The organism is Burkholderia sp. 9779_493 (assembly GCF_015712215.1).
GTDB lineage: Bacteria > Pseudomonadota > Gammaproteobacteria > Burkholderiales > Burkholderiaceae > Burkholderia > Burkholderia cenocepacia.
The window spans coordinates 1-57,671 of record NZ_JACCQA010000001.1; the positions used below are offsets into that span (position 1 = coordinate 1).

Consider the following 57,671-nt stretch of genomic DNA (forward strand, 5'->3'; position numbering starts at 1 on the left):
CCGAGGATCAGCTCGCTGCCATCAAGCGCCCACACTTATCGGCTGTTAATTTTTAAAGAGCATGTCTGCGAGGGATCTTGAACCCCCCAGCAGCGCTGCGTTTTCAGCAGCAGAGAAGCGAGATTATGAACCGTGTTTCGCAGTTCGTCAACAACTTTCTGAACGACTTCGTTGCGACTGCGAGGCTCAACTTCCGTACCGCCGAGGCTCGCTACCTTCCGAACCCCAACGGCACTGCTTCCCTTCCCTCCGCGCCGCGTTTCCGTTGGCGCGAAAGAGGCGTGATTCTAAGCACCTGTCCCCATCCATGCAAGCGCTTTTGTGAAGAAAGTTTGAAAAAGCCTCCGTGCGCTCACGCGCACGGAGGCTTTGGGCTCGACGGGCCAGGAAGCGCAACGCGCGCCGCCGTCCAAAGATATGACGAACACGTCTCTTTCCCCCTATATGAGGGGCGCGGAACGGCCAAGGAACCCGGCGCGGTCGAGTATCATGCCGCGACCGAACCACGCACTCATATTGACGATGGACAGCACGACTCAACCCGGCGACACCGACCTTCGCGACGAATATGCGGCACTGCGCGAGCGCGCGATCCTGCTGGAACAAGAGGTCCCGCCGCTTCTGCAACGCATCTCGGACATGCTGCCGCGCATCAGCGGCGAATCCGAACTCGCGGATACGCATCGCGAGCGACTCGTCGGTGCGCGCAACGCGGCACTGGTCTCGATCGAAAACTATCAGCAGGCGATTCCATTCCTGCAGACCGCCGACTCGATCATCGAGCAGCTGGACAAGACGCCCGAGCGCGACGAAGACATCGAGTGGCGGGAATCGCTGCTGCAACGGCTGGACGAGTTGATCGATGTCGCGGTCGTGATGATCGACGATGCGGACAGCTACTTCGCGCATGCCCAAGCATGCGACCTGTCCAGCGTGCCGACATCCATCCTCGAGGATTGAACAGGCTCGCCCGGCATCGCGCGGTGCACCGGCCTCACGTCGTGCCCGCCGACAGCCGCTAGCCGCCCGCTGCATCGCCGGGCCTGCGGCATTCTTCCCGCACGAAGCGTTCGCCCTCCGACCGCCATCCCGCGCGGAGCCGCACGTCGCCGCTACGGCGAATCGAGCACGATCGTCTCGCTCATCACCGGCACGCGGATGTACCCGCCCGCCGCATCGCCATACGCATGCGCGTTTCCGTCGATCACGTACTGCGCCGTCAACGCGCACAAGGTGGCGTCTCGCGCATCGACGGTGCGCAGCGTCGATACGTCGATTCCCAGCCGCTCCAGCAATTGCCGCCGCTGATTGCGCTTCTGCTTCGCCGACGCCACGGCCTTGCCCAGCATCGCGCAGGTAATCGCATAAGGATAGGTTTCGAAGCTCGCACGGCCGCCCGCGTAGCGCGCGTCCGTCAGCAACGGATAGGCGTCCGAAAGCGCGCGGTAGACGCGCTCTCCCATGAACATCCAGTCGAAGAAGCCCGACGTGCTCGCGATGGCCTGCTCGCGCGACGGCGTCGGGAAGCACGAGATCCGTTCGCGCGCGAGCGCCTGCTCGGCCGCGCGGCGGCCGCTCCCTGTCCACCACAGGTTCGGCGCGTCGACGCCGACGGCCACGACGTCATGGGCGAGACACAGTGCGGGCAACGACTCGGGCGCGATTCGCGCTTCCCGACAGACGACCGTCGAGCCACGCAGGATCACGAGATCGCACAGCTTCCTGTCGCCGCCGACGTCGACACCCGCGACTGCAGCCGGTCGTGGTGCGGCGGATCGGGCCGATCGCATGCGCGTGCGTCAGTCCGCCGGCCGTGCCGCGTACGCGGTGTCGAAGATCGCCTCGAGACCGGGATGGACGCCGCGCATCGGGTCGACGACCGACTTCGCCCAGTCGAAGTACGCCTGCTTGCGTTCGAGCGGCCAGTCCGCGGGCGGATGCCGGGCGATGTCGCGCAGGTTGCAGATCTTGTCGGCCAGCTTCACCAGCTTCGCGCGCCGGCTGATGGTGGCCGCGTGCTCGACCTGCAGACGCTTGCGCTCCTCCTTCGGCAGCGACTTGTCGTCGGTGACTTCCATCACGATGTCCGCCACATCCTTGCCGAACAGCCGCAGCAACTCCTGCTCGGTCGTCTCCGTATCCTCGACCGTGTCGTGCAACACCGCCGCGACGATCACGCGCTCGTCCTCGACGCCGGCCTCGTTGGCCAGTACGTCGGCGAGCGCGATCGGATGATTGATGTACGGCGACGCTTCTTCGTCCTTGCGCCGTTGATTGCGATGCTTGTCCGCCGCGAACGCAATCGCGGCTACCAGCTTCTTCATATTCACCCCTCGTGTGGCCAGACCGCGGCCGTTGAACCGGCCGCGTGCATTTCGGAACCGCTCATACTACCTGTACGCGATGACCCTTCCCGTGCGCCGGCTTCCCGGCGTGCCCGCATCACGCGCCGACCGGCGCGCGCTGCAACTCGACCACGTTGACCCGCGCGCCGAATACGTCCCTCACGAGCGGCAGCAGGTGGTCGTGGTGCGTCAGGAACAGCACCTGGGTACGCGTCGACAGATCGCGCAGCGCATCGAGCCCCGCCTTCGCACGCGCGTCGTCGAAATTGATGAACAGGTCGTCGGCGACGAACGGCAGCGCCGTGCGGCTGCCGAGCTGCAACTCGAGCGCCGCGATCCGCAGCGCGAGGAACAGCTGATCGCGCGTCCCTTCGCTCAACCCGGCGACCTCGACCGACGTCCCCTTCGTACGCCGTGCATACAGCGCGGGCGGCGTCCGTTCGGTATCGACGGTCAGCTTCGCGAATTCGCCCAGCGTGAGCCCGGCGAAGATCTCGCCCGCGCGCCGCAGCATCGGCCCCTGCTTCTGGTCACGGTAGCGATCCGTCGCCCACTTCAGCAAGCGGCTCGCCGTGGCCGCTTCCAGATACTGTTCGGCCGCGTCGCCCATTGCCGCGAGCGCCTCCTGCCGCTTCGACTCGGCGACCGCCGCGTTCGCCTGGCCGTCGATCGCGCCGAACGCCTGATCGGCCACGACCTGCTGCTGCGACAACGCGTTCAGCCGTTTGCCGACATCGTCCAGCGACTGCTTCACCGCTTCCAGATGCGCCGGCACGTCGGCAATGTCCTGTTCCGCCACCTCGGCCTCGACGGCGGACCGGGACAGCCCGTCGCCGTCGCGCACCAGCGCCTCGTGCGCGGCATCGACCGCCTGACGAAGCTGGCGCTGGCGATCCGAACGCTCGGCCAGCGGCAGCGCCGCATCGATCGACGCGACGCCGGCCCGTTGCAGCAGCGGCTGGATGCGCGCGTCGGCGCCGGCCACCGCGGCCGCCGCGTCCGCGACCTTGCCGTCGGCCTGCCGCACGGCCTCGTCGGCACGATCGATCGCACGCGCGATTTCCCGGGCGGCCGCGAGGCGCATCGTCAGCCGCCGCGCGACGTCCGGCCAGTCGCCGCTCGCCAGCCATTCCGGCGCGAGCGCTTCGGCAAGCCGCCGCGCGCCGGCCTCGAGCGCGTTCAACTCCGCGCGGATCGCGGCGATCCGGTTGCGCGGCGCGTCGGCATCGGCCAGTTCGGCCGTCACCGTATTCGCGAGCCCGAGCGCGCCTTCCGCCGCGGCCAGCGTCGTCGCGCTCGCGGACAGTTTCGCGTCGGCCAGCGCGTCGCGCCATTGCGCTTGCCACGCGTCGTAAGCCGTTTGCGCATGATCGGCCCGCAACTGCGCGGTCGCGCAGCCGCGTTCGGCTTCCCGCGTACGATCGTCGAGGCTGTCCTTCTGCGCGGCCGCTTTCTCGGCCGACTGCACGAACGTCTCGGCGACGGCGACGAGCGCGGCCAATCCGTCCGCCTCGCCGCCCCGCGATACCGGCAGCAGCGCCGCGCGCAGCGCGGCTTCCGCGCTGGCACGGGCAGCACGCATCGCGTCGAATTCGCGACGCTGACGATCGAGCTCGGCCTGTGCAGCGAACACCCCGTCGCGCTTCGCGAGCCAGTCACCCATCGCCGCCAGCGGCATGCCGGGCACCGCGGCCGTCGTCGCGAGCGCGGTCCAGGCGTCGCGATGTGCGGCGAGCTCGCGCTCGCGTTCGTTCAGCGCGGCTTGCCGGCGCGTCACGCCTGCACGGGCGGATTCGACCTGCTGACGCAGCGATTGCAGCGTCGCCGCGGCCTGGGTCGCGCCGAGCTGCGCATCGACAAGTTCGTCGGCGAGGCGAATCGCGGCGTCGACCGCCGGTGCGCCCGTTGCGAGATCGACGGCCCCGCTGCGGATCTCGCCCCACGCGCCGTCGCGCCGCGCCCGCGCCGCCAGCACGTCGGCGGTCGTGACGACCTTGTGGTTCTCCGCGAAATGCTTCTCCTGCAGCACAAGCCGTTCGAGTTCCTCGAGCGCGCCATCCCGCGCGTCGCGCGCGGCAGCGGCCGCGCTGGCGCGTTCGCTGTCTTCCTTGAGCAACGCGCCGAGCCGCGCGGCCGACGGCACGTCGAGGGCGCGCAGTGTTTCGACCGGCATCCGCCATTGGCCGAGCGCATCGAGCGCGCCGGTCAGCGTGCGCTCGGCAGCCGCGATGTCATGCGCCAGCGCCTGCTCGCGCGGGCCGCTGTTGCGAAAACCCTGTGCATCGGCCAGCGCCGCGCGCAATGCTTGCGGCACGTCGACGGTCGACAGGCGCGCCTGTTGTTCGCGGACCTGCGCCAGCTCGCGCGTGCGTTCGTCGAGCGATTCGCGCGCGCCGGCGAGCGCCTGGTGCAACGCGCCATGCTCGCGCAGCAGGTTCGCGACGGTCTGCAGCGACAGCGCCGTCGGCAACGCGGCGCGCAGCGACGCTTCGTCCGTCGGCCAGCCGAGTTGCGCGGCCGCCGACAGCGCGGCGGACAGGTGCCGCTCGACGTCCGCACCGAGCAGCAGCAGATCCTGCGCGTGATTCATGCATGCGCCGCGCAGCCGGTCGAGCGCCTCGATATCCGCTTCGAGCGCCAGCGTGTCGGCGTCCGCGGCGATCGCATCGCGCGCCTGCCGCTTCGCGAGCAGGTCGGCGCGCCGTTCCTCGAGCACCTTCTGCTCGGCCGCGAGATCGCCTTGCGCCTTCAGCAGATCCGCATACGCGGTCGGCGGCAACTCGACGACCGCGCCGAGTTCGGCCAGCGCCGCGTCCTTGACCGTCAGTTCCTTCAGGTACGGCGCGAGCCGCCGCACGCGTTCGAGCTTCGAGCGCAGCGCTTCGAGCCGGCGCTGTTCCGCGCGCGCCTGCTCGATCTGCTGCTCGACCGCTTCGCGTGCGTCCTTGCGATCGACCCAGTCGCGCGTGCGCACCTGGACCGCCTTCAGTTCGGCGACGGCTTCGTTGAACGCCGTTTCGGCCAGCGCAAACGCGCTGCCGCTGCGACGCGGCGCCCACAATTCGAGCGCGCGCGCGTCGAGTTCCTCGCGCACCGGCCCGAGGCTGCCGACGCCGGCCGCCGATTCGAACAACACCTGGCCGAGCTTGTCCGATGCGTCGAGAATGCTGCGGCCGCCATCGACCAGCCGCCCGTGATCGAGCCCGAACATCTGCTCGAAGAATTCGCGCGTCGCACCGTCGAGGATCGCGGCCAGATAGTCGTCGGGCAGCTTGTCGTCGGCGGGCGTGCGCAACGAACTGCGGCCACGCGCCCGGTGGAACGCGAGTTCACCGGCGCCGCTCTCCAGCACGCCGCCGATTCGCAACTCGGGTGTGCTGTGCAGGAAATCGAGCGGCGTCTGAAGCTTCATCCCGAACAGCAACTCGGACACGGCCGTGCGGATCGTCGACTTGCCCGCCTCGTTCGGCCCGACGATCACGTGAAAATCCTCGCTGGCCGACGGAAAACGCAGCGTCTCGTCGGTGAACTTGCCGTACTTGATCAGATCGAGCTGGCTGATGCGCATCGCTTACTCCCCCCTCGCCAGCCGCGCAAGCAACGCGGGCCCGACCTGCTCGACCAGCGCGGTCAGCTCGCCCGCGCGCACCATCGTCAGCAACGGCACCTCCTCCTTCACGTCGCTGCGGACCTTGCCGACGAACGGCTTCAGGTCGCGTTCGAGCAGCGCGAGGAAATCCGGATCATGCGCGGCGTCGGCCAGGATCCGCTTCAGGTCCTCCAGCGCCTCGAGTGGTTCGCTTTCGCCCGGCTGCCGATCGGCAGCGGACGTCGCGAGCCGGACCTTCTCCAGCCACAGCCGCTCGTTGCCGATGATGCCGATCTGGTTCAGCACTTCCGCACGCAACTGCGGCGCGCGGCCGAAAAAGAGGCCATGCGCGGGCGTGCGCCCGGTGACGGTGACGCGCACCGCGCGCGGCACGTGGCCGTCGACGGTCAACAGCGCCTCCAGCGACTGGCCGATCTTTCGCGACAGATCGGCCACCGACAGGCAATCGGACGCATCGACCGATACGGCTTCCCAGCGGAGCACGTCGAGATACAGTCGCTCGACCTGCGTGTTGCCTTGCTCGACCGTCACGAGCACCGCGCCGCGCCGGCCGGTTTCGCGGATATGGCGCCCTTGCAGGTTGCCGGGAAACACGACGGTGGACGGGCCCGTCCATTGCTGGAATTCGTGCACGTGGCCGAGCGCCCAGTAGTCGTAGCCTTTCGCGTGCAGTTCGGCCAGCGTGCACGGCGCGTAGTTCGCGTGCGCCGCATACCCTTCGAGCGCCGTGTGCAGCACGCCGATGTTGTAGTACCCGGGCACCGGGTCCGGATAGCCGACCGCGAGATTGTCGACGACGGCCTTGTCCTTGAAGCTCTGCCCGTGCAGCGCGACGTCGAATTCCGGCAGCCTGAAGGTTTCCGGCTTGCGATGGCCGAACACCGTGACGTTGTCGGGCAGCGTCAGCTTCTTCGTCATCTCGCTTTCGGCATCGTGGTTGCCGCCGAGGACGAACGCGCGGATCCCGGCCTTGCGCAGGCGGCCCATCTGCTGGCCGAAGAAGATGCCCGTGTTGTGATCCTTCCAGTCGCCGTCGTACAGGTCGCCCGCGATCACGAGGAACGCGACTTCCTCCTCGATCGCCCGATCCACGAGTTGCCGCAGCGCCTCGCGCGACGCGTTGCGCAACTGCGCGGCCGGCGCGTCGGGGTACGCGCTCAGGCCGTGCAACGGGCTGTCAAGGTGAATGTCTGCCGCGTGGATGAACTTCACGAAGGTTCCTCTGTTTCATGGCGAAGGGGCGACGCCGCTCGCACGGGCCCGTGCCGTCAGGCGTCACCCTGGTAGCCGCCAGGCCTGCCGCCGCACATGCGACACGCGCCGAGCCGGATCGCGCTGCCCGTTGCAAGCGGGTCGCGATGGTACCTGAAAGCGGGTAACGACATGCGTTCTCCGTCGGTCCGGACGGCGGGGAAGCACGCGATACCGATGCGAACCGCCATTGTGCCGCAGCACGATCGCGTGACAGCGAAACGACGCCGGGAAAGCGTCGAACGGGGAGCAGGAACACACGCGGGATCGCCCCGCGTGCGTCGCGACGCACGCGCCCGGCTACCGGCGCTCACTCGCCGCGCGGAACGGGCGGCGGCGCATAGCCGTTGTCGTTGCCGGGGAATGGATTCGCGTTGCGGCGCAGCGCATCCTCGTCGCTCTCCTTCTGTGCGAACAGCGCCACACCGATCACGCCGACGTTCGCGGCATCGCCGTACCTTGAATTCGCGACATAGCTGTCGGGCACGGCCGCGAAGCGGAACGCGGCGACTTCGTCGCGGCTCTTGCGGAAACCCTCGATCGTCAGCGTGCGGCCCGGATACAGCACGTAGCCGCCGTTCGTATAGCTGCCCGGCCGCCCCGACCGCACGTCGAGTCCATCGACCGTCGACACGACCTCGAACGCGCGGCGCCCCTGGTTACGCAACACGATCATGTAGCGCGAGCCTTCGACGCCGGCCATGTGCCAGCGGCCGTTGCTGCGCGCGAGACGCAGCGGCGCTCCCTTCTCGTCGGTAAACGACAGCGCGATGTCGCCGTTCGCGAGCGCGATGCGGGTCGGCAGCCGGCGCACCTGCGACGCGGGAAGATGGCCGGGCAGCACGTCGTTGTAGTAGACCGACGCGAGGTCCGTCGGCTTCGCCGGATCCGCGCGTTCGAATTCGACCTGCCGGGTTTCGGATCGCACCGACTCGCCCCACGCGGTACCGAGCCCGCGGCGTTCGCTGGCGTCCGGCGCGGCGCTGGGCGCGGCGGTACTGGCGGACGGCGGGGGCGGCGCCGCGCAGGCAGCCAGCCAGAGCGCGCAGGCGAGCGTGAGAAGGCGGAACAGGAGGGTCATGACGTGATGCCTCGGAATGTTATCGGACCGCGCCGGGCTCGCCGGAACGGTGTTTTTGTATCGTCTGTCGTCACGGTGTCGATCGGACATGCTGGCCCATGCCGGCCGGTACGACCATCGCGGCGACCGGCTGTCGGGCGCCCTGCTATTTAAGCATGGCGTGCGGGCAATGGGCAGGGGCCGCGCGCCGATAAAAAAACGGCCCGGCCCGCATCGAAGCGGACCGGGCCGTGGCGGGATGCGTGCTGTTTATTACAGCGCGCCTCCTTGCGCCGACGCCGAACCCTTCACGCCGACCGACGCGCCGCCCTGCACCGCGTTCGTCGCGCCTTCGAGCGCCTCGCCGGCCTTCGCCTTCGCGCCGCCCGCGACATCGCCCGCGGTCGACACCGCGCCTTGCGCATGGCTCTTCGTCGAACCTGCGACGTGCTTCACGTGCGACTTCGTCGCATGCACGGCCGATGCCGCCGCATCCTTCGTCGCGCCGGCCGCCGAACCGACCGCCTGCGTCGCGCCGCCCACTGCCGTGCCGGCTGCCGAGCCCACGCCGCCGACCGTCTTGCCGACGCCGTTCAGCGCGCCGCCGACGACGTTGCCCGCGCCCGAACCCGAGCCTGCCGCATTCGCGCCGGCGCCCGCCTGCACGCCCACGCCGCCGCCGAGCAGCGGCGTCTGGACCTGGGCGCCGACACCTGCGGAACCCTGGGCGCCGGTCTGGGCCGTCTGTGCAAATGCAGCCGAAGTCGCCATCGCCGTCAGAGCGGCACCCAGCAGAATCGTACGAATCTTGTTCATGGTCATTCTCCCCAAAGACGTTGTTGCTGCGGGCCGCCTTCGTGCGGCTTGTCGCATGCCTCGCCGCGACATGCGGCAGGTGGAGCTAATGTAGCGGCGCCGACGCGCAAAACGATTGAATTGCGGGGACTGTTACTTCCGTTGCAAATGCTGACGATTGACTCACACTGTTTGACAATCGGGAGCTTGCGGCGGGTGAACGCCGTATTTGACGACTGGCGGGTGTGAACCGCGAACCGGGACGACCGGCTGCGTCACGGCGACGACCTGCCCGATCGCCAGGTATCGGGAAAGCCGATCCATGCAACGGCCGGCTGACGAGCCGGCCGCTTTTATCTGCATCCCGAAGGACGAGTGACGCCCGGTCGTCGATGCAGCCTCGTCATGACGCACGGCCCCGGCCGCCGACAAGCGGACCGGGGCCGTGCGCCTTCCACCCGGTTACGGCCGGAACGTATCGCCGAGCACGACGCCTTCGCGACGCGGATCGGTGCCGCCCTGCAACGCCGGCGACTGGCCGACCGTCACGCGCATCACGGTGTTGACGCCGCTCGCCTGCGCGGACGTCGACACCTTGTGCCCGAGCGCGAGCAGCCCCGTGATCAGCGGATCGTTCGCGCCGTTGTTCGCCGCGTTGACGTTCGGATGTTCGCCGCCGACCGTGGTCGTCGGGCTGTTGCTCGCGCCGAAGTCGACGAGGCCCGCCGACTGCTGCGCATCGAGCCCCCAGTCGAGCGCGCCGACCAGCGTCTTGACCACGTATTGCGGAATCGTGCCGCCGCCCGGCGAACCTGTCGCCATCACGAAGTCGCCGCGCGAGCCGTCGGCGGCCTGCCCGAACACGATCGTCGGCGCCATCGAGCTGCGCGGCCGCTTGCCCGGCTGCAGGCGGTTGGCCACCGGATTGCCGGACGTGTCGAGCGGGTTCGCGGAGAAGTCGGTCAACTGGTTGTTCAGCAGGAAACCGTTGGTCATGTGGAACGAGCCCATGCTCGACTCGACCGTCGTCGTCGCGCTCAGCACGTTGCCGTCGCCGTCCACGATCGTGAACTGGTTCGTGCCGTGCTCGATCAGCGTCGTGTCGACGCCGAGCGGCACCGCGCCGAGATTGCCGGGCTGCGCGGTGCCCATGCTCTTGGTCGTGTCGATCAGCGCCGCACGCGATTTCAGGTACGGCTTGTTCAGCAGCGTGTCCCACGTGCCGCCCGGCAGCGGCACGAAGTCGGTATCGGCCACGTACTTGTCGCGGTCCGCATAGGCGAGCCGTTCGGCCTCGGTGACGAGGTGGACGCCCGCGACGGTCGGCTTGCCGCCTTCGAGATCGATCGCCGTCGGCTTCAGCGACTTCAGGTCGAAGTTCTCGAGAATGCCGAGCGCCGACGCGACCGCGATGCCGCCCGACGACGGCGGCGGCATCCCGCACACCCAGTAGCTGCGATAGGTCGTGCACACCGGGTCGCGGCGCTTCGCCTGATAGGCGGCGAGATCCGCGACGGTCGTCTTGCCCGGCGTGAGCGTCGAGCCGTCCGCGCCCTTCGTCACCGCGATCTTCGCGACGATGTCCTGCGCGATCTGCCCCGTGTACAGCGCATTCGCGCCCGACTGCGCCATCAGCGACAGCGTGCGCGCATACGCGGGGTTCTTCAGTACGGTGCCGAGCGTCTTCGGCGACCCGTCGGCGTTCAGGAAATACGCGGCGGCTTCGGGATCGCGCTTCAGGTTCGCGGCGTTCGCCGCGATCGCGTCGGCCAGCCGGCCGCCGATCGGGAAACCGTTGGTCGCGAGCGTGATCGCGTCGCCGAACAGGCTCTGCCACGGCAGGCGGCCATGATCCTGTTGCAGCGCCTCGATGAGCCGCGGCACGCCGATCGTGCCGATCGAGCGGCCGCTCGCGCGCGCGTTCGGCAGCGGCGCCGAATGATCGGTGGCGTCGTCGACGTAGCGCAGGTAGTTCTCGGTCGCGGCGGCCGGCGCGGTTTCGCGGCCGTCGTACGCCTGCAGCGTCTTGCCGCGCGCATCGTAGTAGAGCAATACGCCGCCCGAACCGAGGCCCGTCGCCTCGGGCACCGTCAGGCCGAGCACGGCCTGCACGGCGACCGCCGCGTCGGCGGCCGTGCCGCCCTTCTTCAGCACCGCGCAACCGGCCGCGCTCGCGTACGCGTTCGACGTGGCGACCAGGTACGTTTTCGCATGGACGGGCTTCATCCCGGTGCGATAGCCCGACGACGCTTCCGGCAGCGACGGGTCGCCCGGCTGGTTCGAGCCCACCACGACCGTCGCGCCGCTGTTGTCGACCGCGAGGCAGCTCGCATCGGTGGAAGGTGCGGTCGTGCGGCCCGCCTCGTTCTCGACGTCGCCGCCGCAGGCGGTCAACAGGGCGGCCGCGAGCAACGCGGACGCATACGGAAAAATCGCTGTTCTGTTCATTGTCTGCCGATGTTCTCGTCGATCGTTGCGATGGACATCCTGTTGCCTGCAACCCCCTCGGTGCATGGGCAACGCGTTCGATGGTCCCATGAACAAAATTTTTTCCGCAATAAGGAAATGGCGTAGTGCAACCGGACGTTGTGTGCGCAACGTCACCGAACCGGCATGCGGGTTCACCTGTTGCACTGCATCGCGTTTCGATACGCCGATGCGGCTCGCCGCGCGACGTCGCTATCTTTTCGCCCGGCGACGCGTGCCGCTCGACGGGCCGCTGCGTGCGAAGCCGTGCTCCATCGCGTCGATCGCCTCGGAAAAGAACTCGAGAAACATCGTCATCGCGACGGTCGCGCTCATGTCCGCCCGCTGGTAGATGCAACTGAACGAGCGCGCGCCCGCATCGGCCAGCGGCGTCCAGGCGAGCCGGCCGGCGGCCACGTCGTCCGCGACGTTTTCCGCGATCAGGAAGCCGACGCCGGCGCCTTCGGCCGCGAGACGCCGCACCATCGACACCGACCCGGTTTCGACCAGCGGCCGTACGTTGCGCGGCTGCCGCGCATCGATCTGGTCGAACATCGCGCGCAGCTCCGTGTCGGGCGTCATCAGGATCAGCGGATGCGCGAAGCAGTCGCGCATGCGCACCTTGCCGCCCGTCGACGCCAGCGGATGACCGGGCGCCGTGACGACACCCAGCGGCTGCGCGAACGCGCGCACCTCGACGACGCCCGGCGCGGTACGCCGGCGCAGCGCATAACCGATGTCGACCTCGCCCATCTCGACCCAGCGCACGATGCTTTCGCCGTTTCCGCAGCGCACGCTGTACGTGACGCCCGGGTAACGCTGCATCGCGGCAAGGATCGCGTCGGGCACGAGCTTTTCCGCGGTCGACGCGGGCACCGCGAGATTCACGTGGCCGCGCCGCAACGCGCGCAGGTCCTCGACCTGCGTCAGCGCGTTGTCGAAATCGCGCTGGCCGCGCCGCACGGCCGCGATCACGATCTCGCCGGCGAGCGTCAGCTGCATGCCGCGCGGCAGCCGGTCGAACAGCGGCACGCCGACCTGCTCCTCGAGATTGCGGATCTGCTGGTGTACCGCCGCGGCGGTCAGGTGCAGCGCATCGGCTGCCTTGCGAAGCGAGCCGCGCCGCGCGACTTCGTCGAAACAGCGGAATGTCTGCGATATCGAACGCATGTGGAGTCCGTTAGATTTTTCCGAACAGGCCGTCAAGAATAATCCGATTTTACTGACCGGACGAATCGTCTAGATTCCGCTGCATCCCCGTATCCGATTCGAATGGAGACCGCAGTGACGACCGTCGACCAGATCACCCAGCGCCGCCGCGGCGTCGGCCTCATCGCCCACGATCCCGCGCTGTCCGCAGGCGGCTATACGCTCATCGCGCCGCAGACCGCCGACGGCAACGTCTATCTCGTCGGCATCGACGGAGAGGTCGTCCACCAGTGGAAGATGCCCGTGCGCCCCGGCCGCCATGCGGTCATCCTCCCGAACGGCAACCTCGGCTACAACGGCAATCATCCGCACTCCGAATCGCGCTACGCACCGTGGTCGATGTGGCACGGCGGCGACTTCTACGAGGTCACGCCGGAAGGCGAAACGGTGTGGCGCTACGAGGACCCCGCGCATCACCACGACGCGCAGTGGCTGCCGAACGGCAACCTGCTGTATGCGGCGTGCGAACCGGTCGACGCGGCCTTCGCGCGGCGCGTGCCGGGCGGCACCGCGCACGGCGACGACGAGGTGATGTTTGCGGACGTGATCCGGGAAGTGAACCGCGCCGGCCAGATCGTCTGGGAATGGCACGCACGCGACCATCTGCGGCCGGAGGACTTTCCGATCGCGGCAGGCTTCGGCCGCTATCACTGGCCGCTCGTCAACGGTCTCGCGGTCGATGCGGACGGCCGCGTGCTGATGAGCCTGCGCACGACGTCGGGAATCATCGGCGTGAACCGCGCAACCGGCCGCGTCGACCTGCACATCGGTCCCGACGTCGTATCGCACCAGCATGCGCCGGTGCCGCTTCCGAACGGCAACATCCTCGCGTTCGACAACGGCAATTTCCGTCACGGTGCGCACGTCGTGTTCTCGCGCGTCGTGGAAATCGATCCGGCGACGCGGCGCGTCGTGTGGTCGTATGCGGACGACGTCGTGAACCTGTTCTACACGCCGTTCATGGGCAACGCGCAGCGCTTGCCGAACGGCAACACGCACGTCACCGAATCGTCCACGGGCCGGCTGTTCGAAGTGACGCCGGCCGGCGAGGTCGTGTGGGAATACGTGATCCCGTGGTTCGCCGAATACCCGGACGAAGCGGCGCGCAAGACTGGCCCCGGCCAGTTGAACAGCGTGTTCCAGACGTTCCGCTACAGCGCCGCGCAGTTGCCCTGGCTACGGACCTGAGCCTTCGTTCACCGCCGGTTTCCGGCGATCGTCGCCGTTCGTTTTCGAGGGGCCTGCCGTGTCGCACGATCCGATTTCCCCGCCCGTCGATGCCCGGCTGCCCGCGTGGCAGCTCGCGCTGTTCGGGCTGCAGCACGTGCTGTCGATGGCCGCATCGCCGATCACGGCCGTCTTCCTGATCGCGAAAGTACTCGCGCTGCCGGCCGACCTGACGGTCCAGCTGATCGGCGCGACGTTCTTCGCGTGCGGCATCGGCACGCTGCTGCAATCGCTCGGCGCCGGCCCGATCGGCGCGCGCATGCCGTTCGTGATGGTGCCCGGCGGCGCACCGACGATGCTGTTCGCGGGCATCGCCGCGCAATCCGGCCTGCCGACCGCGGCCGGCGCGGCGCTGCTCGCCAGCACGTTCTACTGGGTGCTGTTGCCCGTCTTCACGCGCTGCCTGCGGCTCTTTCCGCGCATCGTCGTCGGCGCGATGCTGCTGCTCGTGTCGATCAACCTGATCCGGATCTACGCGACGATCGTCGTCGGGCAGCCCGGTTCGGCCGATTTCGCGCAGCCGCGCGCGCTCGGTCTCGCGCTCGCGACGATCGTCGCCACCGTCGTCGTCGCGGGCGCGTTCCGCGGCACGGCCGGGCGCCTCGCGGTGCTGATCGGGCTGATGGCCGGCGCGACGCTCGGCTGGGCGCTCGGCGCGATGCCCGCGCTCGCCGACGTGTGGCACGGGCCGCTCTTCACGCATCCGGTGTGGCTGCCGTTCGGCATGCCGCGTTTCGACGTGCTGGCCGCGCTGCCGCTGCTGATTTTCACCGCGATCTCGATGGCCGAGGCCACCGCGCAGACGGTCGCCGTCGGCGAAACGTGCGGCAAGCCGATTGCGCTCCGGCGCGACGTGCCGAAGACGATACGCGGCGATGCGCTCGCGTCGCTGGCCGGCGCGCTGTTCGGCACGCCGCTGATCGTGACCAGCGCCGAGAACATCGGCGTCGTGCAGACGACCGGCGTGCGCTCGCGCTACGTGACGGCCGCCGCCGGCGCGATGCTGATCGTCATCGCGCTGTTCGCGCCGCTCGCGCGGCTCGCGTATGCGATTCCGGCCGCCGTGGTCGGCGGCACCGCGCTGGTCGTATTCGCGATGATCGGCGTGATGGGCATCCGGCTGCTCGCGAGCGTCGACCTGCACGCGCGCGCAAACCAGTACACGCTCGCCGCCGCACTGGTGGTCGGCCTCGCACCGATCCTGGTGCCGAACCTGTATCGCCATTTCGGCGCACCCGTGCAGATCGTGCTCGGCAACGGCATGGCGGCCGGCACGCTCGCGGCGATCGCGACGCAACTGGCGTTCGCCGCGCTCGCGCGGCTGAACGGGCAGGCACACGCGGGTGCGGCTGCGGCGCCTTCGCACGACGCATAACGGCAGCGGCACGCACACGCGGCGCGCCGCTTGACGACGCCCGCGGATCGACCGACAATCGCCGCTCCCTCCTGGCGCGGGCACTCGATCCAGCCGGCGCGTGCGTCTCCTCGACGCCGCACCGGCTTCAGGTTTTCCAGTCCCGATCTCCGCGCCGCCGTGCACGCGCACGCTCTTCGACCGGCTTCGCCGGACACGCTTAACGCAGGTACCGCCCCTGAACGCCAGCGCATAGCCGCGCGGTCACGCTCGTGCCTGCCCGTTCACTTCGGAGTCCATGATGATCATTCGTCTTTCCAAGGCAGCCATGGTGCTGGCCATGGCCTTTTTCGCGTCGCTCGTCGCATTCGGCAACATCACCGACTACGCGACGAATTTCGCGTTCGTGCACCACGTCTTCCTGATGGATACCACCTTCCCGGGCAACGGGATCATGTATCGCGCGATCGACACGCCGTGGGTCCATCACGCCGGCTATATCGGCATCATTTCGATGGAAACGCTCACGGCCGTGCTGTGCTGGATCGGCGGCGCACGGCTGCTGCGCGCGCGACGCGCCGGCGATGCGGAATTCCGCACGGCCAAGGGCCATGCGATCGCCGGCCTGACGCTCGGCTTCCTCACGTGGCAGGTCGCGTTCATGTCGGTCGGCGGCGAATGGTTCGGGATGTGGATGTCGAAGCAATGGAACGGCGTGCCGGACGCGTTCCGGTTCTTCATCACGCTGCTGCTCGTGCTCGTCTACCTGACGATGAACAACGACGGCATCGACGACACGCGTCACGCGCACTGACGCGCCCGTTGCGTCGCGTGCCGGCCGACCGGACATCGGGACGATTGCCGGCGTCACCGCGTCCGGCTATAAAGCGGAGATGGACACGAATCGCTGGATCCACGACCCCGTCGGCGCGTTTCGCGTCTGGCAGGAAACCGCCGCGACCGGCGCCGGCCGCCGGCCGTTCGCGCCGCGCTCGGTCGTGCAGCATGTCGCGATGTTCGAGCGATTCCTGCGCCACCTGAGTGCGCAGCGCGTGTCGCTCGCCACGTTCGGGCTCGACCACGTCGCGGCCTTCCTCGCGGAACTCGACCGTACCTGCGCGCCCGGCACGTCGACGCGCGTGCGCTATGCGAAGCTGATCGACCGGCTCGGCCGGCATCTGGTCGACACCGGCGTGCGGACGGTCCACCCGGCCGGCCGGTCGACGCGCGATCTCGCCTGGCCGGACGGCGAGCCCGAGCCGTGCTACCTGCCGCCCGATGCCGACGCGGCGCTGCAGCGCCATGTGCAGCCTCGAGCGGATGACACGCCGGCCGACTGCCGCAATCGCGCGATCGTCGCGCTGCTGCTCGCGAGCGGCATCACGTCGGCGGAAATTCGTGCGGCGACTGCCGACGCGCCCGAACTCGATGCGCGACCGCCGGTATTGACGGTGCCGCGCGATCGTGCGCGGCCGGCGCGCCGGATCGAACTCGCCGCGTTCGCGGCGGCGCCGCTCGCCGCATGGCGCGCGCGCTCGACCGACGCGCCGCCGTCGGCGCTGCTGTTTCCCGCGCCGCGCGGGGGGGCCATGAACGACATGTTCCTGCTGCTCGTCGTACGCGATGCGCTGAACGCGATCGCCTTTCGCGCAGCGGACATGAGCCCGCGCGTGCTGCGCAATACCTATGCGCGCCGCCAGTTGCTCGCCGGTCACGCACATGCCGACGTCACGGCGATGCTCGGCCTCGCCAGCATGCGAACGGTCACGCGTATCCGGCAGACGCTGCCGCCCGATGCGGCCGCGGATCGCGCTGCCCACGAACGCTGATCGCGCGCCGCCGGCGCGAACGTTGTTCCGCCGGCTCGCTATTCGCCCGGCTTCGACTGGACCAGCCGCAGAATTCGCGTGTCGTACGGTGATTGCATCACTTCCGCGATGCGGATGTCGGACGCGGCCGGATGCAGCGGATTCAACAGGAAGTTGTGGGCGTGCGGCACGACGACGCTCGGCACGCGCAGCAGCGCGCTCGGCTGCGTGTGCAGCCACTCGGTGCCGGCGCTACGCGTCCAGTCGACGTTCGTTCGCCAGTCGTCCGGCGCATCGCCTTCGGCGATTTCGGCGACGTCCACCGAATCGGGCACCTCGATCCGCAGCAACTGGTACGCGCTCGGCAATTGCGCGACGGTGGCGATTTCGAAATGAACGAGCGTCTCGAGCAACGCGAGCGCCGGATGCTCGGCGAGATACACGACGGGTTGCCCGGCGAAATGCCAGCGGCCGCCGGCCCGCAACCCGCCGATGCCTTTCAGATCGGCGTAATTGCTGATCCGCCACAGCGTCGTCAAGCGAAGTACCCCTCGTCGATCTGCGTGAGGGCCTCTTCGACGAGCCGCGCGCCATGCTCGGTGCTCGCCATGTCGAGCGACGTGCGGCCGCCGAAGCGCTGAAGCCCGTTGCGCAGCCACGCCATCGCCTTGTCCTGATCGCCGAACGTGGCCGTCGCCTGCGCGACGATGCGCGCGAGGCGGATCGCCTTGTCGGACTCTTCCGGCGACAGGCGTTCGTGCGCCTGGCGACGATGGCTCAGCGTGCGGCGCGGAATGATGAACGCCAGCTCGTCCGATTTCAGCCCGCGCTCGGACAGCCGGTCGATCACCGACACGTCGACGCGCGCGCTCGCCAGCTCGGCCAGATCGGCGCCCGAACGGACGCGGATCGCCAGCAGCTGCTCGAGAATCGTGAATTCGGCCTGCCGCGGATGAGCGACGCCCGAAGGATGAAAAGCGATGGTGCTCATGACCTCTCTCCGGCAATTTGCCCAATCATTATAGGCGTTTTGCCGGACGCTTGCGGATCGTCGAGTGGCGGAGCGGGCGACTGCGCTGGCAGGCCGGTATTTCGCGGTATGCGAATCGAAGATTCGCCTCGGGGAGGCGGGGCTCATATTCAGTATATAAAGTCGTCGATCCATGATGATCTGAAGTTGTCACGTAACAATTTCCCAACGGTGACCGAACGGAATGAAGGAAGCGCGCCGCTTCCCCGGCCGGTGCGTTGTCCGTCCTCGGTGTGACATAGCACTCGGCGAATTACACGTCGACCGCATGCTCCAGCAAGTCGACCGCGGCCCACCAGAGGTCGACGCGACCTAGCCAGATAGTGGCCAGCTATTGGCCCGCCGCGAAAGCGAATCACCCGCTGTATCGGTTCCTGTTCCCCCTCCCATCGATATCGATTCGACGCACTCGTGTCGCTGCACTCTCTCGCCCGCTTCCGGGCAGACAGCACGACCCCACAACACCCCCACCACCACCCATTACTTCGCATACCTGATCAAAAAAACGGAAAGCAAACGGTAAGACAGCATCCACCACCGAAAGCCAGCTGTAACACACGCCCTCGCCCGAATCGATGCGCAAACCGCCTCATCGCCCCGCGTCGGGTCCCGCGCACTATCGGTGCATGATCGCGTCTCGTAGCGATCCCCGGACCGTTCGTCTCGCCGTCGTCGCACGCTACGAATCGCCCCCGTGCCTGCCCCAACCGCTTCCGTACACTCGAAATCGCGCCATGCGGCGCTGGCGGCGTGCACCCTGCGTACGGCCGCGCCTGACGGGAGCCTTGCATGTTGTCCATCGATGGAATGGGTTTGGGGTTGAACTGGCAGCGTTTCCTGTCGCAAACGCTGGATCCCGACCTCGCCCCGAAACCGCCGCGCAATACGGACGGTACGTCCAACGACGGCCCGAACAACGGCCCGGCCAACCCGGTGAACCCGACCACCGTGCCGCCGATTTCCGTGCAGGCCGACCTCGGCACCGATCCGTCCAAGCCGACCAATGCCGAAATCGCGTCGGCCACCGCGCTGCTCCGGAACATGGCCGACCAGTATCGCGTCGCGCCGCCCGAGATCACCGTCGACAACGACACGACGCAAGCCGTCCAGCGCGTGATCCAGGACGCGCAGACCAGGTACGACGACGCGCAACACACGCTGCAAGGCGCGCAGGGCGTGCTGCGGATGACGAACCGCGACCCCGAAGCGACACCCGACGAGCGCAAGGCCGCGCGCGACAACTACACGAAGGCGCACGACGCGGCCGCCACCGCGCAACGCGAACTCGACGTCACGACCGACGCCGGCTACCGGATCCTGTACGGCGAACAGGCGAAAGCCGACCAGTACAGCGCCGACCCGAGCAACGACAAAATCGAGGGGCCCGCGCAGCAGCAGGCCGATGCGAAGCTCGCCGCGCTGCAGAAACTGTTTCCCGACCAGACCAAGGCGAATCCGAACTTCATCCCGCAGCAGGGCGATTGCAAGACGCCCGCCCAGGTCCAGGCCTACGACGACTGGCAGTCGGCGACGTCGACCGCGGTCACGGCGCAGGCGAAGTACTGGGCGGACGTCAGCAACGCGAATCTCGCCTATACGCAATTCCAGTCCTACATGGCCGACCCTGCCTACAAGGATGCGATCGATACCGGCGTCGGCAAGCTGAACGATGCGCTCGAGCCGCTGCAATTGCAGGTCGACCTGCCCGATCCGCCGCCCGCCGACGCAAACGGCAACGTCGACATGAACGCGGTGCAGGCCAATATCGCGCAGGCCGCGAAGATCGCCAATTACTCGAACGCGGCCTATGCGGCATCGCTCGACGCGCAGCAGGTCACGACGTTGCAGCAGAAATACGACGCCGACAGCGCGTGCCTGATCGGCTCGACGCCCGGCGCGACGAAAGACGACAAGGCCGCGCTCGATCGCGCGACGACGCAGGCGAACACGAGCGGCAGCTACATGCAGATGCTCGGCGCGCAGTTGACCGTCGACGACTTGCAGACCAAGTACGACACCGCGAAATCGGCATCCGACGACTGGCATACCGCGAATCCGCGCTCGCTGGACCCGCATCCGACCGTCGACGCCGACCTCGCCGCCGCGTCCGATGCGCTCGCACAGGCGAAGCAGAAGGCCAGCCTCGCGCACGACGGATTCGTCGTCGCGTACGGCCAGACGCTCGCGCAGCAGTATGACGACGCCGGCGCGCAGATCGATGCGCAGCTCAAGCCGAAGGTGCCGTTCGTGCTGCAGAACCCGACACCGACGCTGTCGACGAATCCACCGCCGTCCACGACGCCGCCGTCCCCGTCGGCGCAGCCGTCGCCGTCGCTGAGCACGTCGCTGCCGAGCCCATCGAGCACCGCGAGTTCCCCGGCGCCGTCGACGACCCAGACGCCGACACCGTCGTCGTCGTTGAGCACGTCGGCGCCGCCCGCCGCGCTATCGACGTCGCTCCCGCCCACGACGCTGTTCACGAATCCGTCGTTCGTGCTGCAGCCGCCCGGCTCGAACACGTCCGTGCCGACCACCGCGACCGGCCAGACCGCCCTCGACGCGAAAAAGCTCCATGTCGTCGCGGGCGCGCTGCGCGCGGCCGACGGCCGCCTGTCCAACACGTTCAACGACGCGGCCGCGAAATTCCAGCTGGCGAACGCGAAGACGCAGGAAGGCGTGCTGAAGGGCAAGCTCGCGGACATGCAGAAAACCTACGACGACTGGTACGCGAACCACCCGACGCCGGTGCGCATGCGCGAGGTGAACGGCGACGAGATCCCGATGCCCACGCCGCGGCGGCCGAATCCGTACCAGGATCGGCTCGACGAGGCGCGCAACAACCTGCAGCAGGCCGACGCGACCATCAACAAGCTGCAGTTGCTGACCGAGATGTCGCGTCAGCAGGTGCTGCTCGACCAGTTCGATGCGAGCCTCGCCGAGAACCTGCGCAACCCGCAGAGCCAGGACGACAAGGATGCCTATTCGAAGGCGCTCGACGGCTTCTTCCGCGCGCACCAGGGCGAGCTGTCGCAATCGCTGCTCGACCAGGCGGGCGCGAGCACGAACAAGGCCGCGACGATCGATTTCGGCAAGCTGACCGACAACGAGCAGCGCAACCTGATCGGCACCGCGATCGGCCTCCCGCCCGACGTGCAGCCGTCGGCGGACACGGGCACGCCCACCGCGCCGGTCAACGACGACTCGGTGCGCTACACCGACAACGAAAAGCTCGACACGATCAACAAGGTGCGCGGCGAAATCCTCCAGCTCGGCGGCGGCAGCGGCACGCAGGTCAACATCCTGCCGCTGATCTACTCGGACAAGACGGCCGGGATGGTAACGAGCGCGCTCTTCAAGGTCACCGACAGCAAGGGCCACGTCCAGTACGTCGACGACACGTCGGCGAATTACGACAACATCGGCGACTACCTCGACAACAACCAGCTTGCGTCGAGCGGCACGCTCGATCTCGTGACCGGCTACGACGACAACGGGCACGCGCAGTTCCAGCAGAAGAGCGCGCATCACGACGACTGGTTCGACAGCGCGCTGAACACGCTGACCGGCGGCAAGGTGAACCTCGGGATGATGGGCCTCGGGCTGCTGATGGAAGGCGCCGGCGTGCTGCTCGACGCAACCGGCGTCGGCGTGTTCGCCGGCGGCGCGCTGAACTTCGCGGGCGGGCTGATGATGGATACGGCGATCGGCTCGAGCATGACGAAATCCGCGCTCGATATCGGCTCGCGCTGGGAACACAACCAGAGCATCAATCCGTTCACCGACGCCGGCGCGCGCGGCGACTGGCTCAACCTCGTACCGATGGGCGCGGCCGGCGCGGCGAAATTCGCGGGCTCGGAAGTCTTCGCCAGGACGGTCACCGCGCTGCGCTCGGCGAGGGCCGCGCGGATCAGCACCGCGATCGTGCGCGGCACCTCGCTCGCCACCGGCCTCGGCGCCGCCGGCGAAAGCTTCGTCGAAGCCGCTGTCGACTTCGCGCACGGGGACCGCGAGCACGGCTGGGACGCGCTCAAGTCCGGCTTCACGAACGTCGCGCTGATGGGCGCGGGCGGCGTGCGGGACCGCGTGGTCAACGCGACGGTGCGCGTCACCGGCCGGCCGGTGGTCGCCCGCTCGGCAGGCGGCGAGCGCATCTCGATCGACGGACAGCAACTGCAGAAGATCCTGAGCAGGAACGAGCCGTCGCAACTCGCGTTCGGCGCGACGCGCGTGTCGCTCGACGGCGTCGACATCAAGGTCGCGAAAGACGGCACGCTGATGGCGGGCGACAAGGTGCTCACCTACGACAACATGCCCGTGCGCGTGCTCGACTCGCTCAACAACAAGGACCTGAACCACCTGCCGCGCGGGACGTCGGTGATCCTCGGCGAGAACGGCGAACTGAGCATCGTCGAGCTGACCGGCAAGACCTGGACCGAAGGCACGAAGATCGATTCGGTCACGGAGACGGGCGACCGGCTGTCGTTCGGCAGCGACGGCGAAATCAACGCGCCGTCGAAGCTCGTCGCGAAAACGCCCGTCCCGTCGCGCAACGACCCGCGGCAACCGGCAAGCAACGACACGCCGCCGGCCGACAGCGCGCCGCGCACCACGCCCGCCAACGAAGCCGCGGCGCGCGCCACCGCAGCGAACGACACGGCCGCCAGCGCACGCAACGCGCAGCACACGAGCGAAGCGCAGGCCGCGCGCGACGAGAACCAGCAGGAAACGCGCGCGTCCGATTCGCATGTCGCCGCGCAGAATCGCCGCAGCAGCGACCTGCGCGCGGTGCACGATCCGGCCGTCGCGCGGACGCCCGGCGCACCCGGCGCGGGCGCGCTCGAGGAACCGGCCAGCGTCGCGCCGCGCACGCCGGTCCGCGTGATCGACCTGACCAACGCCGAACCGGCCTCCCGGCCCGCGACGCGCGACCCGGCCGGCGTGTCGGTCCCGCGCGGCCCGTCGGTCGAGGCGCTCGACCATGGCGAGCACACGCTCTTGATCGTGCGCAACGGCGAGGACCCGGCGGCCGCCCGGCCCGACGCCGCGCGGCCGCGCGCGGCGGGCGAGCTGCCCGCCGACGTCGCGGAACCGATCGTCGTCATCGCCGATGCCGCGGACGCGCACGTCGCCCCCGAACTCGCGAACCGCTGGCAGCGGCCGGTATTCGCGGCCGCGCCGGATGCCCTGCACGCCGACGGCACGCTGCGCGCCGATGCGCCGCTGACACGCTACCTGCCCGCCCCCGACGCCGCGGCGGCCGGCGGCCGCGTCGTCGGCACGAACGCGCAGGCGGCCCACGCCGACGCGGCGGGCGTCGTCGAAGCCGATCCGCCTGCGGCGAATCCGGACGCGCCCGCCGCGCGCCGCGCGCCACGCCCCGTGAACGACGACACCGTCGTCGTGCTCGCGTCGACCCGGCGCAACGTCGCCGACCCCGACACGCATGCCGCCGTGCCGCAGCCGCCCGCGCGCGCGGCGCGTGCACTGGACGGCGCATTCAGCGCGCCCAACCGCATCCTCGTGCTCGTCAAGCCGGCCGAACGCGCCCCCACGCAAGCGGCGAACGATGCACGCGAGGCAGCCGCGCCCAAGCCGGCCCGGGACGCACGAACCCAGGACCACGCGCTCCCGGCCGCCGCCCACCCGGACACCACCGAAGCGCCGGCGGACCCGTCGCTTGCCGGCCCGGGCCTGTTCACGCGGCTGCAGATGCGGTTCGGCGGCGCGCCGCTGCCGGACGCGGTCCACGCGCTCGCGCAGCAATCGGACACGCTCACGCAGCAGTTGCGGATGCTGAGCGACGCCGGCTGGCGCGTGAGCCTCGGCAAGCGCGGCGGCGGCAGCCGGATCGATCCGAAGCGGCGCCGCGTGACGATCGACGGCGCGCTGCACGATTCGGGCAGCATCACCTATACGCTCGCGCACGAGGCGAAGCACGCGGTCGAGGCGATCGACGGCACACTGGATTCGCTCGACTACAGCGGCCGCAGCCGCTTCACGCGCAAGGCGCTCGAAGCCGAAGCGCGCGCCCAGATCAACGCGTTCGAAGCGCGCTACGAGATCGATCTCGCGGGCGGCGGCGACATCGCGGCGAACACGACGCTGCCCGATGCGCTGCAGCACGAGGCCGACCGCTGGTCGCCATCGAGCGACTATGCGGGCACGGTCGAGCGGCTCGCCGACGCGTTCGCCGATGCGCCGGTGTCGGGCCGCCGCGGCGAGACGTACCAGGCGTTTTACGACGGCATCTGGGACAAGCAGAAGCGCCACGGCGGCGCCCCGCGCCGGATGCCGGCGCCGCACACGACCGAAGGGACCGGTGGCGCGCACCTGCCGCGCACGCTCGAGGAACAGGTGCGGTGGAGCGTCGCGCATGCGGAAACGATCTCGCCGTTCGCCGAACGCGGGCGTCACGAGCCGCGGCAGATGACGCTGCGGATGCTGGACGAACGCACGTCGTCGGGAACCGAGGAACCGGTGACGATCATTCGCGGCCGAACCGACGCCACGGGCCAACTGCTCGACGCACACGGCCGCCCCGCGCAGCACGTGCCGTTTTCGATCGCGCACTTCCTCGCCGGCACGTCGACGAGCGCCGGCACCGGCCGCGCGCTGGTCCTCGCGGCCGACGACGGACACGCGGCCGCGGCATGGCTCACGAACACCTGGCAACGGCCGGTCTACGTGCCGGACGGCGGCACGATCCGCGCGTTCGACGCGGCCATGCGCAACCCGGGGAGCCAGCGGCCCGAGGCGCGGTTCGACCACGCCCCTACGTGGACCCGCTATGCGCCGTCGCCGCGCGAGCGGATCGACTACGGCGAACTGGCCGTCGACGCGCACGGCCTCTACGTCGCGGGCGATCCGTCACGGCGACTGGACCCGCAAGCGCTGATCGGCCCGTTCCTCGGCGCCGGCATCGAAAAGAGCGTGTTCGAACTCGGCAAGCGCAACGCGATCGGCCTGTACGACGTCGATCCATCGAGGCCGCGCGACGGCCAGCTCGCGAATCATTACGACGCGCTCGACACCGAATGCACCGGGCTCGACCTGCTGCGCCGCTACGGCATGCGCACGCTGACCATCGACGGCCCGTTCTCGGTCGGCAACCGGATCGGGATCCTCTACCATCCGCTCGCCGAACTCAGCAGCCGTGCCATCTCGCTCGGCGCGTTGCCGTCACGTATCACGCACGACTCGATGCAACAGCTTGCCGCGATGCGCGAAATCGTCGAGCGCGATGGCCTGGTGTTCGATTTTCAGGGGGTGGTCGACGCGCGCGGCGAGTTCTACTTCAGCGACCCGGCCACGATATTCCGCACCGATGACCGCGAGGAAATCGACGCCACGCTCGAGGAAATCGACACCGTGATCGCGCCGCTCGAACGCGGCATCCGCACCGGCAGCATCGCGCTCGCGCATCCGGCGATCAGCGAATCGCTGCCGGACGGCGCGTTCGTCCAGAAGCCGTCGCGCTTCACGCGGATCCGGATGTGGTTCGGCGGCGCGCCGCTGCCCGACGCCGCCTATGCGCTCGCCGGCCAATCGAGCCTGCTTGCCGACCAGTTGCGCCTGCTGAAATCGGATGGCTGGCAGGTCGTGTGGGGCCGCGCGGGACGCGGCAGCCGCACCGACGTCGAGCAGCGCCGGATCGTGGTCGACGGTGGCCTGCGCGGCACCGGCACGCTCGTCTACACGCTCGCGCACGAAGCCGGCCACGCGGCCGACGTGTCGAACGACCGGCTCGGCGTCGATACCAGCAGCCCGGAAGCGTACGTGCAAAGCACGCTGCTCGCCGAAGCGCGCGCGCAGGCCAACGCGTTCGCGGTGCGCAAGCAGATCCTCGAATCGACCGGCGTCGACATCGCCGAGCACGCGGTGCTGCCCGATGCGATCGCGCGCGAAGCCGATCACGTGATGCCGGGCGACGACGCCGGCCTCGCGCGCCTCGCCGACGCATTCGGCAATGCCCCCGTATCCGGCCGCGACGGCGAACACTACCGTGCGTTCTACGGCAGCACATGGGACCGCCAGCAGCAGCCGGGCAACGCAGCGCTGCGCATGCCCGCGCCGCACACGGCCGAATCGTCCGGCGGCAGCGGCGGCGCACGGCTGCCGCGCACGCTCGACGAACAGGCGCAGTGGAGCCACGCGCACGCGGACCGTGCATCGCCGTTTCCGCGCCGCTGGTTCGGCGGAGGCTCGCCGACACTGTCCTTCTCGCGCCACGGTCCGGTGTCCTATGCGAACGGCGAACCGCTGACGCTCGTCCATGCGCGAACCGACGCAGCCGGCGGCCTGCTGGACGCACGTGGCAACCCCGCCACGCCGGTCGACTATTCGATCGACCATCGCCATGCGTTCACGCCCGCCCGGGCCGGCGCCCCCATCGTGCTCGCGGGCGAAGGCGGGGCCGCACACGCCGCGTGGCTCGCGAACCTGTGGCAACGCACGATCTACGTGCCCGACAGCGGCACGGTCCGCACGCTCGGCGAACCGCGCGGCGACGGCACGCAGCGCATGCAGTTCGGCGGCCCGCGCGCATGGACGCGCTACACGCCGTCGCCGCGCGAACGGATCGACGCGGGCGCGCTCGCCGTCGACGAACACGGGCTGCACGTCGCCGGCGATCCGTCGCGGCGCGTCGATCCCGATGCGCTGCTCGGTCCGTTCCTCGGCGCGGGCACCGCGAAGGCGGTATTCGAACTCGGCAAGCGCAACGCGATCGGCGTGTTCGACGCCAGCGGCGACAAGGCCCGCACGATGCTCGCCCACGAAAAGCGCGGGCTCGAGCAGTTGACGCAGCTCGGCATGCGCACGGTCACGGTCGACGGGCCGTTCACGTACCACGGGCGCGTCGCGGTGCTGTACAGCCCGCTGGCCGAACTCGGCAGCCTCGACGTGATGCACGGCATCCTGCCGAAGCGCGTGACGCGCGAATCGATGCGCCAGCTCGCCGCGATGCGCGAGCTGGCCGCGCGGCACGGCCTGTCGTTCGATTTCGAGGGCCTGTTCGATGCGAACGGCGAGTTCCACTTCAGCGACCCGTCCGTCCTGATCCCGCATCCGGACCCGGCAACCAACCGCACGCCCGGGATGATCGACGCCGTCATCCAGCCGCTCGAACGCGGCATCGCCAGCGGCCACGTCGAACTCGCGCACCCGCTGATCAGCGAATCGCTGCCGGACGGCGCGTTCGTGCAGAAACCGTCGCGCTTCACGCGGATCCGGACGTGGTTCGGCGGCGCGCCGCTACCCGACGCCGCGTACGCGCTGGCCGACCAGTCGAGCCTGCTCGCCGCGCAACTGCGGCTGCTGAACCCCGGCCGCTGGGAGATCGTGCAGGGCCGCGCGGGCGCCGGCAGCAAGGTCGATGCCGAACAGCGCCGGATCGTGATCGACGGCGGCCTGCGCAACGCCGGCACGATCGTCTACGTGCTCGCCCACGAGGTCGGTCATGCGGTCGACGTGGCAACGAACCGGCTCGACCTCGACACCAGCAGCCCCGACGCGTACGCGGAAAGCGCGCTGCGCGCCGAGGCGCGCGCGCAGGCCAACGCGTTCGCGGTGCGCAAGCAGATCCTCGAATCGACCGGCATCGACATCGCCGCGCACGCGGTACTGCCCGACGCGATCGCGCGCGAAGCCGACCATGTGATGCCGGGCGACGCGGCCGGCCTCGCGCGCCTCGCCGACGCGTTCGGCAACGTGCAGACGTCGCTGCCCGGCAACCCCGTCTATCGGGCGCTGTACCGCACGCAGGCCGATCAGGCGCGGCGCGACGGCGAGGCCGGGCGAGCCGGCGCCATGCCGCGGACGATGCCGTCGATGATGATGTGGCCGATGGACCCGTCGTCGTTCCTGCCGGCCGCCCCCGTGCTTGCGCCCGAGGCCCGCGCGGCCGACTGGCTCGACGCGCACGGCAAGCGCGATCTGAAGCGCATCGACGGCACGCAACTGGCCGACATCCGCGACCTCGCGCAATACGCGGGCCCCAACGCCCACGTGCTGATCGCGAAGCACGCCGACCGGCCGGCGGACGACGGCACGCATCCGCAACCCGAATTCGTCGCGAGCCTGACGACCGATGCGCACGGCCAGCCCGGTCAGGTCGAATCGACCGATCCGGGCGGCGCGCCGTCGCACGACTTGCGCGACGCGCTCTATCCGGGCACGCGTCCGCGCAAGCGCAGCGGCAGCGCGACGCCGCATGAAGCGCGTGCGCAATTCGACTTCTACCTGTCGCCGGTGTCGCTCGACGAGCTGCGGCAATTCGGCGGCGCGGCGAAGGTCGAAGCCGTCGACTCGAAACGCGTATGGAATGCCGAGCCTTCCGGCGACGCGCCTGCGCAGGAGGTCGTCGAGCAGATCGGCAAACTCGCCGGCGCGCCGCAATTCAAGCGGCCCAAGGCGGCCGCGAAGGTCGCCGACGACAGCACGACGATCTTCGCGGTCGACCGGAAAACCGGCAAGGTGCTCGGCTACGCCGTGCCCAAGCAAGGCGGCAGCGGCTGGGCGTATCACGAGAAAACCTCGGTCGGCGATGCATCGATCGCCGAACAGGATCTCGGCGCCGCATTCCGCCGCCGCGCCCGCGGCCTGCCCGACGGACGGCGCGGCGTCGTGTTCGTCCCGTCGTCGCTGCCGGAATCGGCGGTGTCCCGCTATGGCGGCTTCGCGCCGGCCGAGCGGGCGTTGCCGATCGCCGAGCAAAAGCCGCCGTCGATGAAAACGAGCGACCGCGTGCAGCGCCGGCTCGGCAAGCTTCAGTCGAGAGGCAAGCCGCCGGCCGGCGCGACGTCGCTCGCCAACCCGTGGGTCGCGCCGAACCTGCTGCCGAAATCGGCCGACGACGTGCACGATTTCAACGGCGCGAACACGCTGCACCTGCGGCGCGTGATCGATCTCGGCCAGGTCGGCCCGGAATACTTCATCTACGTCTACGGCACGGAAGGCGCGCTGATCGACACGCTGCATCAGCCTGACGGCCTCCTCGCGACCCGCGACGGCACGTTGCAATGGTTCGACGATGCCGCGCATTTCGCCGACGAGCGCAAGCCCGGCGTCGATCTCGACAGGACCAAGATCGGCGGCGGTCCGGACGGCTCGGACCGGCACTTTCTCGTGACGCGGCTCGACCCGGCGGAATTCGATGCGCGCACGAAGCCGACGCAGGTCGCGGCCTATGCGCTGAAACAAGCGGAACTCGACAAGCAGTTGCAGAAGGCCGCCGCGGAATCGTCCGCGCCGTTCGGCGAACTGCGGCGCCGCATCGCGGCCGAACTGGCGGCCGCGAAGCACCAGCAGGCCACACTTGCCGGCGATCCCGCGTCCGGCACGGCGTCCGCCAATCCGCCCGCGAAACCGAACAAGGCTGCGCGCGGCAAGGGCAAGAAAGGCAGCCGGAACGCGCCGGCGGCGCCCGCACCGGCCGCGTCGCCGGCGCCGCACGCCGCGCCGGCCGGCAAGCCGTTCAGCATCAAGACCTATCAGCCGGGCCTGACGAGCGCGACGGTCGCCGAATGGATCCTCCGCTTCGGCAAGGCGAAGCTCGACGACTGGTTCCCGGAGCACGAGCGCGTGAAGGCGTTCGCGGGCCGCACCGGCGAGCCGCTCGACCTCGGCGCGACACGCCAGGTCATGATGGCCGACAGCGTGATGATGAAGGCGCTCGGCATCCCGTTGCGGCTCGCGCGCGATGTGTCGAGCATGCCGTGGCGCGGCCCGCTGTCGCGACCCGACCATGCGGCGAACCTGGTGTCGCGCCATGCGAAGCGCGCGATCACCTATCTGTCGATCGCACGCGCCGCGGACCGGCACGCGTTGCAGGCCTATGCCCGCGCGAAGGCCGAGCTCCAGGATCGCCTCGCGCTGATGGCGCGCGGCTTCACGTTGCGCGACGACCCCGCCGAAATGCTCGCGCTCGTGAAGCGCTATGGCGGGGCGATGCCGGCCGTATCGGTCGCGGTCGATCCGTATTCGCTGGCCGCCGCGCTCGGCCGGAAACACGACCCCGCGTTCATCCGCCGCGTGCGCGAACTCGGCAAGCTCGACAACGCGCAGTTCGACGAAGCGAACGCGCGGATCGACATCGTCGGCACGGGCCGCCATCTCGAACTCGACGACCTCGACCACCTGTTCAAATGGCTCGATGCGGCGTCCGAAGGCGGCTTCGTGCTGCGCCTCGAAACCGCGCCGTCGCGCGCGCTCGTGTCGGCCGAGGACCAGCGCACGCTGGCTGGCACCAACGATGCGTACCACGACTACGTGCGCACGTTCGACGCGCTCGAAACGTGGGCGCGGCAGCACACCGGCAAAACCGCGCCGCATGTGATGGTGACGTTCCACGGCTGGGACGCCGTGCTCGAACCGGCGCCCGGCGACGGCCACCTGAAGCTCGTCGAGGCCGTGCTCGACTGCAAGGAACTCGACTGGGTTCATCTCGGGCTGTCGTATGCGACGCATGGCTCGGACTTCGTCGCGAATCAGGATCTGACCGCCGCCCTCGCCCGCACGCTCGTCGACTACAAGCTGCATGCACCCGACAAACTCGCGCGCCTGCACGGCGCCGATGCGCTCACGCGCGTGTTCGAACGGGTCGGCGCGCAAACGCTCGCGAACCAGCATCAGGTGCTGTTCGCCGAAGTCGAACGCGTCGGCCTCGCGAACAAGATGACACCCGACGAGCTCGCGCAATTGCGCGCCGACCTGTACGAAGGCCATACGACCGCGCTGATGGACCGCGCACGGCAGGCGACGATCACTTATGCGCAGGAGAACTACTGGAACAGCACCGCACCCGCCAACCGGGCCGAGCTGCGCGCACGCGATGCCGGCAAGCGCTGGCTGAACCAGTACGGCAAGCCCGCTATCGAACGCAAGATCGGTGCGCATGCGAACCCGAATGCATCGAGCACCGCGTTCTGGCGCGCGGTGGCCGCCGATCCGAAGCTCGCGATCGACGAGACCAAGCCCGTCCTCGTGAACCGCGACATCGCCGCACAGCCGAGCCACCAGCTCGGCAACCCGCAGGAAGCCGCGCTCGCGCAGCTCAATGCGCTGCGCGTCCACCGCCCGTCGTTCGGCAAGCGCGACTGGGCGTGGTCGCTGGGATTCGGCGGCACGGTGGCCGGCGCCAGCTCGCTCGTCGCGCTGAACGTGTTCAACGGCATGACCGTGATGAGTTCGGATGCGCTGACCCACGCGAACACCGCACTGTTCGTCGGCGCGCGTGCAGGCCGCGTGTTCGGCGCGATGCACCAGGGCGCGGTGCAGAGCCTGCAGAGCGGCGATCCGCGCGCGGTGCACGACGTGCTCGACCGCCTGCAGCGCTCGCTTGCGCAGCAGCTGACCGCGCCGGTACACGGCTACAACCCGGCGCGGCTCCAACAGCTCGACCTGCTGACGAACGAAACCCGCGTGAAGGCGACCCACCTGGTCGACATGCATCGCCAGGGGCTCATCGGCTTCGACGATGCGGCCGCGCAGATCAGGGAACTGTCGGTCGACCTGCTCGCGAACATGCAGGGCATGGTCGGCGGCACGTCGCTCGCGCAACTGCATCACGGCAATTCCCGCCGGCTGCTCGGCCTCGTCGGACGCGGCAGCGCGATCGTCGGCTATTCGGGGACGATCGCCGTCGGCGTGCACGGGCTGATGACCACGCCGACCGTCGCGGGCGCGCTGACGACCGCGAGCGCGGCGCTCGCCGCGACGTATTCAGGCCTCGTCTATGCGGTGAGCGCGCACCGCGTGAACGCGGACAAGCGCAGCCGCGTCGTGCGCCTGATCGACTCGACGTCGGATTTCGTCGGCGTCGCGAGCGGCGTCGCGGGCTCGATCGCGCAATACGACAAAGGTCACTACGGGCTCGCGGCAACGGCCGCGACGTCGACGTTGATGCTGCTCGGCGCGCGCCTGAACACGCATTTCCCGAACGCGACGCGCTGGGTCAGGAAATATCCGACCGCGCTGATCCTCGTGCCGATCGGAATCTGGGGCTTCACGCAATTGCAGAACCTGTTCTTCGGCCCGCCGTCGGGCGGCTCGGGCTCGTCGCCGCACAAGCCGCAGTCGACGCCGGCATCGCCATCACACCAGCCGTCGCAACCGACCGCCGGCGCGCCGACGGCCGGCCTCGCGCCGGGCACTACCGCAACGCAACCACCCGGGACCGGCACGACGGGCACTACGGCGCCCGCTCAGCCCGCCGCGCCGCCGTCGTCGGCCGCGCAGCCGACCATCGTCGTGGCCGGCGATTCGCTGTGGGTGATCGCCGACGCGCATCGCCAGTCGCTGCTCGACGCCGCGCACGTGTCGCAGCACGACCGCAACGCGATGACGCGCGACCAGCAGGATGCGCGCGCGCTGAACGAGATCCTGCAGCTGAATCCGGGCCTGGCGTCGGCGCCGAACGTGCTGCATGTCGGGCAGTCGATCAACGTCGGCTGACGCGCAGTCGCCCGTGCGCGCTCAGCCGGCCCACGCGGACGAGCGGATCACGCTGCAGAAGTTGCCCGCACGGAAATGCGGATCCTTGTCCGCGAGCACGTCGGCCTTCACGTTGCCGAACGTCGTGCCGGGCTTGTGCTTGATGCCGTCGTAGAACGCCTGAATGATGTCCTCCTTGAAATGCGGCGTGCGCGGATGCGCGCGCACGACCGCTTCCCGCTCGGTATCGCTGTATTCCGGGTAAGTGAGGCCCAGTACGTCCATCTCGACGCCCGCCGTGACCAGCGCGACGACCGGATGCATGTGCTGCGGGATGCCGGGCGTGGTGTGCAGCGCGATCGAGGTCCACACGACATCGATGTCCTGTTGAGAAATCCCGTTGCCCTTCAGGAAATCGCGCGCGGCGTTCGCGCCGTCCACTTCGAAGCGCTCGCATGCACTGCTGTGCCGGTGCGTGAGTCCCATGTCATGAAACATGCAGCCGCAATAGAGCAGCTCGGGGTCGTACTCGAGCCCGCGCCGCCGGCCCGCCAGCGCCGCGAAATAGAACACGCGGCTCGAGTGGTGGAACAGCAGCTCGGATTCGGTATCGCGCACGAGCTCGGTGATCTCGCGCGTCAAACGCGTATCGGGAAGGGTGATGCCGGCGACGCTCACAGTCATGATCGACCTCCATGGAAGACACCTTCGATTTTCCGGAGTCCGACAGGTGTCTCCAATGGACGTATCACGCCGAATCCTGCCATTTCGCGCGACGAACGGACATGGTGCCTGCGCGGCGAAGAAAGCGCTCCTATACTGCTGCGCATCACGTTCGATACGACACGCAATCGATCATGCCGAAGGTCGTGGGTATTTTCGCCGTTCCGGGCGTTCAACTGCTCGACGTCTCCGCGCCGCTCGACGTGTTCGCGCAAGCGAACGCCGAGTGCGGCAAGCCGTTCTACACGTTGCGGATCATCGCGAGCGGGCCCGGGCCGATCCGCAGTGCGTCCGGCGCACGGCTGCTGCCCGACTGGATCGCGCCCGACATTCCGGAGCGCGTCGACACGCTGCTGGTCGCCGGCGCGCCGCACACCGGCCAGATCGTGCTGCGCACCGACGTCCTCGCGTGGCTGCGCTCGGCGGCCGTGCAAAGCAGGCGCTACGGCTCGATCTGCACCGGCGCGTTCATCCTCGCGGCCACCGGCCTGCTGAAAGGGCGCCACCTGACCACGCACTGGGCCGCCGCCGATGCATTCGCGCAGGCGTATCCGTCCGTCACCGTCGACGCCGACGCGCTGTACGTGCGCGACGGCAAGCTGCGCACCGGCGCCGGCGTCACGGCCGGGCTCGATCTCGCGCTCGCGCTGGTCGAGGAGGATCTGGGCCGCGAGATCGCGCGGCGCGTCGCCGCGCAGCTGGTGATGTTCTTCAAGCGCCCGGGCGGGCAGCTCCAGTTCAGCCGCACGGGCGAGGCGCGCCCCGCCGGGCGTTCGGTCCTGCAGGAAGTCCAGCGCTGGATCGCCGCCCATCCGGAACTCGAGCATTCGGTGGCCGGGATGGCGAAGCATGCGGGCATGAGCCCGCGCCATTTCGCGCGACTGTTCCGCGCGGAAGTCGGCATGACGCCGGCCGCATGGGTCGAGGCGACCCGCATCTCGGCCGCCCGTCGGTTACTCGAGAACGGCCACGACACGCCGAAGCAAGTCGCCGCGAAATGCGGTTTCGCAAACGTCGATACGCTCAGGCGAGCGTTCACCCGGCATGTCGGCATCACGCCGGCCGAATACCGGAAACGGCAGGCGACCCTCGCTGCGTGATGCGGAGCGCGCGACGCTGACGGCCTCGGCAAAATAATTCGGAATGCGATTCACCCGTTCATTCCGTTACTGCGCCCATCGACCCTATCGCGCTCCGCAGGCCAAGCCGCGCCTCGCCGACATGCCCTCAATCGTCAGACGAAATCGCATGCCGCGCGAATCGTTTACCCAGTTGCAATAATGATTCGCTGCAACACGTATTTCCGACCGGTAACGCGATCGTTACGATGCAATCAACCGCTGAACGCCACGAGCGAAGCGCGAAATCAACAGAACCGGAGGTCACCATGAAGTCGTTCATCACTGCTGTCGTCGCCGCAACTGCCCTGTCCGCATCGTACGGCGCATTCGCCCAATCGAACCCGTCGGGCCAGCTGACGCGGGCCCAGGTGCGTGCGGAACTCGTCCAGCTCGAACAGGCCGGCTACAAGCCCGAAGTGTCCGATCAGTATTACCCGCGGGCGCTGCAGACCGCCCAGGCTCGCGTGACGAACGCCGATGAAACCGGCTACGGCGCGCAAGCAGCCGCCGGTGCACGCGCCGGCCGCGCGATCGCGGTCAAGCAGGAAGGCCGCGACTCGATCTATTTCGGCCAGTAAGCCGGATACGCGCCGGCGCATTCCGGCGTATTCCCGACGTATTTCGATACGCACGTCGTACGCGCCACACCCCGCTCCCGTTCATCGGGGCGGGGTGTTTGCTTTTCGGTCTCCGCTCCCGCCGCCGGTCATGCGCCGCGCTGCGCCGTTCACGCAAGCGTCCGGTGTTTGCGCATAGAATGGCCGCGTGGTCGGCGTCGGCCAGAACGCATGCGAGCGGTATCACGACGCCCGCTGGCCGGCCCGATGTCGCACTCGGCGCATTTTTCGAAAAGGAGCGGTTTCATGTCTCAAACATCCGGTTCCATGATCACGTTTCGCCGTCCGGACGGCCAGGAACTGCAGGGCTATCTCGCCACGCCGGCACAAACCGAAGGCGCGCCCGCGGTCGTCGTCATCCAGGAATGGTGGGGGCTGAACGACCAGATCCGCGGCGTCGCGGATCGCCTCGCGCGCTGCGGCTACTTCGCGCTCGTGCCCGACCTGTATCGCGGCAAGTCGACGGTCGAGGAAGAAGAAGCGCACCACCTGATGACCGGCCTCGATTTCGGCGACGCCGCGTCGCAGGACATTCCCGGCGCGGTCGCGCACCTGAAGACGCTGGCGCCGCGTGTCGCGGTGACGGGCTTCTGCATGGGCGGCGCCCTGACGCTGCTGTCGCTGCAGTACGCCGACGCGGACGCCGGCGTCATGTGGTACGGCCTTCCGCCGCTCGACTACATCGATCCGGCCAAGCTGAAGGTGCCGCTGATGGGTCACTGGGGGACGCAGGATGCGTTCTTTACGATCGACCAGGTCGACGCACTGGAAAAGAAGCTGACCGACGCGAAGGTCGGTTTCGAATTCCATCGCTATCTCGCGCACCATGCGTTCGCGAACGAAACGGCGGTCGGTCCCGGCCGCATCGCCGGCACGCAGTTCGATCCGGTGTGGTCGGAAATGGCGTGGGATCGCACGCTCACGTTCTTCGGCCGGACGCTGTGGACCAAGCAGGCGTAACGTAACGCTGCTCACCGCACGCACGACGGTATGAAGGAAAACGCCACGGACTTGCGTCCGTGGCGTTTTCGTTTTCACAACCGGTCGGGTCGGCGGACAGACTTGGCCTGGAAGCTCCCGCCGTGCCGTCGCACCTATCCGTTCGTCGCCGTCTGGTAGTCGACCGGCGCATCCGGCGCGCGCGGCGTCTCGCCGGCGCGCTGGATCCACCCGCCGCCCAGTGCGCGGTACAGGTCGACCAGGTTCGTCCAGCGTGCCAGACGTGCGCTGATCAGCGACTGCTGCGCCGCGTACAGATCCGTCTGCGCGGTCAGCACCGACAGATAGCTGTCGACACCGTTCTTGTAGCGCAGGTCCGACAGATCGAAGCGTCGCTGTTGCGCGTGCTCGTTGCGCTCGAGCGCCGCGATCTGCTGGTCGTACGTGCCGCGTGCGGCCAGACCATCCGACACTTCGCGGAACGCCGACTGGATCGCCTTCTCGTAGTTCGCGATCTCGATGCGCTTCTGCACGTTCGCGAGATCGAGGTTCGCGATGTTCTGCCCGCCTTCGAAGATCGGCAGCGCGATGCTCGGCGCGAACGACCACGCCGCCGTGCCGGCCTTGAACAGGCCGCCCAGCGTCGGGCTCGCGGTGCCGAACGCGCCCGTCAGCGAAATCTTCGGGAAGAACGCCGCGCGCGCCGCGCCGATATTGGCGTTCGCGGCCAGCAGCGTCTGCTCGGCCTGCATCACGTCAGGACGACGCGTCAGCAGGTCCGACGGCAACCCGGCCGGCACGTCCGTCAGCAGGTTCTGCGCATCGAGCGGCATGCCCGCCGGCAGATCGTCCGGCAGCGGCTCGCCGATCAGCAGCACCAGCGCGTTCAGCGCCTGCGCGCGAGCTCGCGCCTGCGCCTGCTGGTTCGCGAGCGCCGTCTCGACCACCGTCTGCGCCTGACGCAGCTCGAGCTCGGAGCCCGTGCCGTTGTCGAACTGCAGCTTGGTCAGGTCGTACGATGCCTGCGCGGTCTTCAGCGTGTCCTCCGTGACCTTCAGCAGGTCATCGGTCGACAGCAGCGTCAGATATTGATCCGCGACCTGCGACACCAGCGAGATCTCGGACGCCTGCCGCGCGTACGACGTCGACAGGTATTGCGCGAGCGCCTGATCCTTCAGGCTCTGCACGCGGCCGAACAGGTCGAGTTCCCATGACGCGGACAGCCCGACGTTGTAGGTGCGCGAGATCAACGGCGCCCTTGTCGTCGACACACCGGCCGGCAGGCGCTGGATGTTGCCCGTACCCGTACCGTCGAGCGTCGGGAACAGCCCCGCACGCGTGATCTGGTACTGCGCGCGCGCGGCCTCGATATTGAGCACCGACACGCGCAGGTCGCGGTTGTTTTTCAGCGCGATCTCGATCAGCCGCTGCAGGCGCGGATCGACGAAGAATTCGCGCCAGCCGATGGCAGTCGCCGCCTGGCCATTCGCGCTGCGCGCGCCGGCCGCGCCCGGCTGCGTCGCGTAGACGCCGCTGGCCGGGTACGCCTGCGCGACGGGTGCGTCGGGCCGCTTGTAGTGCGGCGCCATCGTGCAGCCCGTGGCAAAGAGCGCGGCAGCCAGTGCGACCGCGGTTGCAGTCAAAGCATGTTTTTGCATCGTTACTGCCCCTTCGAATCGTGTGCGTCGTCGTGACCGCGCTGCAGGTCGCCCTGCACGAGACGCCATGCGTCGTCGACGTTTTCCGTCTCGCCGCTGAAGATCGCGCGAACCCGCACGAAGAACATCGGGATCATGAAAATGGCGAGGAACGTCGCCGTGATCATCCCGCCGATCACGCCGGTGCCGATCGCATGCTGGCTCGCCGACCCCGCGCCGTTGCTGATCGCGAGCGGCAGCACGCCCAGCATGAACGCGAGCGACGTCATCAGGATCGGGCGCAGCCGCAGGCGCGCCGCCTCGATCGCCGCGCGCACCGGCCCCATGTTCCCGCCCGCCTGCAGCTCGCGCGCGAACTCGACGATCAGGATCGCGTTCTTCGCGGACAAGCCCACGGTGGTCAGCAGGCCGACCTGGAAGAACACGTCGTTCTCGAGGCCGCGCAGCATCGTCGCGAGCAGCGCGCCGACCACGCCGAGCGGCACAACCATGATCACCGAGAACGGGATCGACCAGCTTTCATACAGCGCCGCGAGACACAGGAAGACGACGAGGATCGAGATCGCGTACAGGATCGGCGCCTGCGAGCCGGACTGGATTTCCTGGAACGACAGGCCCGTCCACGAGTAGCCGATGCCTTCCGGCAGCTTGCTCGCGAGCGCTTCCATCGCGGCCATCGCCTGGCCGGTCGATTTGCCTTCCGCGGCCTGCCCCTGGATTTCGATCGACGACACGCCGTTGTAACGCTCGAGCTTCGGCGAACCGTAGATCCAGTGGCCGGTCGAGAATGCGCTGAACGGCACCATCCCGCCCGCGCTGTTGCGCACGTACCAGATGTTCATGTCTTCCGGCGTCATCCGGAACGGCGCGTCCGACTGTACGTACACCTTCTTGATCCGGCCGTCGGTGTCGAGGAAGTTGTTCACGTACTGCGACGCCCATGCGATCGAGAACGTCTGGTCGATCGCCGCGGCCGTCACGCCGAGCGCATTCGCCTTCTCGCGGTCGATGTCGACCTTGTACTGCGGCGTATCGTTCAGGCCGTTCGGGCGCACCAGCGCGAGCGCCGGATCCTTCGCGGCCATCCCGAGCAACTGGCCGCGCGCGGCCATCAGCGCATCGTGGCCGAGACCGGCGTTGTCCGTCAGCTCGAAGTCGAAGCCGGCGGCCGTGCCGAGTTCCGGAATCGACGGCGGGTTGAACGGAATCACCATCGCGTCCTTGTACGTCGAATAGTGCGCGAAGGTCCGGCCGATCAGCGCCTGCACCTTCTGGTCCGAACGCTGGCGATGCTCGTACGGTTTCAGCTTCACGAACACGAGGCCCGCGTTCTGGCCGCGGCCCGCGAAGCTGAAGCCGTTGACCGTGAACACCGAGTCGACCACATCCTTCTCGGCGGTGGTCAGGTACGTGTTGATGTTGTCGAGCGTCTTGCCGGTCGTTTCCTGCGTGGAGCCGGACGGCGTCTGCACGATCATGAACATGTAGCCCTGATCCTCGTCGGGCAGGAACGACTTCGGCAGACGCGCGAACATCACGCCGACCGCGAGGAACACGGCGAGGTAGATCACGAGCCAGCGGCCCGAGCGCCGGATCACGTGGTTCACGCCGCTCGTGTAGCGATCGCGGCTGCGATCGAAAGTCCGGTTGAACCAGCCGAAGAAACCCTTCTTCTCTTCGTGATGCCCCTGCGGGATCGGCTTGAGGATCGTCGCGCACAGCGCCGGCGTCAGGACCAATGCGACCAGCACGGACAGCACCATCGCCGACACGATCGTCAGCGAGAACTGCCGATAGATCGCGCCGACCGAGCCGCCGGAGAACGCCACCGGCACGAACACCGCCGACAGCACGAGCGCCACGCCGACGAGTGCGCCGGTGATCTGGCTCATCGCCTTGCGAGTCGCCTCCTTCGGTGACAGCCCTTCTTCCGCCATCACGCGCTCGACGTTCTCGACCACCACGATCGCATCGTCGACCAGCAGGCCGATCGCGAGCACGAGGCCGAACATCGACAGCGTGTTGATCGAGAAACCGGCGAGGCCCATGATCGCGAACGTACCGAGCAGCACGACCGGCACCGCGATCGTCGGGATGATCGTCGCCCGCAGGTTCTGCAGGAACAGGTACATCACGAGGAACACCAGCACGATGCCCTCGATCAGCGTCTTGACCACTTCCTCGATCGACAGGCGCACGAACGGCGTCGTGTCGTACGGGTAGTGCACGACGAGACCGTGCGGGAAGTACTTCGACAGCTCGTCGATCTTGGCCCGCAGCGCGTTCGCGGTCGCCAGCGCGTTCGCGCCGGTCGCGAGCTGGATGCCGAGGCCGGCCGTCGGCTGCCCCATGTACTTCGTGTCGAACGTGTAGTTTTCCGAACCCAGCGCCGCGCGGCCGACGTCCTTCAGGCGGACCTGCGAGCCATCCTGGTTGACCTTCAGCAGGATGTTGCCGAACTGCTCGGGCGTGCGCAGCAGCGTCGATTCGGTGATCGTCGCCTGCAGCACGGTGCCCGGCTTCGCCGGCGTGCCGCCGATCTGGCCGCCCGCGATCTGCACGTTCTGCTGCGTGATCGCGGCCGTCACGTCGGTCGGCGTGAGGCTGTAGTTGGTCAGCTTGACGGGGTCGAGCCAGATCCGCATCGAGAACTGCGAACCGAGCAGCAGCGTCTGGCCGACGCCGTTCACGCGGCTCAGCGGATCGAGCACGTGCGAAGCCACGTAGTTCGTCAGGTCCTCCTTCGACATCCGGCCGTCCTCGGAGTTGAACGCGAACCACATCAGCCAGTTGCTGCTCGACTTCGTGACCTGCATGCCGAGCTGCTGCACGACCTGCGGCAGGTTCGGCGTCGCGAGCGACAGCTTGTTCTGCACCTGCACCTGTGCGACGTCCGGATTCGTGCCCGGCGAGAACGTCAGCGTGATCGTCGCGTTGCCCGAATCGTCGCTCGTCGACGACATGTACAGGAAGTTGTCGAGACCGCTCATCTGCTGCTCGATCACCTGCGTGACCGTGTCTTCCACCGTCTTCGCGGAAGCGCCCGGATAGTTCGCCTGGATCTGGATCGTCGGCGGTGCGATCGTCGGGTACTGCGCGATCGGCATCTTGAAGATCGATGCGACGCCGGCCAGCATCAGCACGATCGCGATCACCCACGCGAAGATCGGGCGATCGATAAAGAACTTGGCCATGAAACGGACTCCCTGTTATTGCGCGCTCGACGCGGCGGCCGAACTCGCTGCGGCGCTGGCCGCGGTAGTCGCCGGCGCGGCGCCGGCCGATGTGGCGGAGGCGGCGTCCGGCGCCGGGGCGAGCTGCGCGGGGACGGTCTTCACGGTCGCGCCCGGGCGCACCTTGTCGACGCCTTGCACGATCACGTGATCGCCCGCCTGCAGACCGCCTTCGACGATCCAGTTCTGGCCGTACGTGCCGGTCGTCGTCAACGGACGCATCTCGACCTTGTTGGCCGCGGTCACGACGAGTGCGATCGCCTGCCCCTTCTGGTCGTGCGTGACGCCGATCTGCGGCACCAGGAACGCGTTCTCGTTCACGCCTTCCTCGATCCGTGCACGCACGAACATGCCCGGCAGCAGCACGCGATTCGGGTTCGGGAACACCGCGCGGATCGTCACCGAGCCGGTGGTCTGGTCGACCGTCACGTCCGAGAACTGCAGCTTGCCCGGCTCCGAATAGGTCTTGCCGTCTTCGAGAATCAACGACACCTTCGCCGCGCCCGGGCCGGTCGTCTTCAGACGACCGCTCTGCACGTCCTGCCGCAGCTTCAGCCCTTCGAGGCTCGACTGCGTGAGGTCGACGTACACCGGATCGAGCTGCTGCACGGTCGACATCAGCGTCGCCTGGCTCGCTTGCACGTAGGCGCCCGGCGTCACTTGCGAGATGCCGACGCGGCCGGTGATCGGCGACACGACATCCGTATAGCCGAGGTTGATCTGCGCGGTGTCGACCGCCGCCTTGCCGGCCGCGACGTCCGCCGCGGCCTGCCCTTGCGTGGCGACCGCGTTGTCGTAGTCCTGCTTGCTGACCGCGTTCGCGGCGACCAGCACCTTGTAGCGCGCGACCAGCGCGTTCTGCGTGACGAGGTTCGCCTGCGCCTTCGCGAGCGTCGCCTTCGCGCTGTTCAGGGCCGCGATGTACGGCGCCGGATCGATCTTGTAGAGACGCTGGCCGGCCTTGACGTCGGTGCCTTCGGTGAATTCACGACGCAGCACGATGCCGTCGACCCGCGCACGCACCTGCGCGACGAGGAATGCACTGGTGCGGCCCGGCAGTTCGGTCACCGCCGGCACGGCTTGCGGCTGCACGGTGACGACGCCGACTTCCGGCGTTTGCGGCGGCGGCGCCGATTCTTTTTTCCCGCACGCGGCCAGGAAAACGGCAGCCGTTGCGGCAGTGATTAAGCGGTATGGAACCCGTTCGACGCGCATGGAGCGACCTCTCACAATTAGACGACCTTCAATGGGAATCACCAGATCTCCTCATGGCCCTGACACGCGGCGGACCTGCAGCTTCCGGCCCACCGCGGATGCGGACGCGTGTTGCGGGTGTGCGTTGCACCCTGCGGAGCGTTCGTGCGCCGAACTGCTTCCGAAAAGAACGGCGAGCCCGCGGCCCCGGCGGGCTCGCGTTGCCGTGGGATCAGCCGGCCCGCTAGCGCGTGGGCCGGAATGCGGCGCCTGCGAATTCGATGAACGCGCGCGCGGCGGCCGGCAAACGCGCGGCACGCGCATGCGCGAGCTTCAGCGTGACGGGCGCGAGCGGGCGGACCGGGGCCACGCGCACGAGCGTGCCGGCCGCCAGATCCGCATCGACGAGATACGCGGGCAGCACCGCCGCGCCCATGCCGGCGACGGCCAGCCGCCGCGCCATCTCGAGATGGCCGACGCCCGTATTGCCGGACGCCGCACCGGATCGAATCGCGGCCGCCGGGTCGTCGTCGGCCGCGGGCAACTCCAGCCGCACGGCCGCGAGTTCCGGCCAGTCGCCCGACGCAGCGGCGCCGCCGTGCGCGGCGACGTAGCCCGGCGCCGCGACGCGCACGGTTTCGTATGCAGCCAGCGTATGCAGCGCGTGCGCGCCGGACACCGGCATGCCATCCGTCAGGAACGCGACGTCGATGTCCTCGGCAGTCAGGTCGACGTGGGCATCGGTCAGCGTCACCGTCGGCCGCACGTCCGGAAACCGGTGCACGAAGCGATCGAGCAGCGCGCTCAACTGGCTGAGCCCGAACGCGACCGGCGCGGCCACGCGCAATACGCCTTCCGGCTTGCTGCCCATCGCGACGAAACGACCGTCGATCTCGTCGATCGCACCGAGAATCCGCTCGACGCGCGCGAGATACAGCTCGCCGATCTCCGTCAGCGACTGGTGGCTCGTGCTGCGTTGAAGCAGGCGCGCACCGAGGCGCGTCTCGAGCGCATCGACCAGCCGGCTCGCCATCGCCGTCGACACGCGCAGCCGCGTCGCGGCCCGGCGAAATCCGCCTTCCCTTGCCACCGTCACGAATGCCCGAATCGATTGAAGTTGGTCCATTTGTCCGGATTCCCCTGCGCGAACGACTGCCCGTCTGCCTGCACCCCGACGCCGCACCGCCACCCGCCCGCATCGGCCCGGCCAATGCGGCGGCGCCGACGCCGGCTCCGCCGGGTCGGTCGGCACGCTGGCGACGGGCACGAGCCAGCTTGCAACGGGCGCAAACCAGCCTCGGCAAGCCCGATGCACGATCATTCAGTAGCAGTCCTGATTCTTTTCCCGCGATGCGCGGCGGCGACGCGCGCGGCAAGGCCGGCGGCGGCCGCGCATCACGCGGACGGTGTTGCCCGCATCATCCGGGCACGCTGAAACCGCATTTCCTTCAGCAGGTGCAATGGTAGGGAAACCGCCGGAAAATGGCTTGCCCGATCCTGCGATTGTTTTGCCTTAATTTCCGAATTTGTGCGCTGCACACGATGCCACGACGGGCGATGCGTGCGCCGACCATGCAGGTCCGGATGATCGGGCTAATTTCGGACAGGTTTAGGCAATCCGGCGCACGCAACTGGCCGTACGATGTGACCGCCGTGCGTGCAGCTCGACAGGGAATCGCCGCCGCGCGCATGGCATCGCTCACTCCGCCAACCGCTCACGCAACATGGAAATCGACGCTCGAACGCCACTGCACCCGCGCACCCCGCCCGATCACGACGCACGATCGCGAGCCGGCGCACCCGCCGCGGCCCGGCTGGCGACGCTGATCGCCGCCTATGCACCGCACGACGGCATGTTCGACCTTCCGCTGCGCGGCATGCGCATCGCGCGCGCTTCCGTGCCGCCGCCGCAATGGAACCACGGCGTGCACCACGCGTGCCTGAGCATCGTCGGGCAAGGCGCGAAGTCGATGCGGGTCGGCGACGATACCTACACGATCGACGAATCACGGATGCTGGTCGCAACGGCCGACCTGCCGGTGACCGGCCGCGTGACGCGTGCGAGCCCGGCCGAGCCGTTCCTGTACGTGCAACTCGAACTCGATCCTGCGCGCATCGCGGCGCTCACGCCGGTCGTCTTCCCGCGCGGGCTGCCGAAAGCCGTCGACTGCCGCGCACTCGACACGCACGACGCGACGCCGGAAATCGTCGACGCCATCGCGCGGCTGATGCAACTGATGGCGCAACCGGACGACCTCGACCTGATCGCGCCGCTGATCGTCGACGAAATCCTCATCCGGCTGCTGCGCGGCCCGTCGGGCGCGCGCGTCGCGCAGATCGGCGACGCCGGTTCGACGACCCAGCGCATCTCGCGCGCCGTCGCATGGATTCGCGATCACTACCTCGATCCGATGGTGGTCGACTCGCTCGCGCGGCAGGTGGAGATGAGCCCGTCGACGTTCCACCATCACTTCCGGGCGGTCACGTCGATGAGCCCGTTGCAATGCCAGAAGGTGCTGCGACTGCAGGAGGCGCGCCATCTGATGTGCCTGTCGGCGATGGATGCGCGGCAGGCGTGTCGCAGCGTCGGCTATGTGAGCGCGTCGCAGTTCAGCCGCGAATACGCACGGCTGTTCGGCGACGCGCCGGGCCGCGACGTCGCGAGGCTGCGCGGGGAAGCGGTGCCGCTGTCGCGCGTTGCACCATGAAGGAATATCGGGGGCGACAAAGCGACTCGTCACCCACCCGATCGCAGGGGCGGTTAGACCCTCACGCGAGCGACGGCGGCGCTGCCACGCTGACGTCGACGCGTTTCGGCAGGATGCCGGCCTGGTAGAACACATCCGCGATGCGCTGCTGGTACGCGAGCGTGTCGCGGGTGACGGGCTCGACACCGAAGCGGGCGCGGCGAAACGCGAGCGCCACGGCCGGCTCCGGAATCCCCCAGAGCTTCGAGAATTCGGCCGCGCCCTGCGCGCGGTTCGCATCGAGCCAGCGCTGGACCGTCGTCAGTTCCGACACGACCGCGTCGAGCACGTCGGCATTGCGCTGCGCGTACGTGCGCGACGCGAAGTAGTAGCTGCGGTTCTCGACGAGCCCCGTGCCATCCGCGACGCTGCGCGCGCCGAATGCCTGCTGGACCACCGCGAGAAACGGGTCCCAGATGATCCACGCATCGACCGAGCGGTTCTCGAATGCCGCCCGCGCATCGGACGGCGACAGCCACACCGGCGTGACGTCGGCATAGCCGAGCTTCGCGGCCTGCAGCAGCCGGACCAGCAGGAAGTGCGTATTCGATCCCTTCACCAGCGCGATGCGCTTGCCGCGCAGGTCGGCAAAGGTCTTGACCGGCGAGTCCTTCGCGACGACCACCGCTTCGGTTGTCGGACCGGCCGGCGTCTGCGCGTAGTAGACAAGCGGCGCACCGGCCGCGAGCGCGAAGATCGGCGGCGCTTCGCCGACATCGCCGAAATCGATCGATCCCGCGTTCAGCGCCTCGAGTTGCGGTGGCCCCGACGGGAACTCGGTCCACGTGACGTTCACGCCGAGTGTCGCGAGCTTGCCTTGCAGCGTGCCGCGCGCCTTCAGCAGGCTGAGCGGCCCTTTCTGATAACCGATGCGCAACGTACGCGTGCCGGCCGCGCCGGCCAGCGCAAGACCAGGGTGGGCGGCGGCACCTGCCGCGAGTGCCAGGCCGGCATGAAGCAGCCGGCGGCGGATACTGGAGTGTCGATCTGCCATGTCGTTTCGGGTTCGATGAAGGAGGCGCGGCCGGAGCGCGCGCATGCGATGAAGCAGGTCGAACCGATTCTAAAAGGGGGCCGCTGCGCGCCGAACCAACGATGTTCGATATCGAAAGCAAGCGTTTTCATAAGGGCAATGCCGATGGCACGGGCATCGTTGTCAGGAACGGTCCGCGCACATGCGTTCGTCACCCGCCTTTAATGTAGGACTACCAATTATTTTCATCGAACAGAGAGACAGTGCGCGGTACTCACGTACCGACCATGCGTGAACCAGCTCAGGAATGACGGGCGGCGCAACAGGCGTTCAACGCGGCCTCGTCGGCGGCCAGCATCTCCGGCACGCATTCCCGCAGGAAATCGACGAACGTGCGGATCTTCGCATCGAGATACTGACGCGACGCATACAACGTATAGACCGTCAGCTTCTGCAACCGGTAATCGGGCAGCACGCGCACCAGCGCACCGCTCGCGAGCGCGGGCAGCGCAGCCGACATCGGCAGCGAGCCGATCCCGAGCCCCGCGCGCAGCGCGGCGCCGAGCGCATCGGCGATGTTGACCTGGAAATCCGGCAGCGGCAGCTCGAACGTTTCTCGACCGTTCGGACCGTCGAGATGCCAGCGGTCGCGCGGAAAGAGCGGCGTGACGATCTGCAGGCACGCGTGCCCGGCGAGGTCGCTCACCGTGCGCGGCGTACCGCGCGCCTTCAGATACGCAGGCGACGCGCACAGCACGCTGCCCACGTCGCCGAGCCGCTGCGATACCAGCCCGGAATCGGGCAGCTCCGTCGTGCTCAATTGGAGCGATACGTCGTAGCCTTCGTCGATGATGTCGGGCACGTGCTGCGACAGCGTCAGCTCGACCGCGACCGACGGATAGCGTTCGCGGTAGCGCACGACCGCGGGCACCACGTAGGACTGGCCGAAACTCGTCGTCGCGTGCACGTGCAGCCGCCCGGACGGCTTCGCCTGTGCATCGGCCGCCTCGGCTTCCGCTTCGTCGATATAGCCGAGGATGCGCTGGCAGCGGTCGAGATAGCGCTGCCCGGCGTCGGTCAGCGCGATGCGGCGCGTGCTGCGGTTGAGCAGGCGCGTGCGCAGATGCGTTTCGAGTTGCGCGACCGAGCGCGATGCGTAGGCCGTCGTGATGTCCAGACGTTGGGCCGCGCTCGTGAAGCTGCCCTCCTCCGCGACCCGGACGAAAATGCGCATCATCTGTAACGTATCCATCGACCTGTCCCCGGGATTGTCACGTCGCGCCGCCGTGCCGACAGGGTGCCGGCGGCGCCGGCACACGCCGGTCTGGCGCGAATTGTGCGGAACAGTACAGCAGCGTTGCAGACGTGTCCAGTTCGCCGTACGCGGCGTGATCCGGATGCCGAATCGTGCTGCCGAGCAGCCCGCCGCGCGGGATCCGGGCCGGGCGCACATACGTATCGAACGTACCGACAGGCCGACAGCATCGGCCGGCAAAAACTACCCGCGGACCGGCATGCCGCCGGCCCGTCGATCGACGCCCTTCGCGCCTCGCGCGTTACGCGGCGCCCGCCGCATCGAACGGATTGCGCAACACGATCGTGTCGTCGCGCTCCGCGCCGGTCGTGATCATCGAAACCGGCGCGCCCGCCACGGTTTCGATGCGCGCGATGAAATCTCGCGCCGCGCGCGGCAGCGCCGCACGCTCGCGTACGCCCTTCACGGAGCCTTGCCAGCCGTCGAATCGTTCATAGACCGGCTTCGCGCGCGACTGCGCATCGAGGCTCGCGGGCAAATGGTCGACGCGCGCGCCGTCGAATTCGTATCCGACGCACAGCTCGATCGACTCGAAGCCGTCGAGCACGTCGAGCTTGGTGAGCGCGAGCGAATCGATGCCCGAGATCCTGACGGCCTGGCGCAGTTGCGCGGCATCGAGCCATCCACAGCGCCGCGGCCGGCCGGTGTTGACGCCGAATTCCTGTCCACGCGCGCGCAGCGTTTCGCCGGTGGCGTCGGTCAATTCGGTGAGGAACGGGCCACCGCCGACCCGCGTCGCATACGCCTTCGTGACACCCAGCACGTGGCCGAGCTTCGCCGCACCGAGCCCGGTGCCGGCCGCCGCGGCCGATGCCACGGTGCCAGACGACGTCACGAACGGGTACGTGCCCCAGTCGATGTCCAGCATCACGGCCTGCGAGCCTTCGAACAGAATGCGCTCGCCGCGATCGGTCGCGTCGTTGAGGTCGGCCCAGACCGGACGCACGAACGGCAGGATCTTCGGTGCGAGCGCAACCAGCGTTGCCAGCATCGCGTCGCGATCGTACGCGTCGAGCCCCAGGCCGCGGAACCATGCATTGTGATGGTCGACGAGCACGTCGAGCTTGGCCGCGAGCCCGCCCGGTTCCGCGAGATCGCCGACACGCAGCCCGCGACGGCCGACCTTGTCCTCGTAGGCCGGCCCGATGCCGCGCAGCGTGGTGCCGATGGGCTCGCGGCGCAACCGCTCCTGCGCCTCGTCGATCGCGCGGTGAATCGGCAGTACCAGCGTCGCGTTCTCCGCGATCGACAGGTTGGCCGGCGTCACCGACAACCCGAGCTCGGCCATCCGCCCGATTTCGGCGAGCAGCGCTTCGGGGTCGAGCGCCACGCCGTTGCCGATCACGCCGCGCTTGCCGCGCACGATGCCGCTCGGCAGCAGTGCGAGCTTGTACGTGTTGCCGCCGACGACCAGCGTGTGGCCCGCGTTGTGCCCGCCGTTGTAGCGTGCGACGAGATCGGCCTGTGCCGCCAGCCAGTCCACGACGCGCCCCTTGCCTTCGTCACCCCATTGGGCGCCCACGACCACCACGTTCGGCATGCTCCGTACTCCATGTGAGAAATTCAGACACTCGTTCGGCCGCATGGGCCGTTTGTATGCCATATTGACGGAGCCGGATCACCCGATCAAACGATTAAACCTGAACCATCGTGTGATGAAATCTCACACGAAACGATGCCATGGCCCGACGTCTCCCTCCGTTGAATTCGCTGCGCGCGTTTGAAGCCGCCGCGCGCCTCGGCAGCTTCACGCTGGCCGCCGACGAGCTGTGCGTGACGCACGGCGCGATCAGCCGGCACGTGCAGCAACTGGAAGCGTGGCTCGGGCGGTCGCTGTTCGAACGCCACAACCGGCGCGTGGAACTGACCGCGGCCGGGCGCGCGTACCTCGCCGAGGTCGGCGCCTCGTTCGACCGGATCGCGCTCGCCACCGCGCAGCACTTCGGCCACGCGCAGCAGCGCGTGTTGCGCGTCAGCGCGCCCGCGACGTTCTCGCTGCGCTGGCTCGTCCCGAAGCTGTCGTCGTTCCAGGTCGCGCATCCGGCCATCGAGGTGCGGCTGTCGACGTCGAACGAGCCGATCGAAAAGCTGCGCGACAAGGTCGACCTGATCGTGCGCGGCGGCCCGCAGGCCATCGACGGGTACGTCGCGGAGGAATTCCTGTCCGAAGTCCGGCTGCCGGTGTGTGCGCCGAAGTTGCTGGAGGGCCGGTCGCTGGATACGCCTGCCGATCTCGCCCGCTTCACGTTGCTGCACGCGGCAACCTATCCGGGCATGTGGCCGGAATGGCTCGCGGCGGCCGGGCATCCGAATCTCGTCCCGCGACACTCGCTCACGCTCGAGCATTTCTACCTGACGCTGCAAGGCGCGCTCGACGGGCTCGGCGTCGCGATGGGGCCGATCGCGCTCGTCGCCGACGACATCGCCGAAGGCCGGCTCGTGCAGCCGTTCAGCGAACCGGCGCTGCCGCCGTGGCGCTATTTCACGTATGTGGCATCCGCGCGGGCGGACGACGACGCCGTACGTGCGTTCAAGGACTGGTTGAAGGTGACGGGAAGCGCGACTGCGTCGGGCGGGCGGGATTGACGCTTCGGCATGCCGGCCACGCGCCTTCAAACCATGAAGGATTCCGAATCAAATGAGGTGAATGTCCGGAACGTGTTCGCCTGTGCGCATCGCTTGATCGCAATGCAAACGGCAAGCCGCGGATCGAACCGTGGCTTGCCGCCGGACCTCGCTTACTGGCTTGCTGCGGCGCCGGCCTTCTTCTCCGCGTTCTGCAGGTTCTGCGGATAGTTCGGATCATTGGCCGCCGGCTTGTAACCGGCGTCTTCGAGTTTCTTCAGCTCGGCGGTGTTCTTCGCACGCGCGGCCTTGCGTTCGGCTTTGCGTTTGGCCCGGGCCGCCTTGCGCGCTTCGCTCTTCGCGGCCTTTGCGTCCTGTGCAGCCGCCGCAGCCGGTGCGCTGGCGGCGTCGGTCTGCGCGAACGCCGGAACGGCCGAGCCGAACAGGAAAGCGGCTGCCGTAGCAGCCAGCGTGAGTTTTCTGATCTGGATTCGCATCGCTGAACTCTCTTTTTTGATGACCATCACGGTTTGAAAAACCATCGAGATACCGCCCCTGCCCTGACCGGTCGTCATGTCGCGATCAGGACCTGTGCATCATAACCGTGTCGCAAAAAATGTGGCGCCATCGTGCGACGGCATTGGGGATACACGTATGGGAGACGACGTGGCTCCTGCGTTCGATGACGGGCGCAGTCGTACCGGACACGACGCGAGGCGTCGATGGCTGTTTCATGGGTGGTGATATCGATACGCTCATGCGCGACGCGATGATCGTCGCGCTCGCACGATCACCGCAGCAACAGTCGGTCCGTGCGTTACGTCGTCGTTCGATGTAGCTCGAGCGACGGTTCCTCCCATAAACGACCACGATTCGGTTCTTCGGCGATCGAGACGGTTACGTTGCGCCGTTGCGGTGTTCGGTCATTGATTCGGCAGGTTTCGCGACACTGTGATGCCGAAGGTTACCCGTGGACGACCGGCAGGTCTGACGAAAAAGGTGAGTGCCGTGCGAGCGGTGAAAACGCCGGCCTGGTCGGTCTCACGGATGTGCTGAACCCGGCATGAGGGGCAACGCTCGTCTGATGGATGCGCACATCACCGTGAACACATGCTCGTCCCCGTGACGATACTTGCCGACGCACCAGGCATCACACATGGACGCCACCCGTTGTTGTTTGCTCCCATCGACGGTTCCCTATCTGAACGAAGCTGCTACCTGCACAGCTTGCTTATACCTGTGCTCCACCTGATCGGTGAGCTTTTACGGGATCCAGCGTTTTTGAAAAGGTGAGGATGTTCGGGAGCATCGGCAGAATCGGGTGCGGTGAGCGTCGGATCCGGCGACATCTTCACGTTGCCTCGCAGCGATGTCGATGAATGCCTGAATGCCGTCAAGATCGGCGCGGCGGTCCGGCCCTCTGTGCGGTGGCCTTTCGGCATGAGGTTGCTTTCGGGCCGTTGTACGAATTTCTCGTGGCCGGTGACGGGCACAGCATGACGACTCCCGATCGTGGCTACAAAGGTAGAAAAACGGACGGGACGTGGGGATGGAAAACAGCCCGGCGCGGATACCTGCTTGCACAGTCCACAGGCTAAATTTGGCGAGCAGCGTCACCGGCGATCGGCAAAAACTTGTCCACAGAGGAGGCAGCGCGAGTACAAAAAACCACTCGCCGGCAGCCCGGGATGATTTCGAACTGCTGTGGAGGAAACCGACGGGATCCGTTCCGCTGGTCAATCACAGGCGTCGCAGGGGCCGCGAGGCACGTTTCTCCGTCCCATAAACGGGAACCTCTACGCCGAATCCCGGGATTTCCTCCCATAAGTTTCTACGTTTCGGTGTTTGTGAGTGGGCACTCACCTCTTCGGGATGCCTTGTCAGGCTTGGAGCCAACAGAATCGGTGCGGCAGACAGGACGGAATCGGCTTGAATCGAGAGATCCGGGGCTTCGTCTCCCACAGATGACTCCCATTGGTAGCGGTTTATGGGGTTCGTCTTTCTGTGCAGGCACACGTGTGTTTACATCTTTGGTAAACCACGTTTACTTCTTTAACTACTTTTAGACGGCTCACAGCCTTATCTGGCAAGGCTTTGAGCGGTGTTCGGTACCCATTTATGGGAGCACAGGTGGAAGGGTTTGGGGTTTCAGGTCTGTGGATTTGGGGTTTGGGGTACCACGCTGTGGGGAATCAGGGTTGTGGATATGGGGCGAACGTATCCGGTTATGGGAAATCGGCCGGAAATTGCGTTAGGTAGTCGTCTATGGGAACGCATGAAGGTAGCCTTTTATGGGCGACTTTTCTCCATCGGAAGTTCGTTGCGTGCACAGTGATTTTCTTTGGGTAGCCGGTTATGGGGAATCAAGAAGGTAGCCGGTTATGGGAGCCGGACTGAATCGATTCGTTGTCCTTTCCCTCGCGCACCCCGTAGCGCTTTCCCATAGACAGGACCGGTGTCATCGACAGGTTACCTTTTATGGGGAAAGCGAATGGTTGCCGTTTATGGGCGCGATTTCTACGCTCGGGACGGCAAGCAATACGTTTGACGGTGCTGACAGGTACCCTCCTATGGGAATCGACGAAGGTAGCAAGTTATGGGAGAAAACGGCGGTTGTGCTGCAAGGCACCACGAATCCTCCCGACTATCCCGATTCCGCGCGTTTGCCCCCATGGATGGGTACCTTCGTGGTGGCAAATCTTGTGCCGGGTTTGCGTGGTCGCCCAGGAAAGGTAGCGGCTTTTGGGAGGCCTTTTTGGCAAAAGGTAGACGGATATGGGGCCTGGCGCAAATCGATGAACCAGAATTTTTCCTTTCATATCTGATGGTTAGCTCAGATAGTGAAAGTGATGCTGGAGCACGGACGTTGCTCCGCCGCGCGAAAAGGTATAAAGTCCGCTCTCAATAAGGCAACCTTACCCGGACACCACGATGCCGCGCAAGCCCGCAAGCAAAGGCTCAGACAAACAGGTTTCGCTGTTTCAGACACCCGAGCCTCCCGACCTGTTGCGCAAGGCGGTCCAGGCGATTCATATCGCACCGAAGTCCGGAAAGATCGGTCTGCAGCAGCGCAAGATGTTCAGCTCGCTGATCAAGAACGCGCTTCGGCAGGAGGCGTTCGAACCCGGCCGGACGAGCTTCTCGATCTCGATCGCGTCGCTGTCGCACGAGAGCGGGTTGAACAGCAACAACACGAAGTACGTGAAGGACACGGTCAACTCGTTGATCAGTACCGTCGTCAACTGGGACTACCTGGCCGCGGACCGTTCGACGGTCTGGAAGGCGTCGGGCCTGCTCGCCGGCGCGGAGCTCGAACAATCGGTGCTGAAGTACAGCTTCTCCGACCAGATTCGCAGCGAACTGCTCAATCCCGAAATCTACGCGCTGATCGATATGCGGATCGCTCGCGAGTTCCGGCGATCGCATTCGCTCGCGCTGTGGGAAAACACGGTGCGCTACGAAGGAATCGGCATCACCGCGAAGATTCCGTTGCCGAAATTCCGTGACCTCATCCTCGGCCAGGACAAGGCGTCGCAGTCGTACAAGGAATACAAGCTGTTCAAGAGCAAGGTGCTGGTGCCGTGCATCCAGGAGGTGAACGAAGTATCGGACCACACGCTCGAGCTGATCGAACACAAATCCGGCCGCAGCGTGGAAGCCGTGCAGTTCAAGGTGACGCGCAAGCAGAGCACCGATACGGTCGAGGACGGCGACGTCAAGAACGAAGCGCTGGTCGAGGAAGTCGCGAAGTTCGGCATTCCGCGCTCGGAAGCGCGCCGGTTGATCACGCAATACGGCGTGCAGCGCATCAAGGCGGCGATCGCCTATACGCTCAATCGGACTACGAAGAAGAATGCGACGCCGGTCGACAACGTCGCCGCGTATTTCCGCAAGGCGCTGACGCACGGCTACACGCTGGCCGACGGTCAGGGCACCGAAACGGCCGCACCGGCGAAGGAATCCGCGCAGAGCAAGCAGGAGCAGATCCGCGACAAGTATCTGGCGGCGAAGGTCGAGGAAGCCGGCGCGTATTTCCGCGAGTTGGAGATCGACGACCAGACCAAGCTGATCGAGCGCTACAACGAGACGGTGGCGGGGTCGAAGGACCTGACGCTGTCGCCGAAGAAGAAGGCGAGCAAGCTCGCGCAGACGAGCTTCTTCCGATGGCTGGCGCTCGATACCTGGGGCGAGCCGACCTCGGACGACCTGCTGGAATTCCTGCTGAAAAGCAGCCTCGCAGGCAACTGAACGCGGCCTCGCCGTCGTGCGCGCCGTGCGCCGAACCGTGTTGCGGTCCGGGTTGGCGGCGCAGTGCGAAGACGAGGCCTTTCGTCGGTGGCGCGTTACTTTGACGTGGCCGTCGCCAGATCCGCCACGTACGCGTCGATGACGGTCTTGAGCTTGTCGGCAAGCGCTTCCTGGTGGGATGCGTCGACGCCCTTGAGTTGCAGATCCAGACGCCCGTCCGGATACGTCTTCAACTGGCCGATCGCGCGCGATTCGAGCGCGAAGTCGTGACGAACGCTGTAGCGCGTGCGTCCGGCCTTCTTGGTGCCGTCGCTCTGCGCACGCAGGAAATTCTCGAGATCGCGGACGGATTTTTTCCGGTCGATCACGGCCGTCAGCAGCCGGTCGGCCGTCGGCTCGCCCAGGCGTTCATAGATCAGTTTGAGGAAGTACGCCGCCTGCAGACCGACGACGTCGTTCGCACTGGCCATCCGCTCCAGCAGCGTGTTCGGCAGCGCGTTGAGCGACAGCGTCTTGCTGATCGAGGCCTTGTCCTTGCCGATTTTTTCCGCCAGCGTGTTCTGGTCGGAAAAGACCTTCTCGTCGAGGAGACGTTTCCACGCAACCGCATCGTCGAAGATCGTCTGGCGTTCGTGGTCGTGGTTCGCGCGATACGCGATCGTATAGAGCTGCTCGGGCGTGTGATCCGTGCGGAACGTCGCATTGATCGTCTCGTCGCCGTTGATGCTCGTCGCACGCAGCCGGCGTTGCCCGTCGATCACGACGAGCTTGCCGGGAAACTCGGGGAGTCGCGTGACCTTGATCGGCTCGATCTGCCCTTCCCGTTTCAACGTCAGTGCGAGCTCGTGCAGGCTCGATTCCGAGTAGAACACGCGCGGATTGAACGGGTTCGGGATGCAGTCCTTGACCAGCACCTTCTGCGGTGCGCCAAGATCGGCCGTACCGGCGGGCGTGGCGGCGGCCGGAGCACTGGCGGGCGTCGCTTCGACGACCGCAGCCGGTGCGGCCGTCGGCTCGGGCAGCCGCGTTTCGAGCGCCGCATTTTCCTGCGCGAGTCCGCGCAACAGGCCGGCCGCGAGATGCAGGTTGCCGGTCGGTTTCTTGTCTTTCGAGGTGTCCTTAGCCATGGGCGGCTCCGGTAGCGCGCGTCGACGCGATGTATTGGGCCATTTCCGTGACCAGCCTTTCGATTTCCGCGCGGGCTTCCTTCAGGCCCTTCAGGTATCGATTGTGGTGATGGATCGTGGTGCCGAGCGCGAACGTCTGACGATAGACCTCGCGTTGCGCGATCTGGCTGTCGAGCAGATGCTCCCCTATTTCTTCAGCCCTTAGAATTTTTAGAATTTCTTCACGCATTTTAGTTTTTCCATTGACGCTATTCAGCATCAATGCGGAAGAAAGTTGAGGATTTCGAACGGCGCGCATCGACTCGATCATGCGGATCATCGCGACGGTGCTGTACAAGTCGGCCGGCGAAGGCGAAAGCGGTACCAGGCAGAAGTCGGCCACTTCGAGGACGGATGCAATACGCGGATCTTCCAGGTTGCCGGGGCAGTCGACGACGATCACGTCGAAGTTCGCGTCCTGCTTCTTGATCTCACCGCCGATACCGCGGCCCGCGGGAGCCAGCGAAAGGACCGTCATCGGCAGCGTGTTCTCGCCGCTCGTGACCCAACGGACGGAAGTGCCTTGAGGGTCGGCATCGATCAGCGCGACCTTGTTACCGCCGGCTTCGAAGGCAGCCGCGATGTTGACGGAGATGGTTGTCTTTCCAGTCCCACCTTTTTGATTACTGACGGCGATCTTGAAAGCCATTAAATTCCTCCACGGAGTTTTTCGTAATATATGCAGTTATTAACGGAATGTCCAGAAAAGCGTTCGAAGCAGAGGATATTTTGTTGATCGTTGTGGTTGTTACGTGACAAGTGGGCCGAATGGCTAAGGCGTTACTCGTACTTATTGATCCAAGAAAAACAAGTCAGTCGCTCATGTTTGTAAAATCGAACGACAAGCACGAGCCAGTTCGCCGTCTTCGGCAACGATCGCGAAACCTTTTCTCAGAGAGTTGATGTCTCGTCGTGCTTCAGTCTGAGACGAAATTCGATACAAATCCGGGGCGCTGAGACCCCGGTAACGAGGAAGAGCCGGTTGTCACGTGACAAGTCGCCGGACATCGATTCCTCCGAGTGCTACGTCGCGCGAAAGTTTTCGATTGCGACCTGGAGCGCGGGGTAATCGCTTCACTCTAATTACCGATACACGGGCGCTAAATCGCGGACGTCTACCTGGGAAGATGAGTTGTCACGTGACAAACAATCCCAAGGTGCTGTCTCGGATAGGGGATTTGTGGTCAGTTAAGAATAGTTGTTGCTGGTCGACGCTCGCGGCGTGGAGGCATATTGTCGGGGAAACGCACGAAGTTGATAGCTTTCGCCGAGGTGGTTTGTCCGTGTGTCCATCGGTGAGTTGTCACGTGACAACAGGACGCGATGCCGGGAAGTTCAAGCGATGGCGACTCTATGGCGAGGAGCGCCCCGTTGCTGTCGCAAAGAAACGGCTTGGGGCTGCGAAGGCCTTGGCACGATTGGTTGCGCGGCCAAATTCCTGCCGGCGTGCGGACCCTCAAGGGCTGACGCAATGCTGCCGAGCTCTGTCGCAAAGGCTGCATGGGGCTGTCATGATATGTCCCCATTTATAGGAGCGCGACCCTGCGTTTCCGTGCGTGCCGGCCGATAGGGTAGGTTGCTTCGTGGCCGCCAGCCGGTGCCTGCGCTGGCGGACTGTTGATGCCGGAGATAGCCGCAGGTATGAACTGCTACTGGCGCTGAATCCATACGTCAGAGGCATGCAACAACCCAAACGGGTCGGATCGTGAAACATTTCCCGAAAATAAGCACTCGCCGGAAATCCTTGTGGGGCAATGGTTTGCGCCATATTCTTCATGCTGTTTCACGCAAAATGGATGCTGCACTCTCTGGAAATAGGGGCGTATGAGTTTTCAACGACCGGGCATTGAAGAATGATACGGCTGCGGCCAGATTTGTTTTGATTGATATGTGATTTGTTGTTTTTGATACATTCCGGCTGATTCTTCGCGGATCTGCCGATGAGCTGGGAGGGATCGGTGCTCTACCATTGAATTCCTTTAAGCCTCCAATCGAGTACGGGGCGCACCGATATTTAGCGTCAGTTGTCACGTGACAACGCACACGTCGGTCCCGCGATTCATGGAATGGTGGGATTCGGAGTAGATAGAAGTTGACGCCGGGCATTCGTGGGCCCGTAATCGCAGCGCGACCGGTACAACGCAGTCTTCAGAAGAGAGCGCGGCTACAATCCGCTCAGAGAGCGTCGGTTCGGGGCGATTTGTCTGTAGCCGAATGTGAGATCCGAGCTGGGATGCGGCCGCTCGACACGCGTCGGCTGCGGTTTGACGTTCAACAGCGACTGAGACGCCGAGCATTCATCCGAGCTGGAAACATATCGGTGTCCAACGCTTCAACCCAAGCCCGTCGACGTCGCGTGTGCGAAGCCAATTTCAGCCCTTCGAATCCCGTCGAAACCGACACATCTCCGCCGCCGCACCGCAATCAATAACTCGCCACGATCGACAACGCGACGTCCGCTCCGCCTCGCAGGCTATCGATATCCCGTCGCGGAGAATTGCCAAACAGCCGGCTATATTCCCGGTTGAACTGCGTCGGGCTCGCATACCCGACCCTGAACGCCGCCGACGCAGCGTCGAGCCGCTCG

Annotated in this window: 35 protein-coding genes (1 of these 35 running past the window's edge); 13 read left to right on the forward strand and 22 right to left on the reverse strand. The window is 67.2% G+C overall.

Translation table 11 applies throughout. From position 1 onward, the window contains the following. The first annotated feature begins 489 nt into the window (after nt 1-489). Entirely contained in the window at nt 490-960 is a 471-nt protein-coding gene (locus tag H0X95_RS00005) for a hypothetical protein (RefSeq protein ID WP_012493818.1), read from the forward strand. A 152-nt stretch (nt 961-1,112) separates the two neighbouring features. On the opposite strand, the gene H0X95_RS00010 is transcribed toward H0X95_RS00005, so the two are convergent. The 8 genes from H0X95_RS00010 to H0X95_RS00045 form a co-directional block, all read right to left on the reverse strand. Next, nucleotides 1,113-1,790: a DUF429 domain-containing protein gene (locus H0X95_RS00010; RefSeq protein WP_059721218.1), complete on the reverse strand. Its 678-nt coding sequence runs from the start codon at nt 1,788-1,790 to the stop codon at nt 1,113-1,115. Nucleotides 1,791-1,799: 9 nt separating this feature from the next. Next, the gene (locus tag H0X95_RS00015) at nt 1,800-2,324 is read right to left on the reverse strand and encodes an HD domain-containing protein (RefSeq protein ID WP_006489846.1); all 525 of its coding nucleotides are present in this window, start codon (nt 2,322-2,324) and stop codon (nt 1,800-1,802) included. 118 nt (nt 2,325-2,442) lie between these two features. Then, nucleotides 2,443-5,913, reverse strand: a complete 3,471-nt coding sequence (locus H0X95_RS00020; RefSeq protein ID WP_059721219.1) for an ATP-binding protein — start codon at nt 5,911-5,913, stop codon at nt 2,443-2,445. 3 nt (nt 5,914-5,916) lie between these two features. Further along, on the reverse strand, nt 5,917-7,167 hold the full coding sequence (locus H0X95_RS00025) for a metallophosphoesterase family protein (RefSeq protein ID WP_059721220.1): 1,251 nt from the start codon (nt 7,165-7,167) through the stop codon (nt 5,917-5,919). A 349-nt stretch (nt 7,168-7,516) separates the two neighbouring features. Beyond that, entirely contained in the window at nt 7,517-8,287 is a 771-nt protein-coding gene (locus tag H0X95_RS00030; protein ID WP_059721221.1) for a hypothetical protein, read from the reverse strand. A 252-nt stretch (nt 8,288-8,539) separates the two neighbouring features. Further along, nucleotides 8,540-9,082, reverse strand: a complete 543-nt coding sequence (locus H0X95_RS00035; protein WP_006497816.1) for a hypothetical protein — start codon at nt 9,080-9,082, stop codon at nt 8,540-8,542. Nucleotides 9,083-9,523: 441 nt separating this feature from the next. Continuing rightward, complete coding sequence (locus tag H0X95_RS00040; RefSeq protein WP_034203784.1) at nt 9,524-11,509, reverse strand: gamma-glutamyltransferase family protein; 1,986 nt, start codon at nt 11,507-11,509, stop codon at nt 9,524-9,526. 231 nt (nt 11,510-11,740) lie between these two features. After that, the gene (locus tag H0X95_RS00045; protein WP_059721222.1) at nt 11,741-12,697 is read right to left on the reverse strand and encodes a LysR family transcriptional regulator; all 957 of its coding nucleotides are present in this window, start codon (nt 12,695-12,697) and stop codon (nt 11,741-11,743) included. Between the two features lie 102 nt (nt 12,698-12,799). On the opposite strand from H0X95_RS00045, the gene H0X95_RS00050 reads away from it, so the two are divergent. The 4 genes from H0X95_RS00050 (at nt 12,800) to H0X95_RS00065 (ending at nt 17,146) form a co-directional block, all read left to right on the forward strand. Next, nucleotides 12,800-13,924, forward strand: coding sequence for an aryl-sulfate sulfotransferase (locus H0X95_RS00050; RefSeq protein ID WP_059721223.1), 1,125 nt, complete (start codon nt 12,800-12,802; stop codon nt 13,922-13,924). Nucleotides 13,925-13,982: 58 nt separating this feature from the next. Next, on the forward strand, nt 13,983-15,338 hold the full coding sequence (locus tag H0X95_RS00055) for a uracil-xanthine permease family protein (protein WP_058903778.1): 1,356 nt from the start codon (nt 13,983-13,985) through the stop codon (nt 15,336-15,338). 280 nt (nt 15,339-15,618) lie between these two features. Next, complete coding sequence (locus tag H0X95_RS00060) at nt 15,619-16,131, forward strand: DUF2165 family protein (protein WP_043205982.1); 513 nt, start codon at nt 15,619-15,621, stop codon at nt 16,129-16,131. Nucleotides 16,132-16,210: 79 nt separating this feature from the next. After that, nucleotides 16,211-17,146: a tyrosine-type recombinase/integrase gene (locus tag H0X95_RS00065; RefSeq protein ID WP_196445874.1), complete on the forward strand. Its 936-nt coding sequence runs from the start codon at nt 16,211-16,213 to the stop codon at nt 17,144-17,146. A 38-nt stretch (nt 17,147-17,184) separates the two neighbouring features. Here the strand turns inward: H0X95_RS00065 and H0X95_RS00070 are convergent, their stop codons facing one another. Next, complete coding sequence (locus H0X95_RS00070) at nt 17,185-17,664, reverse strand: RES family NAD+ phosphorylase (RefSeq protein ID WP_006497823.1); 480 nt, start codon at nt 17,662-17,664, stop codon at nt 17,185-17,187. Further along, on the reverse strand, nt 17,661-18,116 hold the full coding sequence (gene parS, locus H0X95_RS00075) for a type II RES/Xre toxin-antitoxin system antitoxin (protein ID WP_006480981.1): 456 nt from the start codon (nt 18,114-18,116) through the stop codon (nt 17,661-17,663). Before parS ends, H0X95_RS00070 begins: the two co-directional genes overlap by 4 nt. Before the next feature lie 828 nt (nt 18,117-18,944). Here parS and H0X95_RS00080 point away from each other — a divergent pair. Then, nucleotides 18,945-32,606, forward strand: a complete 13,662-nt coding sequence (locus H0X95_RS00080) for an LWXIA domain-containing protein (RefSeq protein WP_059721224.1) — start codon at nt 18,945-18,947, stop codon at nt 32,604-32,606. Nucleotides 32,607-32,627: 21 nt separating this feature from the next. Here H0X95_RS00080 and H0X95_RS00085 read toward each other — a convergent pair whose 3' ends face one another. Beyond that, nucleotides 32,628-33,269, reverse strand: a complete 642-nt coding sequence (locus tag H0X95_RS00085) for an HD domain-containing protein (protein WP_048986970.1) — start codon at nt 33,267-33,269, stop codon at nt 32,628-32,630. A gap of 173 nt (nt 33,270-33,442) precedes the next feature. On the opposite strand from H0X95_RS00085, the gene H0X95_RS00090 reads away from it, so the two are divergent. From H0X95_RS00090 to H0X95_RS00100, 3 genes are all read left to right on the forward strand, one after another. Then, entirely contained in the window at nt 33,443-34,408 is a 966-nt protein-coding gene (locus tag H0X95_RS00090; protein WP_059721225.1) for a GlxA family transcriptional regulator, read from the forward strand. A 287-nt stretch (nt 34,409-34,695) separates the two neighbouring features. After that, complete coding sequence (locus H0X95_RS00095; protein ID WP_006483511.1) at nt 34,696-35,007, forward strand: DUF4148 domain-containing protein; 312 nt, start codon at nt 34,696-34,698, stop codon at nt 35,005-35,007. A 285-nt stretch (nt 35,008-35,292) separates the two neighbouring features. Continuing rightward, nucleotides 35,293-36,006: a dienelactone hydrolase family protein gene (locus H0X95_RS00100; protein ID WP_006483507.1), complete on the forward strand. Its 714-nt coding sequence runs from the start codon at nt 35,293-35,295 to the stop codon at nt 36,004-36,006. A gap of 134 nt (nt 36,007-36,140) precedes the next feature. On the opposite strand, the gene H0X95_RS00105 is transcribed toward H0X95_RS00100, so the two are convergent. The 4 genes from H0X95_RS00105 to H0X95_RS00120 all read right to left on the reverse strand — a co-directional run bounded on the left by H0X95_RS00105 (nt 36,141) and on the right by H0X95_RS00120 (nt 43,196). Continuing rightward, complete coding sequence (locus H0X95_RS00105; RefSeq protein WP_077213713.1) at nt 36,141-37,643, reverse strand: efflux transporter outer membrane subunit; 1,503 nt, start codon at nt 37,641-37,643, stop codon at nt 36,141-36,143. A 2-nt stretch (nt 37,644-37,645) separates the two neighbouring features. Then, nucleotides 37,646-40,837 carry an efflux RND transporter permease subunit gene (locus H0X95_RS00110; RefSeq protein WP_006497829.1) on the reverse strand — a complete coding sequence of 1,064 codons (3,192 nt, stop codon included), beginning with the start codon at nt 40,835-40,837 and terminating at the stop codon, nt 37,646-37,648. A gap of 15 nt (nt 40,838-40,852) precedes the next feature. Next, nucleotides 40,853-42,091 carry an efflux RND transporter periplasmic adaptor subunit gene (locus H0X95_RS00115; RefSeq protein WP_062885896.1) on the reverse strand — a complete coding sequence of 413 codons (1,239 nt, stop codon included), beginning with the start codon at nt 42,089-42,091 and terminating at the stop codon, nt 40,853-40,855. A 223-nt stretch (nt 42,092-42,314) separates the two neighbouring features. After that, nucleotides 42,315-43,196, reverse strand: a complete 882-nt coding sequence (locus tag H0X95_RS00120) for a LysR family transcriptional regulator (protein ID WP_006497831.1) — start codon at nt 43,194-43,196, stop codon at nt 42,315-42,317. A 598-nt stretch (nt 43,197-43,794) separates the two neighbouring features. Here H0X95_RS00120 and H0X95_RS00125 point away from each other — a divergent pair. After that, complete coding sequence (locus H0X95_RS00125; protein WP_059721501.1) at nt 43,795-44,778, forward strand: AraC family transcriptional regulator; 984 nt, start codon at nt 43,795-43,797, stop codon at nt 44,776-44,778. Between the two features lie 61 nt (nt 44,779-44,839). On the opposite strand, the gene H0X95_RS00130 is transcribed toward H0X95_RS00125, so the two are convergent. From H0X95_RS00130 to H0X95_RS00140, 3 genes are all read right to left on the reverse strand, one after another. Then, the gene (locus H0X95_RS00130) at nt 44,840-45,811 is read right to left on the reverse strand and encodes a sulfonate ABC transporter substrate-binding protein (protein ID WP_059721500.1); all 972 of its coding nucleotides are present in this window, start codon (nt 45,809-45,811) and stop codon (nt 44,840-44,842) included. Between the two features lie 280 nt (nt 45,812-46,091). Continuing rightward, nucleotides 46,092-47,042 (reverse strand): LysR family transcriptional regulator, encoded by a 951-nt coding sequence (locus H0X95_RS00135; RefSeq protein ID WP_012493826.1) that lies wholly within the window; start codon nt 47,040-47,042, stop codon nt 46,092-46,094. 304 nt (nt 47,043-47,346) lie between these two features. After that, complete coding sequence (locus tag H0X95_RS00140) at nt 47,347-48,645, reverse strand: adenylosuccinate synthase (RefSeq protein ID WP_059721499.1); 1,299 nt, start codon at nt 48,643-48,645, stop codon at nt 47,347-47,349. A 140-nt stretch (nt 48,646-48,785) separates the two neighbouring features. Here H0X95_RS00140 and gcvA point away from each other — a divergent pair, with 140 nt between their 5' ends. Next, entirely contained in the window at nt 48,786-49,691 is a 906-nt protein-coding gene (gene gcvA, locus H0X95_RS00145; protein ID WP_059721498.1) for a transcriptional regulator GcvA, read from the forward strand. A 152-nt stretch (nt 49,692-49,843) separates the two neighbouring features. On the opposite strand, the gene H0X95_RS00150 is transcribed toward gcvA, so the two are convergent. Beyond that, a complete protein-coding gene (locus H0X95_RS00150; RefSeq protein WP_006489073.1) occupies nt 49,844-50,212 on the reverse strand; it encodes a hypothetical protein in 369 nt (122 codons plus the stop codon). 2,028 nt (nt 50,213-52,240) lie between these two features. Here H0X95_RS00150 and H0X95_RS00155 point away from each other — a divergent pair. Beyond that, entirely contained in the window at nt 52,241-52,495 is a 255-nt protein-coding gene (locus H0X95_RS00155) for a hypothetical protein (protein WP_124634029.1), read from the forward strand. Between the two features lie 106 nt (nt 52,496-52,601). Further along, entirely contained in the window at nt 52,602-53,918 is a 1,317-nt protein-coding gene (locus tag H0X95_RS00160) for a replication initiation protein (RefSeq protein ID WP_006489076.1), read from the forward strand. 95 nt (nt 53,919-54,013) lie between these two features. On the opposite strand, the gene H0X95_RS00165 is transcribed toward H0X95_RS00160, so the two are convergent. From H0X95_RS00165 to H0X95_RS00175, 3 genes are all read right to left on the reverse strand, one after another. After that, nucleotides 54,014-55,045 (reverse strand): ParB/RepB/Spo0J family partition protein, encoded by a 1,032-nt coding sequence (locus tag H0X95_RS00165; RefSeq protein WP_006489082.1) that lies wholly within the window; start codon nt 55,043-55,045, stop codon nt 54,014-54,016. Then, nucleotides 55,038-55,733, reverse strand: a complete 696-nt coding sequence (locus H0X95_RS00170) for a ParA family protein (protein ID WP_006489070.1) — start codon at nt 55,731-55,733, stop codon at nt 55,038-55,040. The genes H0X95_RS00165 and H0X95_RS00170 overlap by 8 nt, the downstream gene beginning before the upstream one ends. Nucleotides 55,734-57,508: 1,775 nt before the next feature. Continuing rightward, nucleotides 57,509-57,671: the 3' portion of an AraC family transcriptional regulator gene (locus tag H0X95_RS00175; protein WP_006491931.1), read on the reverse strand. The gene runs 854 nt beyond the window's last position; the window shows 163 of its 1,017 coding nt (coding positions 855-1,017); the start codon falls outside the window, past its right edge; its stop codon occupies nt 57,509-57,511.

Excerpts from the sequence above, each read along its gene's own strand:
- H0X95_RS00005 (WP_012493818.1), top strand. The coding sequence starts at position 490 with ATGCCGCGACCGAACCACGCACTCATATTGACGATGGACAGCACGACT.
- H0X95_RS00010 (WP_059721218.1), bottom strand. The coding sequence starts at position 1,790 with ATGCGATCGGCCCGATCCGCCGCACCACGACCGGCTGCAGTCGCGGGT.
- H0X95_RS00015 (WP_006489846.1), bottom strand. The coding sequence starts at position 2,324 with ATGAAGAAGCTGGTAGCCGCGATTGCGTTCGCGGCGGACAAGCATCGC.
- H0X95_RS00020 (WP_059721219.1), bottom strand. The coding sequence starts at position 5,913 with ATGCGCATCAGCCAGCTCGATCTGATCAAGTACGGCAAGTTCACCGAC.
- H0X95_RS00030 (WP_059721221.1), bottom strand. The coding sequence starts at position 8,287 with ATGACCCTCCTGTTCCGCCTTCTCACGCTCGCCTGCGCGCTCTGGCTG.
- H0X95_RS00035 (WP_006497816.1), bottom strand. The coding sequence starts at position 9,082 with ATGAACAAGATTCGTACGATTCTGCTGGGTGCCGCTCTGACGGCGATG.
- H0X95_RS00040 (WP_034203784.1), bottom strand. The coding sequence starts at position 11,509 with ATGAACAGAACAGCGATTTTTCCGTATGCGTCCGCGTTGCTCGCGGCC.
- H0X95_RS00045 (WP_059721222.1), bottom strand. The coding sequence starts at position 12,697 with ATGCGTTCGATATCGCAGACATTCCGCTGTTTCGACGAAGTCGCGCGG.
- H0X95_RS00050 (WP_059721223.1), top strand. The coding sequence starts at position 12,800 with ATGGAGACCGCAGTGACGACCGTCGACCAGATCACCCAGCGCCGCCGC.
- H0X95_RS00060 (WP_043205982.1), top strand. The coding sequence starts at position 15,619 with ATGATCATTCGTCTTTCCAAGGCAGCCATGGTGCTGGCCATGGCCTTT.
- H0X95_RS00065 (WP_196445874.1), top strand. The coding sequence starts at position 16,211 with ATGGACACGAATCGCTGGATCCACGACCCCGTCGGCGCGTTTCGCGTC.
- parS (WP_006480981.1), bottom strand. The coding sequence starts at position 18,116 with ATGAGCACCATCGCTTTTCATCCTTCGGGCGTCGCTCATCCGCGGCAG.
- H0X95_RS00080 (WP_059721224.1), top strand. The coding sequence starts at position 18,945 with ATGTTGTCCATCGATGGAATGGGTTTGGGGTTGAACTGGCAGCGTTTC.
- H0X95_RS00085 (WP_048986970.1), bottom strand. The coding sequence starts at position 33,269 with ATGACTGTGAGCGTCGCCGGCATCACCCTTCCCGATACGCGTTTGACG.
- H0X95_RS00090 (WP_059721225.1), top strand. The coding sequence starts at position 33,443 with ATGCCGAAGGTCGTGGGTATTTTCGCCGTTCCGGGCGTTCAACTGCTC.
- H0X95_RS00095 (WP_006483511.1), top strand. The coding sequence starts at position 34,696 with ATGAAGTCGTTCATCACTGCTGTCGTCGCCGCAACTGCCCTGTCCGCA.
- H0X95_RS00100 (WP_006483507.1), top strand. The coding sequence starts at position 35,293 with ATGTCTCAAACATCCGGTTCCATGATCACGTTTCGCCGTCCGGACGGC.
- H0X95_RS00105 (WP_077213713.1), bottom strand. The coding sequence starts at position 37,643 with ATGCAAAAACATGCTTTGACTGCAACCGCGGTCGCACTGGCTGCCGCG.
- H0X95_RS00110 (WP_006497829.1), bottom strand. The coding sequence starts at position 40,837 with ATGGCCAAGTTCTTTATCGATCGCCCGATCTTCGCGTGGGTGATCGCG.
- H0X95_RS00115 (WP_062885896.1), bottom strand. The coding sequence starts at position 42,091 with ATGCGCGTCGAACGGGTTCCATACCGCTTAATCACTGCCGCAACGGCT.
- H0X95_RS00120 (WP_006497831.1), bottom strand. The coding sequence starts at position 43,196 with ATGGACCAACTTCAATCGATTCGGGCATTCGTGACGGTGGCAAGGGAA.
- H0X95_RS00125 (WP_059721501.1), top strand. The coding sequence starts at position 43,795 with ATGGAAATCGACGCTCGAACGCCACTGCACCCGCGCACCCCGCCCGAT.
- H0X95_RS00130 (WP_059721500.1), bottom strand. The coding sequence starts at position 45,811 with ATGGCAGATCGACACTCCAGTATCCGCCGCCGGCTGCTTCATGCCGGC.
- H0X95_RS00135 (WP_012493826.1), bottom strand. The coding sequence starts at position 47,042 with ATGGATACGTTACAGATGATGCGCATTTTCGTCCGGGTCGCGGAGGAG.
- H0X95_RS00140 (WP_059721499.1), bottom strand. The coding sequence starts at position 48,645 with ATGCCGAACGTGGTGGTCGTGGGCGCCCAATGGGGTGACGAAGGCAAG.
- gcvA (WP_059721498.1), top strand. The coding sequence starts at position 48,786 with ATGGCCCGACGTCTCCCTCCGTTGAATTCGCTGCGCGCGTTTGAAGCC.
- H0X95_RS00150 (WP_006489073.1), bottom strand. The coding sequence starts at position 50,212 with ATGGTTTTTCAAACCGTGATGGTCATCAAAAAAGAGAGTTCAGCGATG.
- H0X95_RS00155 (WP_124634029.1), top strand. The coding sequence starts at position 52,241 with ATGGGAATCGACGAAGGTAGCAAGTTATGGGAGAAAACGGCGGTTGTG.
- H0X95_RS00160 (WP_006489076.1), top strand. The coding sequence starts at position 52,602 with ATGCCGCGCAAGCCCGCAAGCAAAGGCTCAGACAAACAGGTTTCGCTG.
- H0X95_RS00165 (WP_006489082.1), bottom strand. The coding sequence starts at position 55,045 with ATGGCTAAGGACACCTCGAAAGACAAGAAACCGACCGGCAACCTGCAT.
- H0X95_RS00170 (WP_006489070.1), bottom strand. The coding sequence starts at position 55,733 with ATGGCTTTCAAGATCGCCGTCAGTAATCAAAAAGGTGGGACTGGAAAG.